At 63.2% G+C, this 57671-nt stretch carries 46 protein-coding genes, 1 tRNA gene and 1 other RNA gene (1 of these 48 running past the window's edge); 37 read left to right on the forward strand and 11 right to left on the reverse strand.

The features are described from left to right. The first annotated feature begins 410 nt into the window (after window positions 1-410). Window positions 411-776 (forward strand): DUF4870 family protein, encoded by a 366-nt coding sequence (locus C7440_RS11175; protein WP_017524762.1) that lies wholly within the window; start codon window positions 411-413, stop codon window positions 774-776. A 66-nt stretch (window positions 777-842) separates the two neighbouring features. Here the strand turns inward: C7440_RS11175 and C7440_RS11180 are convergent, their stop codons facing one another. Beyond that, window positions 843-1115 (reverse strand): SWIB/MDM2 domain-containing protein, encoded by a 273-nt coding sequence (locus C7440_RS11180; protein WP_017524761.1) that lies wholly within the window; start codon window positions 1113-1115, stop codon window positions 843-845. 153 nt (window positions 1116-1268) lie between these two features. Here C7440_RS11180 and pyrC point away from each other — a divergent pair, with 153 nt between their 5' ends. Further along, window positions 1269-2339, forward strand: a complete 1071-nt coding sequence (pyrC, locus tag C7440_RS11185) for a dihydroorotase (RefSeq protein WP_017524760.1) — start codon at window positions 1269-1271, stop codon at window positions 2337-2339. Window positions 2340-2350: 11 nt separating this feature from the next. On the opposite strand, the gene C7440_RS11190 is transcribed toward pyrC, so the two are convergent. Further along, a complete protein-coding gene (locus C7440_RS11190; RefSeq protein ID WP_017524759.1) occupies window positions 2351-4222 on the reverse strand; it encodes an ATP-binding cassette domain-containing protein in 1872 nt (623 codons plus the stop codon). Between the two features lie 162 nt (window positions 4223-4384). Between C7440_RS11190 and rnpB the strand changes: the two genes are divergently transcribed. The 16 genes from rnpB to lpxC all read left to right on the forward strand — a co-directional run bounded on the left by rnpB (window position 4385) and on the right by lpxC (window position 23319). Next, an RNA gene (rnpB, locus tag C7440_RS11195) (RNase P RNA component class A) lies at window positions 4385-4795 on the forward strand. 261 nt (window positions 4796-5056) lie between these two features. After that, window positions 5057-5485, forward strand: a complete 429-nt coding sequence (mraZ, locus tag C7440_RS11200; protein WP_026067993.1) for a division/cell wall cluster transcriptional repressor MraZ — start codon at window positions 5057-5059, stop codon at window positions 5483-5485. 7 nt (window positions 5486-5492) lie between these two features. Then, window positions 5493-6560, forward strand: coding sequence for a 16S rRNA (cytosine(1402)-N(4))-methyltransferase RsmH (gene rsmH / locus C7440_RS11205; protein ID WP_116518598.1), 1068 nt, complete (start codon window positions 5493-5495; stop codon window positions 6558-6560). Then, entirely contained in the window at window positions 6560-6868 is a 309-nt protein-coding gene (gene ftsL, locus C7440_RS11210) for a cell division protein FtsL (protein WP_017524755.1), read from the forward strand. Before rsmH ends, ftsL begins: the two co-directional genes overlap by 1 nt. Beyond that, window positions 6865-8598: a peptidoglycan D,D-transpeptidase FtsI family protein gene (locus tag C7440_RS11215; protein WP_116518599.1), complete on the forward strand. Its 1734-nt coding sequence runs from the start codon at window positions 6865-6867 to the stop codon at window positions 8596-8598. The genes ftsL and C7440_RS11215 overlap by 4 nt, the downstream gene beginning before the upstream one ends. Then, window positions 8595-11393: a bifunctional UDP-N-acetylmuramoyl-L-alanyl-D-glutamate--2,6-diaminopimelate ligase MurE/UDP-N-acetylmuramoyl-tripeptide--D-alanyl-D-alanine ligase MurF gene (gene murF / locus C7440_RS11220; protein WP_040549124.1), complete on the forward strand. Its 2799-nt coding sequence runs from the start codon at window positions 8595-8597 to the stop codon at window positions 11391-11393. Before C7440_RS11215 ends, murF begins: the two co-directional genes overlap by 4 nt. Beyond that, on the forward strand, window positions 11383-12555 hold the full coding sequence (mraY, locus tag C7440_RS11225; RefSeq protein ID WP_017524752.1) for a phospho-N-acetylmuramoyl-pentapeptide-transferase: 1173 nt from the start codon (window positions 11383-11385) through the stop codon (window positions 12553-12555). The genes murF and mraY overlap by 11 nt, the downstream gene beginning before the upstream one ends. Continuing rightward, window positions 12552-14078, forward strand: coding sequence for a UDP-N-acetylmuramoyl-L-alanine--D-glutamate ligase (gene murD / locus C7440_RS11230; protein ID WP_116518600.1), 1527 nt, complete (start codon window positions 12552-12554; stop codon window positions 14076-14078). The genes mraY and murD overlap by 4 nt, the downstream gene beginning before the upstream one ends. Beyond that, window positions 14075-15268 (forward strand): putative lipid II flippase FtsW, encoded by a 1194-nt coding sequence (ftsW, locus tag C7440_RS11235; protein ID WP_017524750.1) that lies wholly within the window; start codon window positions 14075-14077, stop codon window positions 15266-15268. The genes murD and ftsW overlap by 4 nt, the downstream gene beginning before the upstream one ends. Continuing rightward, window positions 15265-16338 carry an undecaprenyldiphospho-muramoylpentapeptide beta-N-acetylglucosaminyltransferase gene (murG, locus tag C7440_RS11240; RefSeq protein ID WP_116518601.1) on the forward strand — a complete coding sequence of 358 codons (1074 nt, stop codon included), beginning with the start codon at window positions 15265-15267 and terminating at the stop codon, window positions 16336-16338. Before ftsW ends, murG begins: the two co-directional genes overlap by 4 nt. Continuing rightward, window positions 16335-17741, forward strand: coding sequence for a UDP-N-acetylmuramate--L-alanine ligase (murC, locus tag C7440_RS11245; protein ID WP_116518602.1), 1407 nt, complete (start codon window positions 16335-16337; stop codon window positions 17739-17741). Before murG ends, murC begins: the two co-directional genes overlap by 4 nt. Beyond that, window positions 17738-18709: a D-alanine--D-alanine ligase gene (locus tag C7440_RS11250; RefSeq protein ID WP_116518603.1), complete on the forward strand. Its 972-nt coding sequence runs from the start codon at window positions 17738-17740 to the stop codon at window positions 18707-18709. Before murC ends, C7440_RS11250 begins: the two co-directional genes overlap by 4 nt. After that, window positions 18706-19497 (forward strand): cell division protein FtsQ/DivIB, encoded by a 792-nt coding sequence (locus C7440_RS11255; RefSeq protein WP_017524746.1) that lies wholly within the window; start codon window positions 18706-18708, stop codon window positions 19495-19497. The genes C7440_RS11250 and C7440_RS11255 overlap by 4 nt, the downstream gene beginning before the upstream one ends. 7 nt (window positions 19498-19504) lie before the next feature. Further along, a complete protein-coding gene (gene ftsA / locus C7440_RS11260; RefSeq protein WP_017524745.1) occupies window positions 19505-20731 on the forward strand; it encodes a cell division protein FtsA in 1227 nt (408 codons plus the stop codon). A gap of 166 nt (window positions 20732-20897) precedes the next feature. Continuing rightward, complete coding sequence (ftsZ, locus tag C7440_RS11265; protein WP_116518604.1) at window positions 20898-22070, forward strand: cell division protein FtsZ; 1173 nt, start codon at window positions 20898-20900, stop codon at window positions 22068-22070. 325 nt (window positions 22071-22395) lie between these two features. After that, window positions 22396-23319, forward strand: a complete 924-nt coding sequence (gene lpxC, locus C7440_RS11270) for a UDP-3-O-acyl-N-acetylglucosamine deacetylase (RefSeq protein ID WP_026067991.1) — start codon at window positions 22396-22398, stop codon at window positions 23317-23319. A gap of 127 nt (window positions 23320-23446) precedes the next feature. Here the strand turns inward: lpxC and C7440_RS11275 are convergent, their stop codons facing one another. Beyond that, window positions 23447-23929, reverse strand: coding sequence for a DciA family protein (locus C7440_RS11275; protein ID WP_116518605.1), 483 nt, complete (start codon window positions 23927-23929; stop codon window positions 23447-23449). Between the two features lie 21 nt (window positions 23930-23950). Here C7440_RS11275 and C7440_RS11280 point away from each other — a divergent pair, with 21 nt between their 5' ends. Next, complete coding sequence (locus C7440_RS11280) at window positions 23951-24949, forward strand: M23 family metallopeptidase (protein WP_480383345.1); 999 nt, start codon at window positions 23951-23953, stop codon at window positions 24947-24949. Window positions 24950-25066: 117 nt separating this feature from the next. Then, entirely contained in the window at window positions 25067-27814 is a 2748-nt protein-coding gene (gene secA / locus C7440_RS11285) for a preprotein translocase subunit SecA (protein ID WP_116518879.1), read from the forward strand. A 77-nt stretch (window positions 27815-27891) separates the two neighbouring features. On the opposite strand, the gene C7440_RS11290 is transcribed toward secA, so the two are convergent. Beyond that, window positions 27892-28626, reverse strand: coding sequence for a GntR family transcriptional regulator (locus tag C7440_RS11290; RefSeq protein WP_116518606.1), 735 nt, complete (start codon window positions 28624-28626; stop codon window positions 27892-27894). Between the two features lie 349 nt (window positions 28627-28975). Between C7440_RS11290 and C7440_RS11295 the strand changes: the two genes are divergently transcribed. The 7 genes from C7440_RS11295 (at window position 28976) to C7440_RS11325 (ending at window position 36146) form a co-directional block, all read left to right on the forward strand. Next, window positions 28976-30016, forward strand: coding sequence for an amidohydrolase family protein (locus C7440_RS11295; protein ID WP_116518607.1), 1041 nt, complete (start codon window positions 28976-28978; stop codon window positions 30014-30016). 21 nt (window positions 30017-30037) lie between these two features. Further along, on the forward strand, window positions 30038-31234 hold the full coding sequence (locus C7440_RS11300; protein WP_116518608.1) for a serine hydrolase domain-containing protein: 1197 nt from the start codon (window positions 30038-30040) through the stop codon (window positions 31232-31234). Between the two features lie 61 nt (window positions 31235-31295). Beyond that, the gene (locus C7440_RS11305) at window positions 31296-32189 is read left to right on the forward strand and encodes a polysaccharide deacetylase family protein (RefSeq protein ID WP_116518609.1); all 894 of its coding nucleotides are present in this window, start codon (window positions 31296-31298) and stop codon (window positions 32187-32189) included. A gap of 37 nt (window positions 32190-32226) precedes the next feature. Next, window positions 32227-33261 (forward strand): TRAP transporter substrate-binding protein, encoded by a 1035-nt coding sequence (locus C7440_RS11310; RefSeq protein WP_116518610.1) that lies wholly within the window; start codon window positions 32227-32229, stop codon window positions 33259-33261. A 3-nt stretch (window positions 33262-33264) separates the two neighbouring features. Further along, a complete protein-coding gene (locus C7440_RS11315; protein WP_116518611.1) occupies window positions 33265-33828 on the forward strand; it encodes a TRAP transporter small permease in 564 nt (187 codons plus the stop codon). Further along, window positions 33828-35105 carry a TRAP transporter large permease gene (locus tag C7440_RS11320; protein ID WP_116518612.1) on the forward strand — a complete coding sequence of 426 codons (1278 nt, stop codon included), beginning with the start codon at window positions 33828-33830 and terminating at the stop codon, window positions 35103-35105. Before C7440_RS11315 ends, C7440_RS11320 begins: the two co-directional genes overlap by 1 nt. A gap of 39 nt (window positions 35106-35144) precedes the next feature. Continuing rightward, window positions 35145-36146: an asparaginase gene (locus tag C7440_RS11325; RefSeq protein WP_116518613.1), complete on the forward strand. Its 1002-nt coding sequence runs from the start codon at window positions 35145-35147 to the stop codon at window positions 36144-36146. 30 nt (window positions 36147-36176) lie between these two features. On the opposite strand, the gene mgtE is transcribed toward C7440_RS11325, so the two are convergent. Continuing rightward, complete coding sequence (gene mgtE, locus C7440_RS11330) at window positions 36177-37655, reverse strand: magnesium transporter (protein ID WP_017524739.1); 1479 nt, start codon at window positions 37653-37655, stop codon at window positions 36177-36179. Between the two features lie 145 nt (window positions 37656-37800). Beyond that, window positions 37801-39009 (reverse strand): M20 aminoacylase family protein, encoded by a 1209-nt coding sequence (locus C7440_RS11335; protein ID WP_116518614.1) that lies wholly within the window; start codon window positions 39007-39009, stop codon window positions 37801-37803. 113 nt (window positions 39010-39122) lie between these two features. Here C7440_RS11335 and C7440_RS11340 point away from each other — a divergent pair, with 113 nt between their 5' ends. Beyond that, window positions 39123-40808, forward strand: coding sequence for an AMP-binding protein (locus C7440_RS11340; protein ID WP_116518615.1), 1686 nt, complete (start codon window positions 39123-39125; stop codon window positions 40806-40808). Between the two features lie 96 nt (window positions 40809-40904). On the opposite strand, the gene C7440_RS11345 is transcribed toward C7440_RS11340, so the two are convergent. Then, a complete protein-coding gene (locus C7440_RS11345; protein WP_165832586.1) occupies window positions 40905-41753 on the reverse strand; it encodes an inositol monophosphatase family protein in 849 nt (282 codons plus the stop codon). Between the two features lie 134 nt (window positions 41754-41887). Here C7440_RS11345 and mnmC point away from each other — a divergent pair, with 134 nt between their 5' ends. The 3 genes from mnmC to C7440_RS11360 all read left to right on the forward strand — a co-directional run bounded on the left by mnmC (window position 41888) and on the right by C7440_RS11360 (window position 46282). Then, window positions 41888-43747: a bifunctional tRNA (5-methylaminomethyl-2-thiouridine)(34)-methyltransferase MnmC2/FAD-dependent 5-carboxymethylaminomethyl-2-thiouridine(34) oxidoreductase MnmC1 gene (mnmC, locus tag C7440_RS11350; protein WP_116518617.1), complete on the forward strand. Its 1860-nt coding sequence runs from the start codon at window positions 41888-41890 to the stop codon at window positions 43745-43747. A 118-nt stretch (window positions 43748-43865) separates the two neighbouring features. Continuing rightward, window positions 43866-46073, forward strand: coding sequence for a glycoside hydrolase family 31 protein (locus C7440_RS11355; RefSeq protein ID WP_116518618.1), 2208 nt, complete (start codon window positions 43866-43868; stop codon window positions 46071-46073). Between the two features lie 133 nt (window positions 46074-46206). Continuing rightward, window positions 46207-46282 (forward strand) — tRNA-Lys (locus tag C7440_RS11360). A 416-nt stretch (window positions 46283-46698) separates the two neighbouring features. On the opposite strand, the gene C7440_RS11365 is transcribed toward C7440_RS11360, so the two are convergent. Next, window positions 46699-47178, reverse strand: coding sequence for a hemerythrin domain-containing protein (locus C7440_RS11365; RefSeq protein ID WP_026067986.1), 480 nt, complete (start codon window positions 47176-47178; stop codon window positions 46699-46701). Between the two features lie 163 nt (window positions 47179-47341). Between C7440_RS11365 and C7440_RS11370 the strand changes: the two genes are divergently transcribed. From C7440_RS11370 to C7440_RS11380, 3 genes are all read left to right on the forward strand, one after another. Then, a complete protein-coding gene (locus C7440_RS11370) occupies window positions 47342-47590 on the forward strand; it encodes a hypothetical protein (RefSeq protein WP_017524732.1) in 249 nt (82 codons plus the stop codon). A gap of 106 nt (window positions 47591-47696) precedes the next feature. Beyond that, on the forward strand, window positions 47697-49667 hold the full coding sequence (locus C7440_RS11375; protein ID WP_017524731.1) for a PhoX family protein: 1971 nt from the start codon (window positions 47697-47699) through the stop codon (window positions 49665-49667). Window positions 49668-49868: 201 nt separating this feature from the next. Further along, window positions 49869-50396, forward strand: a complete 528-nt coding sequence (locus C7440_RS11380) for a DUF421 domain-containing protein (protein ID WP_040549121.1) — start codon at window positions 49869-49871, stop codon at window positions 50394-50396. Between the two features lie 56 nt (window positions 50397-50452). Here C7440_RS11380 and C7440_RS11385 read toward each other — a convergent pair whose 3' ends face one another. From C7440_RS11385 to C7440_RS11395, 3 genes are all read right to left on the reverse strand, one after another. Further along, entirely contained in the window at window positions 50453-51157 is a 705-nt protein-coding gene (locus C7440_RS11385) for a DUF6776 family protein (protein WP_017524729.1), read from the reverse strand. A 159-nt stretch (window positions 51158-51316) separates the two neighbouring features. Continuing rightward, on the reverse strand, window positions 51317-52000 hold the full coding sequence (gene murU / locus C7440_RS11390; protein ID WP_017524728.1) for an N-acetylmuramate alpha-1-phosphate uridylyltransferase MurU: 684 nt from the start codon (window positions 51998-52000) through the stop codon (window positions 51317-51319). Continuing rightward, window positions 52000-53034, reverse strand: coding sequence for an aminoglycoside phosphotransferase family protein (locus tag C7440_RS11395; protein WP_017524727.1), 1035 nt, complete (start codon window positions 53032-53034; stop codon window positions 52000-52002). The genes murU and C7440_RS11395 overlap by 1 nt, the downstream gene beginning before the upstream one ends. 153 nt (window positions 53035-53187) lie before the next feature. On the opposite strand from C7440_RS11395, the gene C7440_RS11400 reads away from it, so the two are divergent. The 3 genes in view from C7440_RS11400 to rsmA are tightly spaced (at most 7 nt apart) and all read left to right on the forward strand, a layout consistent with a single transcriptional unit that may run on beyond the window. Next, a complete protein-coding gene (locus C7440_RS11400) occupies window positions 53188-55599 on the forward strand; it encodes an LPS-assembly protein LptD (RefSeq protein ID WP_371743486.1) in 2412 nt (803 codons plus the stop codon). Continuing rightward, window positions 55596-57089, forward strand: a complete 1494-nt coding sequence (locus tag C7440_RS11405) for a peptidylprolyl isomerase (protein ID WP_026067984.1) — start codon at window positions 55596-55598, stop codon at window positions 57087-57089. The genes C7440_RS11400 and C7440_RS11405 overlap by 4 nt, the downstream gene beginning before the upstream one ends. 7 nt (window positions 57090-57096) lie before the next feature. After that, window positions 57097-57671: the 5' portion of a 16S rRNA (adenine(1518)-N(6)/adenine(1519)-N(6))-dimethyltransferase RsmA gene (gene rsmA / locus C7440_RS11410; protein WP_116518620.1), read on the forward strand. It continues 205 nt past the right edge of the window; the window shows 575 of its 780 coding nt (coding positions 1-575); the start codon lies at window positions 57097-57099; its stop codon lies beyond the right edge, outside the window.

The raw sequence follows: 57671 nt of genomic DNA on the forward strand, positions 1-57671 counted from the left end.
CGAACAGGACCGTGAAACGCCTTTGCGCCGATGATAGTTGGCATTCGCCTGTGAAAGTAGGTCATCGTCAGGCTCTTACACCCCAAAGCCCCCGCTTCAATATGATGCGGGGGCTTTGCTCTTTGTGAACAGCCACAAGCGTCTGTCACAAGCCCCCAACGGCTGCAATCCCTCTTCGCGCCTCCCACCACCCCGACTCTCGGCGGCCGCTTCTCGGCGCGCACGACTGCGGACATGACTCTTCCCCAGGGAGTATTCGGCGAAGACGTCCTGATCAAGTTAACGCCGAGCATTATTTGCATTGCCCCCATTGTGTCCGATCTGCTAGAACACGCGGGCTTGTCGGGTCGTTGCCATAAACGGGTAAAATAGGCCGATCAAAATATTCGTCTTATTGTTTCGGAGGGTCTATGACCGAAGTCTTGCAGCCAGAGAATCCCAATGGGCTGTCCATGCGCACCCTTACGCACATCGTCTACGGCCTGTTTGCCCTGGGCCTCATCAGCGCCGGCTTCCTGGGGCTTGCCACCATAGCGGCCGTGGTCGTGGCCTATCTCAAGCGCAGCGACGCCGCAGGCACTTTATATGCCGGCCATTTCGACTGGATCATCAAGACTTTCTGGTGGGGCTTGCTGTGGTGCGTGCTTAGCGCCCTGGCCACCTTCATCTTCATTGGCTGGATCACCGGCATGATAGCCCTGATCTGGATCATCTACCGCATTGCTCGGGGGTGGCTGGCCCTGTTCTCGGGCAATTCGCCCCAGGCGATAGACTAAACAAAAAACGCTGCCCCGGGCAGCGTTTTTTTATGCCTGCGGCGGTTTTGTGCCGCCAGGCCGACATTATTTGAGGTGTCCGCTGACAAGCTTGGTAAGCTCGAACATGGAGACCTGGTCTTTTCCGAAGAGCGGACGCAGCTTGTCGTCGGCGTTGATGTTGCGCCGGTTGGCAGGATCTTGCAAATCATGCTTTTTGATGTAGTCCCAGATTTTTTTGGTGACTTCGGTGCGGGGGAGCGGTTCGGCACCGATGATGGCTGCGAGGGTGGGGCTGGGAGTCAGTGGCTTCATGAAGGCCGCATTGGGCTTGCGTGCGGATTTTGCAGATGTTGCCATAAGGTCGTGCTCCAATAGGGGTGAGTGAGTCATTTTCATGCAGCATAACGTGAGTTGCGGCCAAAGACAAAGTAATTTGTGCCCGAATCCGGTAAAACCCGCCCTGCAAGAAGGTAATATGGTGATTTCGACCCCTCTTTATGTTTCATTTTCATGCAGATCACCGATAACTCCCTGACCCTTATTCGACCCGACGACTGGCATCTGCACCTGCGCGACGGGGCGGTACTGGAATCGGTCGTGGCCGATTCGGCGCGCCAGTTCGGCCGCGCCATCATCATGCCCAACCTGAAGCCGCCGGTTACCACCACGGCGCTGGCCCTGGCATACCGGCAGCGCATCGAGGCGGCGCTGGACAAGGCGGGGGTGGAAAAGGGCTCGTTCACACCGCTGATGACGCTATATCTTACCGACAACACCACGGCCGAAGAGATCGCCGTGGCGGCCCGGTCGGGCGCAGTGCAGGCGGTCAAGCTGTATCCGGCGGGCGCCACCACTAACTCCGACGCCGGGGTTACCGACCTGCTGGGCAAGTGCGGGCCGGCGCTTGAAGCCATGCAAAAGCACGGCATGCTCTTGCTGGTGCACGGCGAAGTCACCGACCCGCAGGTCGACCTGTTCGACCGCGAGGCCGTCTTCATTGAACGGGTGATGATTCCCCTGCGCAAGCGTTACCCTGAGTTGAAGGTGGTGTTCGAACACCTGACGACACGCGATGGCGTCGATTACGTGAAGCAGGCCGACGGCCCCGTGGCCGCCACCATTACCGCCCATCATTTGCTGTATAACCGCAACGCCATCTTCCTGGGCGGCATACGTCCGCACTGGTATTGCCTGCCGGTGCTCAAGCGTGAAACCCACCGCCAGGCGCTGGTCGAGGCCGCCACCAGCGGCGACCGGCGGTTTTTCCTGGGCACCGACAGCGCGCCGCACCCCCGTGGCCTTAAAGAGCACGCCTGCGGCTGTGCGGGGTGCTATACGGCCTTTCATGCCATGGAGCTCTACGCGACCGCGTTCCAGGCGGCGGGCCGGCTAGAAGCGCTCGAGGCCTTTGCCAGCCTGAACGGCCCTGCCTTTTATGGCTTGCCCGTCAACAAAGGCACCCTTACGTTGCGCAAGCGTGCCAACACGATCCCCGACGAGCTTCCCATGGGCGATACCACCGTCGTGCCGCTGGCCGCGGGCGAAGAGCTGGGGTGGCAGGTCGACGTGCAGGCCCCGTAGCGGGCCGGCGCTCAGCCCGCCTGCTTTGATTCCAGCGTCTCCCAGCGCTCGAACAGGGTCGCCAGTTTGTCTTCGAGCTCTTGCAATTGCCTGTTGATGTCCTCCACCTGGTCGGGGGCATCGCGGTAAAGGCTGCCATCGGCCAGGCGGGCGGCCAGTTCGGCCTGTTGACCTTCGATGGCCGCAATGGCATCGGGCATTTCTTCGAGTTCCTTCTGTTCCCACGAGGCCAGCCGGCCGGGCCGTGCGGGCTTCTTCTTTGCCTCTCGGACGGAGGCCTGGCTGGTGGCGGGGTCCTTTGAACGACCGTCGGCAGCGGCGGCATCGTCGGCGCTCGCCTGGCCCTCGGCGGACGGCCCTTGCTTGCGAGGGGGCAGGGAGGCCACGGGCTCGGGCCGTTGCGCAAGCCACTCGTCGTAACCGCCCACGTATTCACCCCAGTGCCCGTCGCCCTCGAAGGCGAGGGTCTGTGTGACGACGTTGTTCAGGAACTCGCGATCGTGGCTGACCAGCAGCACGGTGCCCTGATAATCTTGCAGCAATGTTTCGAGCAGTTCCAGTGTTTCGATGTCGAGGTCGTTGGTGGGTTCGTCCATGACCAGCACATTGGTGGGACGGGCAAAAAGCCGTGCCAGCACCAGCCTGGCGCGCTCGCCCCCCGACAAGCTGCTGACGGGCGAGTGCGCCCGGGCCGGTGAAAACAGGAAGTCTTCGAGATAGCTCATGATGTGCTTTCTTTGCTCGCCGATCTCGACCCATTCGCTGCCGGGGCTGATCGTGTCGGCGACCGTCACGTGCTCTTCGAGCTTCGAGCGCATCTGGTCGAAGTAGCCCACCGTAAGGTTGACGCCCAGCCGCACCTGCCCCTGGTCGGGCGCGAGCTCGCCCAGGATGATCTTGAGCAGCGTCGTCTTGCCCACGCCGTTGGGGCCGATGAGGCCGATGCGATCCTGGCGCAGGATGGTGGTGGACAAGTCGCGGACGATGATTCGTTCGCCGAAGGCATGGCTGACCCCGGTAAGTTCGGCCACCAGCTTGCCCGAGCGCTTGCCTTCGGCAATGGCCAGGCTGACATTGCCCACCCGTTCGCGCCGCGCAGCCCTTTCGCGGCGCAGTGCCTCGAGGCGCCGCACCCGCCCTTCGTTGCGTGTGCGGCGCGCCTCGACGCCCTTGCGTATCCAGGCCTCTTCCTGGGCGAGCACTTTGTCGAACTTGGCGTTCTGCTGCTGTTCCGCCTGCAGCCACTCTGCCTTGCGGCGCTGCCAGTCGCTGAAGTTGCCCGGAAAGCTGAACAGGCGGCCCCGGTCAAGTTCGATGATGCGGGTGGTTACCACGTCGAGGAAGCGGCGGTCGTGGGTAATAAGTATGACGGCGCATTGCGCCGCCAGCAGGCGTTTTTCAAGCCAGGCTATGCCTATGAAATCAAGGTGGTTGGTGGGCTCGTCGAGCAGCAGCAGGTCGGGCTCGTCGGCCAGGGCGCGCGCGAGGGCGACGCGCTTGCGGGTGCCTCCGGACAAGCCTGCGATGGATGCGTCGCCGTCCAGCCCCAGCTCGTCGATAAGCGCCTGCACGCGGGCGGGGCGAGCCCAGTCTTCGCTTTCATTGACGTCGCCGCACAGGGTTTCGAAGACGGTGGCTGTTTCGTCCAGCATAGGCTCTTGTTCGACGGTGGCGACGCGCAGGCCTCCGAGCCGTTTGATGTCGCCATCGTCGGGAGCGGTGCGCTCGTCCAGCACCTTGAGCAGCGAGGACTTGCCGGCGCCGTTGCGGCCGATCAGCCCGATGCGCTCGTCGGACTGAACAGTGAGATCGGCATGATCAAGCAGGGGGTGGTGCCCGTAAGCCAGTTGAACGTCGGTGAGGGTAATGAGGTTGACAGCCATATATATAGAGTAGTGCGCGAGGGTGCGAACCGGAAGCTGGGCCTCGCGTGCAACGGATGGGTGAAATGCCTGTGGCGGTGCGCCGCAACCGCTATTGTCGCAGGTTGCCGGCGCGATGGGGCCCAAAGCGCGGGAATGCCGCGCCGGCTACAATGGCGGGGCAAGGCAGACTGGGCAATCGCGGTATTTCGGTATCGAGGAAGGTCCGGACTCCACAGGGCGGGATAGCGGCTAACGGCCGCCCGTTCGGGCTCGCGGCTTCGGCCGCGTGCCCGGGCGAGGAACAGGGCCACAGAGACGAGTCTGCCGCGAGGGCGCGTGCGCACCCGTACGGCCATCTCCGTACGGCGCGTCTTGGCAACAAGGCGCGGCGCGGCAGGGTGAAACGCGGCAACCTCTATCCGGAGCAACATCAAATAGGCATGCGCCGGCCCCTCGGGGCTGAAAGGGCGGCTCGTCCGAGCATGCGGGTAGATGGCTAGAGTGCGCCAGCAATGTCGCACCCAGAGGAATGATTGCCCGCCGAACCTCGCGTGCGGCGTACAGAATCCGGCCTATAGGTCTGTCTTGCCTCCCCTTCCTGCTTCATCAGAGGGTTTGTAAACAAAAGCAAACCTCATAGAGCGGCTTCGCCGCGTCTAATCGCACAAAGCACTTTTAGATCATTCTGCAATCCATTGATTTCTTTGCTTTTTTCTTGGGCGAACTTATGTGGTAACGCCTGTAAGTGCTTGTTGTCATTGAAAAAACCGCGATTTAGCGCTTGACCGCCGGCAAGCCTTACCGTAGAGTGGGGCAAAGTAGGATTTTGTGCAAAAAAGTGGGGATAAACAGGTGTTCCAGGGAAGCAGCGCACTCACATTGGATGCCAAGGGGCGGATCTCGATTCCGACCCGGCATCGTGACGCGCTTCGTTCGCAGGTCGAGGGTCGCCTGACCCTCACGCGACACCCCGATGGATGCCTCCTGGTCTATCCCCGCAACGTCTGGGAACAGAAGCGCGAGCAGATCGCCGCTTTCCCGGCTTCCGCCAGACCCTTGCAGCGCCTGTTGCTGGGCAATGCCCAGGACGTCGATATGGACGGTTCGGGCCGCATCCTGGTCGCACCAGAGTTGCGCCAGGCGGCCGGCCTTACGCGCGAAGTCATGCTTTTGGGAATGGGAGGGCACTTCGAATTATGGGACGCGGCCGAATGGGCGCGTTCCGAAGCCGAAGCGCTGGCACAGGGCATGACCGACGCCCTCGACAATTTTTCGTTCTGAAGCATCTATGGAGTTCACACACCGGCCCGTGCTGCTAGAGCCCACGGTCAACGCCCTCGTTGATCCCGGCTTCGACGCCAAGTCGCGTGTGTTTCCGCAGGATGGCGCCGTCCAGCGCCCCGATGGGGTGTATGTGGATGGAACCTTCGGTCGAGGGGGGCATAGCCGATTGCTGCTGTCGCGGCTGGGGCCGGGCGCCAGGCTGGTGGTTTTCGACAAGGACCCGGTTGCGATCCAGGCGGCATCGCAGCTTCAGGCGCAGGACGCCCGGGTAAGCGTGGTGCATGGCGGTTTTGCCTCCATGCGCGAAGAGTTGGAGGCGTTGGGCCTGACGCAGGTAGATGGCGTCATGCTCGATCTGGGAATGTCGTCGCCCCAGATCGATGATGCCGAAAGAGGTTTTTCGTTCATGCGCGAAGGCCCCCTGGACATGCGCATGGATACGAGTCGCGGAATGACCGCGGCTCAATGGCTGGCAGAGGCCAGTGTAGAAGAGATCAAGGAGGTCATAGCGAAATATGGCGAAGAACGGTTTGCTTTCCAGATTGCAAAGGCGATTGCTGCTCGCCGCGAATCCCGGCCGCTGCGCACAACGCTCGACCTCGCCGAGCTCGTCGCCAGTGTCGTCCGCACGCGCGAAAAGGGTCAACATCCGGCCACTCGCACCTTTCAGGCTTTACGGATTCACATCAATCAAGAGCTCGAAGAACTCGCGCGCGCCCTCGCGGCAGCTCTGAGGCTCCTGGCTCCGGGAGGGCGCTTGGCGGTGATCAGCTTCCATTCTCTCGAAGACCGCATGGTCAAGCAGTGCATCGCAGCGGCGCGTCGCCGCAGCGAGGCGCAGGCCCGCCTGCCCATTCCCGAGAAGGATATGCCGCAGCCCATTCTCATGCCGCTCGGCAAGGTTTTGCCCACGGCTGAAGAGGCCGCGGCCAACCCGCGAGCGCGCTCCGCCGTGCTGCGCGTGGCCAGCCGCAGCGATGCGCCGCTGCCCGCCGACGCGGGGGCTTCGTTCGTGAACGAGATCCGCCTGGTGCCCCAGCCGGCATCCCGCGCTGCCCGGAGGAAAAACTGATGGGCCGGCTCAGCATCGTCTTTGCCATTCTGCTGATGCTCTCGGCCATCTCGCTGGTGACGGCGCGGTATCAGTCGCGCCAGTTGTTTGTGGCTTCAGAGCGCCAAGGCGCGCAGGCCCGCGAACTGGACACCGACTGGCGCCGCCTGCAGCTCGAGCGTGCCGAACTCGTGCGCAATGCGCGAATCGATGAAATCGCCCGCCACGACCTTGGCATGCTGCCGGCCTCGCCCGACCGCACCCTGTACCTGAAGGGCGATTTCGCTCCCGTCCCGGCGCCGCGCGCCTCGAACGGAGGGCAGCCATGAAGCGCGTGCGTTTCTATGACAGCCCTGTGCTGAACATCCCGATGCCCATGTGGCGGGCCCGGCTGGTTCTCATACTGCTGATGCTCGGCTTGGGGGCCGTGGTGGTCAAGGCACTGTACCTGCAGGGCATGTCCAAGGATTTCCTGCAGCAACAGGGCGAGCGGCGCTACGAGCGCACGCTCGTGCTGCCTGCCACGCGCGGCAAGATATTCGATCGCACCGGCGAGGTCGTGCTGGCGTCGACCATACCTGTGCGCGCCATCTGGGCCATTCCCGAAGACGCCAAAGAAGCCAGCGGCGAGCAACTGGCCCAACTGGGCAAGCTGCTCGAAATGCCCGTGCGCGACATTCAGGGCAGGCTGGCCAACGAAGACAAGAACTTCGTCTACATCAAGCGGCAGGTGTCCGTCGAGCTGGCCGATCGCATCAAGGCGCTGAAGATTCCCGGCATCCATCAGCAGGCGGAAGTGCGCCGCTTCTATCCGGAAGGCGGAATGACCGCCCATGTCCTGGGCTTTACCAATATCGAAGACAAGGGCATCGAGGGGGTCGAGCTTACCTTCAACGAAGAGCTGTCGGGCACGCCGGGCAGCCGGCGCGTGATTCGCGACCGGCTTGGCCGGGTCGTCGAGGACGTGCAGGCGGTGGTGCCGCCGGTCGACGGCCAGGATCTTCGCCTGTCCATCGACGCCGGCTTGCAGTTCGACGCCTATTCGGCCCTTAAAAAGGGCATGGAAGAACACAATGCCAAGGCCGCTGCCGCCATCGTGCTCGATGTCAAGACCGGAGAGGTGCTGGCGCTGGTCAACCTTCCCACCTATGACCCCAACCACCGAGACGATCGCAAGGGCGCCGCGCTGCGCAACCGCGCCATTACCGACACCTTCGAGCCGGGCTCCATCATGAAGCCGTTCACGGTGGCGCTGGCCCTTGATCTGGGCAAGGTCACCACCAGCACCAAGTTCGACACCGGCAACGGCCGTTACCGCTACCAGGGCTCGGTCATTTCCGACGTGAGCCGCAACGGGGTGCTCGACATCGCCGGCATCCTGCGCCGCTCGAGCAATATCGGCATGACCATGATCTCCGAGCGGCTGACTTCGCAGGAAATGTGGACCAAATTCACCGAGCTGGGCTTTGGCAGGGCGCCGCATACGAACTTTCCCGGGGTGGCTTCGGGCAAGCTGCGGCCCTGGGAGCGCTGGCGGCCCATCGAGCGGGCCACCATGGCCTACGGCTACGGCTTGTCCGCCTCGCTTCTGCAGGTGGCGCACGCCTATACTGTTTTTGCCCGCAATGGCGACATGGTCTCGCTGACTCTGCTCAAGCGCCAGGGCAAGCCCACCTCGGTGCAGGTGTACAAGCCTGAAGATGCCGCTTTGATACGCTCGATGCTCGAGGCGGCGGCCGGGCCCGACGGCGCCAAGCTGGCGCAGGTGCAGGGCTATCGCGTCGCCGGCAAAAGCGGTACGGCGCGCAAGATCGTCGACGGGCGCTACAGCACCTCCAAGTATCGCAGCTCTTTCGTCGGGTTCGCCCCGGTATCCGACCCGCGCATTGTCGTCGCCGTAACCCTGGACGAACCGCAGGGCGGCGCATACTACGGCGGCCGGGTGGCGGCGCCGGTCTTTTCCAATATCGTGGCAAGCAGCTTGCGGCGCATGGGCGTGCAGCCCGACGCCCCGTTCGAGTCTCTGGTCGCAGTGGGTTCCGCCGGGGAGCAAGAATGAATACGCCGCAATTGATCGCCTGGATTGAAGGCCACGCGCCGCGCGGCGCCCATCTGTGCCTGGATTCGCGCAGCATACGGCGGGGCGATGTGTTCTTTGCCTGCCCGGGCCTGAAAAGCGACGGGCGGGACTATGTCGAGCAGGCGATTGCAAACGGGGCCGCGGCCGTGCTCGTGCAGGCCGGCGGAGCCACGGCACGCATCGCCGAAGGCGCGCCTGTCATTGAAGTCGAGGGGCTGGCCGGCAAGCTGGGCGAACTTGCGCACGAATGGTATGGGCGTCCTTCCGAGGCGTTGTCGGTGGTGGCGATTACGGGCACCAATGGCAAGACCTCGTCGGTGCAGTGGATGGCGGCGGCGCTGAATGCCGAGGGAGTGCCCTGCGGTACGATAGGCACCCTGGGCGTTACACTACCCGACGGCACGAATCTGGGCGGCGCGCTGACGACGCCCGATGTGCTGACCATGCATCGCAGCCTGGCCGCCATTCGCGATGCGGGCGCCACGGTGGCCGCGATCGAAGCTTCGTCCATCGGGCTTGACCAGGGCCGGCTCGACGCCGTCCATATCCGCATCGCGGGATTCACCAACCTTACTCACGACCATCTCGACTATCACCACACCATAGAACGCTACAAGGCCGCCAAGTTCGCCCTGTTCCACAGGCCGGGCCTGGGCGGCGCCGTGGTCAATATCGACGACCCCGTCGGACGAGAGCTGGCTCTGCAGGTCGAAGGCATGAGCCTAGACACCTATTCCCTGGGCCAGGACACATCCGCCTCGATCCAGGCCGGCGACGTGCATACCGGCACCTATGGCCTGGTGTTCAATCTTTCCATCGCCCAGCGAACCGCCCAGATCGTCACGCGGCTGGTCGGCTTGCACAATGTCTCCAATCTGCTGCTGATCGCCGGAGTGCTCGGACAACTGGGCTGGTCGGTGTCACGCATTGCCCGCGCGCTGTCCGCCTTGCGTTCGGTGGGCGGGCGGCTGCAGCTTGTCGAAGCCCTGGATTGCCCGGCGGCAGAGTCGGGCGCAAGCGAACCCATGGTGGTGGTCGACTACGCCCACACGCCCGATGCCCTGCACCGGGCGCTGGAGGCTTTGCGTGAAACGGCCGGTTCCCGGGGCGGGCGGCTGATCTGCGTCTTCGGCTGCGGCGGTGACCGCGACAAATCCAAGCGTCCCGTGATGGGGCGCTTGGCCGATCAGCTTGCCGACATGGTCATTCTTACCAACGACAACCCGCGTTCAGAAGACCCGAAGGCCATTCTGGACGATATCCTGCGCGGCATGCCGGGCCGGCCCCTGGTGGAGCCCGATCGCGCCGCGGCTATACTGCAGGCCGTTTGGCGCGCTGAGCCGGCCGATGTCGTGCTGCTGGCGGGCAAGGGCCACGAAACCTACCAGGAAATCGCCGGACAGCGCAGCGCCTTCGACGACAGGGAATGGTCGAGGCTGGCCCTGACCTGGCGCCGTGGCGCCTCGCTCAGTTCGGATTCGCGCCGGATCGCGCAAGGCCAGATCTTCCTGGCGCTGGCGGGCGAGCGCTTCGACGGCCACGCGTATCTCGAGCAGGTGCGCGAGGCGGGCGCCTGCGCCGCGATCGTGGCCCGGCGCAACCCCGACGTCGACCTGTCCCAGTTCGAAGTGGGCGATACCGCACACGCCCTCAGGCTGCTCGGCTCGCAATGGCGGCGCTGCTTTGACATTCCGGCCATCGCCGTTACGGGCAGCAACGGCAAGACGACTACCAAGGAGATGGTCGCATCCATCCTGCGTGCCTGGGTGGGTCCGGAAAACGCACTATGGACGCGGGGCAACCTGAACAACGAGCTGGGCGTGCCCCTTACCCTTCTCGAGCTCAAGCCCGCCCATCAGGCCGCGGTCTTCGAGCTGGGCATGAACCATCCCGGCGAAATCGCTCTGCTGGCCGACATGGCGCGGCCCACTGTCGCACTGGTCAACAACGCTCAGCGCGAGCACCAGGAGTTCATGCACACGGTCGAGGCGGTGGCGCGTGAAAACGGCAGCGTGTTCGGCGCCTTGCCCGAAGACGGCGTCGCAGTCTTCCCGGGCGACGACCTGTATACCGGCTTGTGGCGCGAACTCTCGGCCGGGCGGCGCACGCTGGTGTTCGGCCTGGAGGCGTCGTTCGATGTCTACGCGGACGAAATCCGCGCCGAGCCGGCCCGCACGGGCTTCCGGCTGAATACCCCCGGCGGTGCGGCCTTCGTGCAGCTTGGGGCGCCGGGAGTGCACAATCTTCGCAATGCGCTGGCCGCGGCGGCCTGCGCACTCGCCGCCGGCGCGCCCCTGGCGGCAATCGTCAACGGGCTGCAAGGCTTCGACCCGGTGGCGGGCCGCATGCAGCCGCGTGCGCTGCCCGGCGGGCTCCAGCTGATCGACGATACGTATAATGCCAACCCTGATTCGGTCAGGGCCGCCATCGACGTGCTGGCCCAGTTGCAGGGACGCAAGGTGCTGGTCCTGGGCGACATGGCCGAAGTCGGATCGGACGGCCCGGCCATGCACGCGGAGGTCGGCGCCTACGCCAAAGAGCAGGGCATCGACGCCTTGCTCACCTTTGGTCCGGCCGCCCGCCAGTGCGCGCAGGCATTCGGGGCCAACGCTCATTCTTTCGACGACATCGAGGCGCTGCTCGAGCGCCTCGCCGGATTGTCGCCGGCCAATATTCTAGTAAAAGGCTCTCGCAGTACACGTATGGAACGAGTGGTTCAGGGATTTACACAACGACTCCAGGCGCAGGCCGAAGGAGACCACAATGTTGCTTGAGCTGGCCCGCTGGCTGTCCGACTCCCACGTGCGCGCATTCGGTGTCTTCGAGTACATCACCTTCCGGGCGGTGCTGGCCTGCGGGACGGCCTTGTTCATCGGGCTGCTGGCGGGCCCCATGGTCATCCGCAAGCTGACCGAGCTCAAGATCGGACAGGCAGTGCGCGGCTACGGTCCCGAGTCCCACATACAGAAAAACGGCACGCCCACGATGGGCGGGGCGCTCATCCTCATCTCCGTGGCGGTCAGCACCTTGCTGTGGGCCGACTGGACCAACCGCTTCGTCTGGGTGGTGCTGCTTGTCACTTTCGGCTTCGGATGGATAGGCTGGGCGGACGACTACAAGAAGGTCGTCAACCGCGACCCCGAAGGCATGTCGGCGCGGCGCAAGTTCTTCTGGCAGGCGCTGATCGGCCTCGTGGCTGCCGTCTATCTCACCTTCGCGGTGTCCGCGCCCGCCAACGCCGAACTCTGGCCGCTGTTTCGCGACTGGGTGCTGAGCGGCTTCACCTTGCCCCTGCCCACCCGGGCCGACCTGATCGTGCCCTTTTTCAAGAGCGTCAGCTATCCCCTGGGCGTGTTCGGCTTTGCGGCCCTGACCTGGTTCGTCATCGTGGGCACCAGCAATGCGGTCAACCTCACCGACGGCCTTGACGGGCTGGCCATCATGCCAACCGTCATGATCGGCAGCGCCCTGGGCATCTTCGCCTACGTGGTCGGGCGGGTCGACTATTCGAAATACCTGCTGTTTCCGCACATTCCGGGCGCGTCCGAGGTCATGGTGCTGTGCGCCGCAATCGCCGGCGCCGGCCTGGCCTTCCTGTGGTTCAACGCTTATCCCGCGCAGGTCTTCATGGGCGACGTGGGCGCGCTGGCCCTGGGCGGTGCGCTGGGCGCCATTGCCGTCATCGTCCGCCAGGAAATCGTGCTGTTCATCATGGGCGGCGTCTTTGTCGTCGAAACCCTGTCCGTCATGGTGCAGGTGGCCTGGTTCAAATACACCAAAAGGCGATACGGCGAAGGCCGGCGGATATTGCGCATGGCGCCGCTGCACCATCACTTCGAGGTGGGCGGCTGGAAAGAAACACAGGTGGTGGTCCGTTTCTGGATCATCACCATGATCCTGGTACTGGTAGGCTTGGCCACACTGAAGCTGCGATGAGCGATTTTTCCATTTCCTCGATCCGGAGCGACGCACCGACCCTTATCCTGGGGCTGGGCTTGACGGGCGTGGCCGCGGCACGGTGGTGCGCGCGGCACGGCGCGCCGCTGCGCGTCCTGGATACGCGCGAAGCGCCGGCGGGGCTGGACGCGCTGCGCGAGGACCTGGCCGCGGCCAACGTGGATTACCGGCTGGGCGCCCGGCATTTCATCGCAGAAGCGCTGCAGGGTGTCTGCAGCATCGTGATCAGCCCCGGCCTGTCGCCGCGCGAAGAGCCGGTCGCCGGGCTGCTTGCCCAGGCGCGCGAGCGCGGCATCGAGATCATCGGCGAGATCGAGCTTTTTGCCCGGGCGCTGCGCGACATGGCCGAGCAGGCATATACGCCCAAAGTGCTGGCCGTCACCGGCACCAACGGCAAGACCACGGTCACCGCCATGACGCGCGAGTTCGTGGCCGCCAGCGGCTTGAGCGCGCGCGCCGCGGGCAATATCGGGCCCGCCGCCCTTGCCGCCTTGCTGGATGCGTGCGACCAGGGGCAACTGCCCGACGTCTGGGTGCTCGAGCTGTCGAGCTTCCAGCTCGAGTCGACCTACAGCCTGGCGCCGGACGCCGCCGTGGTGCTCAACGTAACGCAGGACCATCTTGACTGGCATGGTTCCATGCAGGCATATGCCGCAGCCAAGGCCCGCGTGCTGCAAGCGGCGCGCATCGCGGTCGTCAATCGCGACGATGCGCTTGTCGCCGCCATGGTGGACAACCTGCGGTCGGTCGGCGTGCGCAGTTTCGGCCGCGGCGCACCGCAATGGGAAGGCGATTTCGGCCTGGATGGCGGTTCGGGCCTGAGCTGGCTGGCTTATGGCGAGCCGAGCGACTACGACCCTCCTTCGACCGGCCGGCGCAAGAAATCCGACGCCGCGCCGCAAAGGCCCGAGGCGCGTCCTTCCCATCTGATGCCGGTTGACGCCATGCGGGTGCGCGGCGTGCACAATGCTTTGAATGCGATGGCGGCGCTATGCCTTGCGCGCAGCCTTGGCCTGGGCTGGGCCGGCATGCTGCACGCCTTGCGCGACTATGCCGGCGAGCCCAATCGCACCGAGTTCGTGCGCAGCGTGGGCGGCGTCGACTTCATCAACGACAGCAAGGGTACCAACGTGGGCGCCACCTTGGCGGCGCTCCAGGGGCTGGGCCAGCCGGCGGTCCTGATCGCGGGCGGCCTGGGCAAAGGGCAGGACTTTTCCCAGCTTGCGCCCGTAGCGCGCGAGCATGCCCGTGCGGTCGTGCTCATCGGCCAGGATGCGGAAGTCATTGCACAGGCCCTGGGCGACGATGCGCCGGTGATCGAAAGGGCAGAGTCCATGCAACAGGCGGTCGAGCGCGGTTTCGCGCTGGCCCAGCCGGGCGATGCGGTACTGCTTTCACCCGCCTGCGCCAGCATGGACATGTTCCGCAACTACAGCCATCGCGGCCAGGCTTTCGTCGATGCCGTCGAGGCGCTGGCGCTCGACAAAGGAGAGGTCGCATGAGCCTGTTCGCCGACCTGACATCCAGCGTCAATGCCGTGCGGCCCGGCCGCACCACCATGCCCAGCTTCGACTACTCCATCGTCATCGCCACGACCGGCCTGGTGCTGTTCGGGCTGCTGATGGTGTATTCGGCCTCGATCGCGTTGGCCGACGGGCCACGCTACGAAAGCTATGGGCGCTATTACTTCGTCATACGCCACGGGGCGTTCGTGGCCCTGGGCCTGCTGGCCCTGGGCGTTGCCCTGAGCATACCGATGCGCGTCTGGCAGAAGGCGGCCCTGCCGCTGTTCCTGCTGTGCATGCTGCTGCTTGTCGTTGTGCTGGTGCCGGGCATCGGCCGCGAGGTCAACGGCGCGCGTCGCTGGCTGCCCCTCGGCGTGCTGAATTTCCAGCCCTCCGAACTGATGAAGGTGGCCATGTTGCTGTTCGCGGCCGAATATACGGTGCGCAAGCAGGAGCACATGCAGAACTTCGTGCGCGGCTTCATGCCGATGGCCTGCGCGCTGGCGGCCGTGGGCATCGTGGTGCTGGCCGAGCCGGACCTTGGCGCCTTCATGGTCATTGTTGCCATCGCCGTGGGAATACTCTTCATCGGCGGCATCAACGGCAAGCTGTTCTCCAGCCTGCTGGCGGTGTTGATAGGCAGTTTCCTCCTGCTGATCTGGCTTTCTCCATGGCGGCGCGAGCGGCTGTTCGCCTACCTCGACCCCTGGAACCCGGACAATGCCTATGGCAGCGCCTACCAGCTGTCGCATTCGCTGATCGCGCTGGGCCGGGGCGAGTGGTTCGGCGTCGGCCTGGGCGCCAGCGTCGAGAAGCTTCATTATTTGCCCGAGGCGCACACTGACTTCATTGTCGCGGTCATTGGCGAAGAACTCGGCTTCGTGGGCGTGACGGCGCTGGTGCTTGCCTTCGCCTTCCTGGTCTGGCGCGCCTTCGACATCGGCCGGCAGGCGGTGGCGATGGAGCGCATCTTCAACGGCCTGGTGGCGCAGGGCGTGGCCCTGTGGTTCGGCGTCCAGGCCTTCATCAACATCGGCGTCTGCGTGGGCTTGCTGCCCACCAAAGGCCTGACCCTGCCGCTGGTCAGCTACGGGGGGTCGAGCATTGTCATGAACCTGGTCGCGGTCGGCCTGCTGCTGCGGGTCGATTTCGAGAACCGCAACATGATGCGAGGCAAACGGACATGAGCGCGCGCACCGTACTCATCATGGCGGGCGGCACCGGCGGGCATATCATGCCAGGCCTGGCCGTGGCCCATGAACTGCGGCAGCGGGGCTGGCAGGTGGTGTGGCTGGGGCATCCCGAGCGCATGGAGGGCCGTCTTGTCCCGCAGCACGACATCCCCTTGCAAGCGCTGCGGTTTTCGGGCGTGCGGGGCAAGGGCGCCATGGCGCTGCTCAAGCTGCCTTTCGCCCTGGCGGGCGCCTGCCGCCAGGCCTTGCGGACCCTGGACGCCACCAGGCCCGACGTCGTTCTGGGTATGGGGGGCTACGTTGCCTTCCCCGGCGGCTTGATGGCCCGCCTGCGGCGCATCCCGATCGTCGTGCACGAACAGAATGCCGTAGCAGGCACGGCCAACCGCTTGCTGGCCCGCATGGCGCGCAAGGTTCTTGCCGGATTTCCCGGCGCGTTGCCCGGCGCCCTGATGGTGGGCAACCCGGTGCGGGAAGAGGTCCTGCGCCTGCCCGCTTCCGGCGAACGCTACGGCAAGAGGCAGGGGCCGTTGCGCCTGCTCGTGGTGGGCGGCAGCCTGGGCGCCCAGGTGCTGAACGAGGTGGTGCCCCAGGCCCTGGCCTTGCTGCCGGAGCACGACCGTCCCGCCGTGGTGCACCAGGCGGGCGCACAGCATATCGAAAGCCTGTGCCAGCGCTATGCGCAGGCAGGCGTGCAGGCCGAGTGCCATGCCTTCATCGACGACATGGCGGCGCGGCTGGGCGAGGCCGACCTGCTTATCTGCCGCGCCGGCGCCATGACGGTGGCCGAAGTGGCGGCGGCCGGCGTGGCTGCCCTGTTCGTTCCGCTGCCGCACGCCATCGACGATCACCAGACCGCCAACGCCCGCTACCTCAGCGATTGCAATGGCGCATGGCTGCAGAAGCAGGCCGGGTTCACGCCCGACTGGCTGGCCGGCTGGCTGAAGGCGCGCAGCCGCGAAGAACTGGCCCGCTACGGCGGCCATGCACATGAACACGCCAGCCTGAATGCCGCGCAGCAGATTGCGGACGCATGCGAACACGTGGCCGGGAGAGCCGCATGAAACACAGAATACAAAGCATCCATTTCGTCGGCATAGGCGGTTCGGGCATGAGCGGCATCGCCGAGGTGCTGTTGAACCTTGGATACGCCATCAGCGGTTCCGACGTCCAGGAGTCCAGCGTCACGAAGCGCCTGGCCGAGCTGGGCGCCCGAGTCAGCATCGGACATGACGCGGCCCATATCGAAGGGGTGGGTGCCATTGTCACTTCCACCGCGGTATCGGCCGACAATCCGGAAGTGCTGGCTGCGCGCGCCGCGCGCATACCGGTCGTGCCCCGCGCCCTCATGCTGGCCGAGCTGATGCGCCTGAAGCGCGGCATTGCCGTGGCGGGCACCCACGGCAAGACCACCACCACCAGCCTGGTGGCCAGCGTGCTGGCCGCGGGCGACCTGGATCCCACTTTCGTCATCGGCGGAAAGCTGACCTCGGCCGGCGCCAATGCGCGCCTGGGACAGGGCGAGTTCATCGTGGTCGAGGCCGACGAGTCTGACGCCTCTTTCCTGAATCTGTTGCCGGTGATGGCCATCATCACCAATATCGATGTAGACCATATGGACACGTATGGCCATGACGTGGCGCGCCTCAAGAGCGCCTTCATCGAGTTCACCCACCGCCTGCCTTTCTACGGCAGCGCCGTGGTCTGCAGCGACGACGCCAACGTGCGCGAGGTCATTCCCCTGATTTCACGGCCGGTCACCACCTACGGCCTCAATCCCGATGCGCTGGTGCGGGCCGTGAATGTGCGGCCCGAAGGCACCAGCATGGTGTTCGATGTCGAGCGCCGTAGCGTGGCGGGGCCGCTGCCCGTCTTTTCCGTGCGGCTGAACCTGCCGGGCCGGCACAACGTTCTCAATGCCCTGGCGGCCATCGCGGTGGCGACCGAGCTGGGGGTGAGCGACGCCGCCATCGCCGAGGCGCTCGAGGCTTTCAATGGCGTGGGCCGGCGCTTCACGCAGGTGGGAGACTTCCCTGTGTCCGCCACCCGCGGGGGCGGAAGCTTCACGCTGGTGGACGACTACGGCCACCACCCCGTCGAGATGGAGGCCACGCTCGAGGCGGCGCGCGGCGCATGGCCGGGCCGGCGCATCGTCCTGGCCTTCCAGCCGCATCGCTATACCCGCACACGCGACTGCTTCGAGGATTTCGTGCGCGTGCTGAGCCAGGCCGACGCCGTGCTGCTTACCGAGGTATACGCTGCCGGCGAAGCGCCGCTGGTGGCTGCCGATGGCAGGGCGCTTGCCCGCGCCATTCGCGTCGCGGGCAAGGTCGAGCCGGTGTTCATCGAAGACGTGGCCGGCCTGCCGGAGGCGATTCTTGATTTTGTCGAGGACGGCGACGTGGTCGTCGTCATGGGTGCGGGCACGATCAGCCGGGTTCCCGCACGTATCGGAGAGCTGGCATGAGCAACAGGTTTGGCCACGTCGGTGTGCTGTATGGCGGACAGTCCGCCGAGCGCGAGGTCTCGTTGATGTCGGGGCGCGGCGTGCACGAAGCCCTGCGTCGCGCGGGCGTCGATGCTCACCTGTTCGACACCGGCACCCGCACGCTGACCGACCTGGTCAATGCGGGCTTCGACCGCGTGTTCATTGCCCTGCACGGACGCTATGGCGAGGACGGTACGCTGCAGGGCATGCTCGAACTGATGAAGCTGCCGTATACGGGCAGCGGGCCGCTGGCCTCCAGCCTGTCGATGGACAAGGTCATGACCAAGAAGGTGTGGCTCCATGAAGGCCTGCCGACGCCCGACTACGTCGTGCTGACCGACGAGAACGGCCTGGACGAGGCGGTGGACCGCCTGGGGCTGCCCCTGATCATGAAGCCTCCGCACGAAGGCTCGACCATGGGCGTTACGAAAGTGACCGAACGTGCGCAAATGAAGCAGGCCTACCGCCTCGCCGCCCGCTTTGACGCAGCCGTGCTGGCCGAGCAGTTCATCGAGGGGCGCGAACTGACCGTACCCTTGCTGGGCGGGCCCAGCGGCGCCCGCGGGCTGCCCATTGTCGAGATCGTCGCGCCCGGCGGCAACTACGACTACGAGCACAAATATCTTTCCGACGAGACGCAATACATCTGCCCGGCACAGCTGGATGCGGGTCTTGCCGATCGCATCCGACAACTGGCCGAGCGCTCGTACGAGGTGCTGGGTTGCGAGGGCTGGGGCAGGGCGGACTTCATGCTTGACGCCCGGGGCCGGCCCTGGCTGCTCGAAATGAACACCTCGCCGGGCATGACCAGCCATTCGCTGGTGCCAATGGGAGCAAAAGCAGCCGGGATGAGTTACGAAGACCTGTGCCTGGCCATACTCGAAACCGCTTCATGCAAGGTGGCGGCGCCCGGTGTGGAATCAATGCAGGGAGGCGCGCAATCGTGATCAACGACGCCCGCATCATCAACTTCGTCGCCAATTCGCTGGCCTTGCTGGCGGTGTTGGCGATGCTTGTTGGCGTCGTTGTCTGGGTGATCCAGCGTCCCTACTTCGCGATCGAGCGGATACAGATCGAACCGATGCAAGCCGACACATTGAATTACGTCTCTACTGCGAGTGTACGGGCGACAATTGCGGGTCGGGTGGCCGGCAATTTCTTCACCATCGATCTCGACGAGACGCGCAATCTGCTCGAGACGGTTCCATGGGTGCGCCATGCGCGCATCCGCCGGGTGTGGCCGGACACGCTGAGCGTGCAGCTTGAAGAACAGCAGCCCCTGGCATTATGGAACGAGGATCAGATGATCAATACCTGGGGTGAAGCGTTCAGGGCCAACCAGGGCGAACTGCCCGACGACGCCCGCTTGCCGCAGTTCAATGGCCCGGACAACTCCGAGCGTCTGGTGGTGCAGCGCTACGCCGAGCTTGCGCGCTGGTTCGCGCCGCTCAATGTCAGCGTCAGCGAAATCACCCTCAGCCCCCGCTATGCCTGGTCGGTTGGATTGTCCGACGGGGTAAGCCTGAGCCTGGGCCGCGACCCGGCGGCCGATGTCGCCGATCCGCATGGCCGTTCAGGCGCCCTGTCGTTCGCGGCGCGCATACAGCGCTTCGTGCAGGCCTGGCCCGTCCTGGCGCAGCGGCTGGAAGGCCGCGCCATTGAAAGTGCCGATTTACGTTATGCCAACGGTTTTGCCATTACCCTGGCGCCCGTTCCCTCTTCTTCTACCAAATAGAAAAGCTATGACTCGTGACATCAAGGACCTGATCGTTGCACTCGACATCGGCACCAGCAAGGTGGTTGCCGTGGTGGCGGAGATTCTGCCCGAGGGACGCTTCGAAGTGATCGGCCTGGGGCAGCATGAGTCCCAGGGCATGCGCAAGGGCGTGGTCGTCAACATCGAGGCGACGGTCAACTCGATCCAGCGCGCTCTCGAAGAGGCCGAGCTGATGGCCGACTGCAAGATACGCGAGGTCTACACGGGCATCGCGGGCAGCCACATCACCAGCTTCAACTCCAGCGGCATGGTGGCCGTCAAGGACAAGGAAGTGACGCCCACCGACGTGGCGCGGGTGATCGAGACGGCCAAGGCGGTGAACATTCCCACCGACCAGCAGGTGCTGCACGTGCTCACCCAGGAGTTCATCGTCGACTCGCAGGAGGACATCCGCGAGCCCATCGGCATGAGCGGCCTGCGCCTGGAGGTCAGGGTGCACATCGTGACGGGCGCGGTCAGTGCGGCGCAGAACATCGTCAAATGCGTGCGCCGCTGCGGCCTTGAGGTGCAGGACCTGATTCTTCAACCCCTGGCGTCCAGCATGGCCTGCCTGACCTCGGACGAAAAAGAACTGGGCGTGGTCCTGGTCGACATCGGCGGCGGCACGACCGACATCGCGATCTACACCGGCGGCGCGATTCGGCATACCGCTGTCGTGCCGATCGCCGGCGACCAGGTTACCAGCGACATTGCGGCCATGCTGCGCACGCCCACGCCCGATGCCGAAGAGATCAAGCTGCGCTACGGCATCGCCAAGCAGGTGCTTGCCACTGCCGAAGAGTATATCGAGGTGCCGGGACTGGGCGACCGGCCCAACCGTCAGGTCAAGCGCCAGGCGCTGGGTGCGGTCATCGAGCCGCGCATCGAAGAGCTTTTTACCTTCGTGCAACAGATCGTGCGCGAATCGGGCTACGAAGACCTGCTTTCTTCGGGCGTGGTGCTGACCGGCGGAACGTCCCTGATGCCCGGCATCGTCGAACTGGCCGAGGACGTATTCCTGAAGCCGGTGCGGGTTGCGGTGCCCAGCTATGAGGGCAGCCTTGCCGACGTCATGCGCAATCCGCGGTTTTCCACCGTGATGGGCCTGCTGTCCGAGGCCCGCCTGCAACGCGCGCGCGGCCGCAAGGTGGCGCAGCAGACCGGCAGCGTCAAGACGCTGCTGGCCCGCATGAAGGAGTGGTTCATGAATTAAGGGCGGGACAAGCCCTTGAGGGGCGGGCGCGAAGCGGCCTGTCCTCGGGAGACGTTTCACACTTGATGCGAGTCGCCGGCTGGCATTCTGTTTGAGACGATTCCGGAAAAAGTGGTACGGGGAGTTTTTTAATTTTGCTTTTTTTGGAAATGTGAGGGAGTCAATCATGATGAATTTCGAAATGCTCGACAACAATGCCAGCGGCACCGTCATCAAGGTGGTCGGCGTGGGCGGCGCAGGCGGTAACGCCGTGGCGCACATGATCCGTTCCGGCATCAACGGTGTGGATTTCATTTGCGCCAATACCGATGCCCAGGCGCTGGCGGCCAGCGAGGCGCCGATACAGATCCGCCTGGGCCGCACCGGCCTGGGAGCGGGCGCCAAGCCCGAACAGGGCCGTGCCGCGGCCGAGACGGCGCGCGAAGAGATTCGCGCGGCGCTCAATGGGGCGAACATGGTGTTCATTACCGCCGGCATGGGCGGCGGCACCGGCACGGGCGCGGGCCCCGTCGTGGCCGAAGTGGCGAAGGAGCTTGGCATTCTGACGGTCGGCGTCGTGACCAAGCCTTTCATGTTCGAAGGTTCCAAGCGCCTGAAGATGGCCGAGGACGGCATCTCCGAGCTGTCCAAGCACGTGCATTCGCTGATCGTGGTGCTGAACGAGAACCTGTACGATCTGATGGACGACGACGCTACCCAGGAAGACTGCTTCAAGGCCGCCGACGACGTGCTTCACAACGCATGCGCCGGCATTGCCGAGATCATCAACGTGGAAGGCAATGTCAACGTCGACTTCGAGGACGTCAAGACGATCATGGGCGAGCAGGGCCAGGCCATGATGGGAACCTCGATCGCATCGGGCTCGGATCGCGCCCGGGTGGCCGCCGAGCAAGCGATTGCTTGCCCGCTGCTGGAAGGCGTCGACCTGCACGGCGCGCGCGGCATGCTGGTGAACATCACCGCCAGCCGCACGCTGAAAATGCGCGAGACCCGCGAGATCATGGACACCATCCGCAGCTATGCGGCAGAAGACGCAACCGTCATCTACGGCACGGCCTACGATGAGTCCATGGGCGAGAACCTGCGCGTTACCGTCGTGGCGACCGGCCTGGGCGGCGCGGCGGCCTCGCGTCCGCAACTGGTGTCCAACCGGGCCGAAGCGTTGCGCACCGGCACCGACGACCTGCCCATGGCGCATGGCCACGACTTTGCCAACGCCGATGTGCCGGCCGTGATCCGCAACCCGCGCGGCCAGGCGTCGGCCCAGGTGCGTGCACTGGAAACCGCGGGAATGGACCACTTCGACATTCCCGCGTTCTTGCGCAAACAGGCTGACTGAGGGACTTGGGGCCCGTCATCGCCGTCGGGCCCCGGGGAACAAATAAAGCAAAAACGACTCTCACATATGGTGTAGGAGCGTCTTTGGACGCTCGCGGGCGGGCGTCGCCGGTGCATTCTTCCTCCTCCCCGGCAGAGTGCACGGGTGCGCCCGCGCTTTATTGGCTTGAAAACCGTGTCGATAGCTGGCGGCGCGATAGCCCGGGGCTATTGTTGCGATGCAAAAAATTTGGGGATAACCCCAGTAAACCGGTTACAATGTAGTCCTTACATATTGCAGCGCCCGAGCTGCAATATTTCATCAGTTTGGCTAAATTTTTATATTTATGTTACGTCAGCGCACGATACAACAAGCAATCAGCACCAAGGGTGTGGGCCTGCACTCCGGCCGCCGCGTCGAGATCACGCTGCGTCCGGCCGAGCCCAACACCGGTATCGTGTTCCATCGCGTCGACCTTCCCGAAATCGTCGACCTGCCCGCGCGCGCCATCGGCGTGGGCGACACCCGCATGGCATCGGTCCTGCAAAAGGGCAATGTACGGGTTTCAACGGTCGAGCACCTGATGTCGGCGCTGGCCGGCCTGGGCATCGACAACCTGCACGTTGATTTAACGGCCGAAGAAGTGCCCATCATGGACGGCAGCGCAGGCACTTTCGTCTATCTGCTGCGCTCGGCGGGCCTGCAAGAACAATCTGCGCCCAAGCAGTTTCTCAAGGTGCTCAAAACGGTCGAGGTGCGCGAAGGCGAGGGCGACAACCTCAAGTGGGCGCGGCTCGAACCCTACGACGGCTTTGCTTTGTCGTTCGCCATCGATTTCCATCACCCGGCCATCGATTCAACGGCCAATTTCGCCGAAGTCGATTTCGCCAAAGATTCCTATATCAAGACCGTGGCGCGGGCGCGTACCTTCGGCTTTGTCAGCGAAGTCGAGGCTTTGCGCGCCGCGGGCCTGGCCCGCGGAGGCAGTCTTGACAACGCCATCGTCATGGACGAATACCGTGTCTTGAACTCCGACGGCCTTCGCTACGAAGACGAATTCGTCAAGCACAAGATACTTGACGCCATCGGCGACTTGTACCTTATCGGCAAGCCCCTGGTGGCCCGCTACGTGGCCTGCAAGTCGGGCCATGGGCTGAACAACCAGCTTGCTCGCGCCCTGCTGGCCCAGGAAGACGCCTGGGAGCTGGTCACTTACGACTCTACGGCGACGCCGGCAAAAGCCTACGTCAACGAGTGGAAGTTCGCTTAGGGCCAGTGCAACTGCAACTGCCCTTTTAGGGCCAACAGGCCCCAGGCTGCCGGCTTCGGCGCCAAGGCTGTTAAAATCATCCTACCGGTCAAGTTTGTCGCAGCGAAGCCTGCCCTGCGGGTCGGCTTCAGGCGCGTCCATGGCGTGCGACCAGTCTTGCGACTGCATCGGCCAGCGGGCCCGGCCGCAGATTTTCATGCAGCCCGCGGAACGCATCCAGCGCCTGGCTGTCCAAAGGAATGCTCTGTTTAGGCCGAGACGTATTCATCCGGCTTTGCAATAGGCCCGCTTGTACCTTTACCTGGATTTCGGTAAGGTTCCATCCGCTGTTTGCCAATTGGGCCACGGTGCGTGGCGCAAGCTGGCGCAGCCGCGCCGCATAAGCGGCGCTGGGCACGGCGAGCGTCACCTGGCGATTCTCCATGCGTGCAACCCGGCAGGCTTGTCCAAGGCCGGGCGGCAACACTTTTTGCAAGGCGCCTTCAAGGGCCAGCAAAGTGCGTGCCGCGGTCAGCACGTTGGCGCCATGGCGATCGCTTCCCAGCCAGTCGATGGCGGTATCCGGAAGGCTGCGCGATGCATGGCGGGTGGGCCCAGAAGCTCGGGACATATATTTGTAGAGGATTTACCAGTGAGAGTAGTACTGACGAAAGGGCGTCCGACTGATTCTAACGCCAAAGGTCTCAGGGCGCCCATAGCCGCATTGCTGGCGGTGTTGACGCTGGGCATGTCGGCGGGGGCAGGGGCCTGGGTATATTCGCGCTATGCCCAGGACCACATCACAGTTTCGTCGTCGCTCGATCTTTACAGCGCAAACCTGGCCCGCGAAAGCGAGTACAGCCGCGGGCAGGTCGAGGTATTGGCCGCCAAGCTCGGCGACCTGCAGGCCAAGATCATCGAAATGGACGGATTGAGCCGGCGCGTGGCCGAGAACGCCGGCATACCCTATACCGACCCCGAGATCCAGGCCGGGCTCGACCAGGCGGCGCCACCCGTCATGGACTACATCGGCGATGCCGAACAGGCGCCGCGCAAACACAAGATGTCGCTCGAACCGGGCTCCAGCCTGGATGTGCGGCTTGATTCCCTGCAGCAAGAGGTCAACCGGCAGCGGGAATGGTTCAGGATGATGGACCTGGCCCTTACGCGGCGGGCCGGCGTCGAGGCCAGCCTGCCTTCGCTGATGCCCGTCAACTATCCTTATCTCAGCTCTTCTTTCGGCTGGCGGCGCCATCCTATTTCGGGCCGCCATGTCATGCACGAGGGGCTTGATTTCGCCGCTCCCAAAGGCTCGCCGATATTTGCCGCCTCGGGCGGGGTGGTCACGGCCGCGGGGTACAGGTCGGGCTACGGAAACATGGTCGAGATCTATCATGGCAACGACCTCGTTACCCGTTATGCCCATGCATCCAAGATCAAGGTCAAGGCCGGCGACATCGTCGAGCGGGGCCAGGAAATCGCAAAGGTCGGTTCCACCGGCCATTCCACTGGCCCCCATTTGCATTTCGAGGTTCGCATGGCGGGGCATCCTCTCGACCCCGTTCTCTTCCTCGAGAAGCAGAAAGCCGACCCCACCCTGCTCACCGATGCCAGCGGCCATCTGGCCGCCGAGGCCTCAAAGGTGCGTTAAACTGTTTCGTTTTCCGCGGGCCCTCCCGCCAACCCATAGAGGCATGCGCCCGTCAGCGGCATGTATCCGGCCCATGCCCGGCCGGTACTCCGTCTGGCTCGCATCAACGACACAATAATGGTTTCTTTGCTCAAAAAGCTCATCGGCAGCCGTAACGACCGGATACTCAAGCAGTACCGCAGGCTGGTGGTCCGGATCAACGCTCAGGAACCCGCGCTTGCCGCGCTTTCCGACGACGAGCTCAAGGCCAAGACAGACGAATTCCGCCAGCGCTACCAGGCGGGCGCTTCGCTGGACGATTTGCTGGTCGAGGCGTTTGCCGTAGTGCGCGAGGCCAGCAAGCGCGTGTTCGGGATGCGCCACTTCGATGTGCAGATGCTGGGCGCCATCGCCCTGCACAACGGCAAGATCGCCGAAATGCGCACGGGCGAGGGCAAGACGCTGATGGCTACCCTCAGTGTCTATCTCAATGCCTTGTCGGGCAAGGGTGTGCACGTTGTCACAGTCAACGACTACCTGGCCCGCCGCGACGCCGAGTGGATGGGGCGCCTGTACAATTTTCTGAACCTGACGGTGGGCGTGGTCGTTCCCCAGCAGCCGAACGAAGAAAAAGTGGCCGCCTATGCAGCCGACATTACCTACGGCACCAATAACGAATACGGCTTCGACTATCTGCGCGACAACATGGAGTATCGCGCCGAAGACCGCCGCCAGCGCCCGCTTTCCTATGCCATCGTCGACGAGGTGGACTCCATCCTGATCGACGAGGCGCGCACCCCCTTGATCATCTCCGGCCAGGCCGAGGACAACACCGAGCTGTACGTGCGCATGAACGCGGTGCCTCCGCTGATGGCGCGCATGGCTTCCGAGCCCAAGCCGCACGAACCCGAACCCGAGGGCGATTTCTGGGTCGACGAAAAAGCCCAGCAGGTGCACCTTTCTGAGGCAGGCATGGTCAAGGCCGAGCAGATCCTTGCCCGGCTGGGCCTGTTGCCCGAGGGCGAGTCGCTGTACGATCCGCGCCATATTTCACTGATCCATCATCTGATGGTTGCGCTGCGCGCCCATAATCTTTTCTTCCGCGACCAGCAGTACGTTGTCCAGAACGACGAAGTCGTCATCGTCGACGAGTTCACCGGGCGCCTGATGGCGGGCCGGCGCTGGTCCGACGGCCTGCACCAGGCCGTCGAGGCCAAGGAAGGTGTGCGCATCCAGAACGAGAACCAGACGCTCGCCTCCATCACGTTCCAGAACTACTTTCGCATGTACGACAAGCTGGCCGGCATGACCGGCACGGCCGACACTGAAGCGTACGAGTTCCAGGAGATCTACGGCCTCGAGACCGTCATCATCCCCACCAATCGCCCGATGCAGCGCGAAGACCAGAACGACCAGGTCTTCAAGACGGATGATGAAAAATACAATGCCATCCTGGCCGACATCAAGGATTGCCATGAGCGGGGCCAGCCCGTGCTGGTGGGCACCACCAGCATCGAGAACTCCGAACGCCTGTCGGTGCAGCTGCAGAAGGCCGGCCTGCCGCACGAAGTGCTCAATGCCAAGCAGCACGCACGCGAGGCCGAGATCGTCGCCGAGGCGGGCAAGCCGGGCCATATCACCATCGCCACCAATATGGCGGGCCGCGGCACCGACATTGTGCTGGGCGGCAGCGTCGAGAAGCAGATCGACCTGATCCGCGCCGATGAATCGCTGTCCGACGACGAAAGATCCGGTGCCATCGAGCGGGTCCGGGCCGAATGGGCTCCGGCCAACGCCGCGGTCAAGGCGGCGGGCGGGCTTCGCATCATCGGCACCGAACGGCATGAATCGCGCCGCATCGACAACCAGCTGCGGGGCCGTGCGGGCCGTCAGGGCGACCCCGGCTCCTCGCGTTTCTACCTCTCTCTTGAAGACTCGCTGATGCGCATCTTCGCGGGCGACCGCGTGCGCGCCATCATGGAACGCCTGCGCCTGCCCGAAGGCGAGCCCATCGAGGCGCGCATGGTGTCCCGCTCCATCGAATCCGCCCAGCGCAAGGTCGAGGCCCGCAACTTCGACATCCGCAAGCAGCTGCTCGAGTACGACGACGTGGCCAACGACCAGCGCAAGGTGCTGTACGCCCAGCGCAACGATGTCCTCGAGTCGACGGATGTGTCCGATTCCATCCAGAACCTGACCGCCGCGGCGGTAACCGAGCTTTTCCGTGCCCACATTCCCGAAGGCAGCATGGAAGAGCAGTGGGACGTGGCCACGCTTGAGGCCACCTTGGATTCCGACTGGCACATCCAGGTGCCCCTGGCCCAACAGATCGAGCAAGAGCCCAATATCACCGACGACCAGCTGCTTGAGCGCGTATTGGCAGAGGCGGGCCGCATCTACGGCGAGAAGGTCGAGCTGGTGGGCCGCGACAACTGGGCGCCCTTCGAGCGCTCGGTATTGCTGCAGGCCATCGATACGAACTGGCGCTCGCACCTGTCGGCGCTCGATCATTTGCGCCAAGGCATCCATCTGCGCGGCTATGCGCAGAAAGATCCCAAGCAGGAATACAAGCGCGAGGCGTTCCAGCTGTTCTCGGACATGCTCGACCGGGTGCGCGACGAGGTGGTCAAGGTGCTGCTGACCGTGCGCATCCAGTCGGCCGAGCAGGTCGAGGTGACCGAACCCGAGACCTCGCAGCTCGAGAACGTGAAGTACCACCACTCTGACTACGACGCGGCGCTAAGCGGCGAAGACCCCGGCATCGCCGAGGCGGCCACAGGACGGCACGCGGTGCCCGATGGGGCGGTTCCCAAGGTGGGGCGCAACGATCCCTGCCCTTGCGGAAGCGGCAAGAAATACAAGCACTGCCATGGCAGGCTGAATTAACCGCTTCACCCGACACTGCTCCAATGCGAAGAGCCGGCCATTTTGGCCGGCTTTTTCATGGGGTGCTGGGCTTGCGGCTAGCGGTGGGGCGAGGCTTCTCTCCGGTTCGACGAGCGCGCATAGGCAGCCGGCTCAAAGAGTTCTGCGGGGGAAGTCGCTAAGAACTCGGCAAAATCACGTCCTCCCCCTCCGATATGGTTGAGCATTTCGCGTGTGGCTGCGGCGGCGTCTCCCGCTTCGATGGCCTCTACGACGCGCCCGTGATCACGGTGCGATGTTGCTATGCGGGTTGTATTTTCAAATACGTTCTGCCGATAAACGTGAGTACGCTTTCGAATCAGCTCGACCTGCGACTTCAAGAAGGGGTTGTGGCAGCCCTCGTAGATGATTTGGTGGAAGCGGGTATTAGCGATCGCATAGCACTCCGGATCTTTCTGGTCCCGACAGAGCGCGGCTTCTTCATGTACTGCACGTAGCTGCGCCACTTCCGAGCGGGTCATTCGAAGCGCCGCGAACTTAGCACATACTCCTTCTAATTCGGCCAGCAATTCATACATAGCAAAGAGTTCCGGCAAAGAAAGGCGGGCAACGTAGATGCCCGAGCGAGGCACTATTCTTACTAGGCCCTGGGCCTGGAGTTGCAGGAGCGCTTCGCGTACCGGGGTTCGCGAGACGTTGAAACGTTCGCAAAGGTGGAGCTCATCGAGCGCGTCTCCGGGTAGGAGTCGGCCATTGTGCATGTCTGATTCGATTGCCTCGCGGACATAGCCGGCCATACTGGCTGGTCTAACGGACTTCGTTGAGGAACTCATCGCATCTCCTTGCAAGCTTCAACCCAATGATTTCATAAATGAAATCTGGAAATTCGGATTCGCATCGTTCAGGCCGTTTCGTGGGCCTCGACCAAAAATGGGCGAAATATGGGGTTAACCCTCTATCAATTCGGTCTGTAAACACTTATTATGCTCGTGATTCAGATATATCAGATTTCATTTTAAATATATCTAAATGGCCTTCTGTTGTGCAATATTAATGGATTTTAGCTTGTGGCGCATTGTCATTAGGGCGGTGAACGAGTAGCGAGTGGTTCCGACCGTTCCAAGGCAGCCGCTGCAAGCGCGGCGGAAGACGGACAAGCAAGTTTATTATTCAAGGCTTCAAATGAGTGATTCATCCAATAAGGCCGCCGGCTGCGGCTGCGCATCATGCACTGCTTTTCGCGCCGTCGACATCCATGCCCATTTCTATCCTCAGGCGTACATCGATTTGGTCAAAAGCGAGGGCGGAGCGGCCGGCGCGGAGTTCCTGGATCTGGGAGGTTTTCCCGCCCTGAAGGCGGGGCCGCTTTTCACTGGCCCGATCAATGAAAAATTCGTCAACTTGGACCTGCGGATCGCCGATATGGACGCCACTGGCGTTACGCAGCAGATGCTGTCTCTTACGCAGCCGATGGTGTATTGGGCAGATGCCCCCTTGGCGGATCGTTTGAGCAATGTCTTCAACGATGCGCTGGCGCAGGCACACGAGAAGGCGCCGACCAGGCTATTCGGATTTGCCACTTTGCCTATGCAGTTTCCCGATCTCGCCATAGCTGAAGCTCGCCGGGTATCGAAGATCTCGGGAATCAAAGGCGTCTACCTGGGCACTGCGGTGAACGACACCAACCTCTCGGACTCATCCTTCTGGCCGGTTTACGAGGTTCTGGAAGAGCTTGGACTTCCCATTTTCCTTCATCCACTGAAGGTGATCGGGATGCAGGACAGGTTGAGCCAATATTTCCTGGCAAATTTATTGGGAAATCCGTTCGATACGGCCATTGCGGCGGCGCACCTCGTTTTCTCGGGAGTCATGGACCGGTTTCCCAAGCTAGAGGTCGTGTTGCCTCATGGAGGAGGCGCTTTGCCGTTCCTGTTGGGCCGTATTGCGCACGGCTGGTCGGTACGGCCGGAATGCGCTCATCTGGAGAGAAGCCCGCGCGAGTATGCCGCCCGTTTCTACTATGACACCGTCACGCACGATCCCGAAGCCTTGGCTTTCCTGATCGAACAAGTGGGCGCAAGCCGCGTGATGCTGGGCAGCGACTACTGTTTCGACATGGGCGTGGCGGCTCCAGTGGCGCCCGTGGAATCACTGGCGTCGCTCAGCGGAAGCCAGAAAGACCAGATACTTAGCGGCAACGCGAAGCGGCTTTTGCGACTCTGAAAGACCTGAAGGGGATAATCGATGATCAATGAAAACATTCTTGCACGCGGAAAGCCCGCAAAAATGGAGGGTTTCTGCAGCTCTGAATTCAGCCCGGTTCTGGATGCTTTCCGGAAGAACTTCGAAGAGCGCCGCGAGATCGGCGCCGCAGTGACTGTTTTCCACCAAGGTGTCAAGGTCGTGGACCTGTGGGGCGGCTTCCGCGACCTGGAGCGCGAGACCGCATGGCAGGAGGACAGCATATCCATCCTCTTCTCCGTGTCCAAGGCAATGAGCGCCTTGTGCATTCACATGCTGGCGGACAGAGGTCTGCTAGACCTCGACGCACCGGTGGAAGCATACTGGCCGGGTTTTTCCGACAGCGATTCTCGCAAGAAAACGGTGCTGGTCAGGCACATTCTTTCGCATAACTGCGGTATGTGCTTCAACGACAGCGCCAAGACCGACGACGTATTCGACTTCGAGGCCATGCGCAAGGCACTGACTGAGCAGATGCTGCCGTGGCTGCCGGGCGAGCAGCCGGCCTACAACACCACCAACATCGGCTACTTGATGGGAACAATCATCTTGAACGTGACCGGTAAGTCGGTGGTCGAGTTCCTCAAGAGCGAAGTGTGTGGTCCCCTGGGCGTGGAGTTCTACCTGGGGCTGTCGCAGCAGCAATTGGACAAAGTGGCTACGCTCTATCCCGCCGAGACAGCCAACGAGCAGTACGAACGCGGGCAGACTCCCGGATCGAACATCTACCGGGCCTGGAATGCCATGCCTAAGCCTTGGAACGTCGACGTCATCAACTCGGAGAGGGTCCGCACCGCGTTCCTGCCTTCTTTCGGTGGGCACGGCACCGCGCGGGGGCAGGCCACCGTCTATGCCTTGCTTGCCAACGAGGGTGTCCTGGGCGGAGTCCGACTGCTGTCCGGCGCTGCCGTTGAGCGCGCGCAGACACTGCAATGGGACACGGAGGACGCGATTCTGAATCGTCCCCTACGCATGGCGCTGGGCTTCTTCAAGAACAAGCCTGGCTGGGTGCCGATGGGCCCCAATCCCGAAGCCTTCGGACACTTCGGCTCCGGTGGCACGCTGGCATTTGCCGATCGCGATGCGAATCTCTCTTTTGCCTGTCAGTCCAACTTCCAGTGTGGCGGCCAGAGCGTGGGCGATCGTACAGAAGCGTTGGTGGAGGCCACTTACCAGTGCGGCGCATCGGGCGTCCGCTGAAACTCAAGTCGGACAAGAAGCGGGGGATTTCCAAGAAAACCCCACTCGGAGGAAGAAAATCATGGCCGTAGCCCCACATACCCCACCGGAGCGCGCGCCTTACAGCGCAATCGTCGACCGGCCCCCCCTTCGGCTGCCCGAAGGCAAGCGTATCGCTGTATGGACCATCGTCAACGTAGAGCATTGGCATCACTCGCGGGCGATGCCCCGCACGGTCCTGCCGCCCCCCATGCATCAGCCGTTTTTGCCGGATATACCCAATTGGGCCTGGCATGAGTACGGCATGAGGGTGGGCTTCTGGCGCTTCGTCGATGTGCTGGAGCGCCACGGCGTCACTCCTACGCTGGCGATTAACGGCTCGGTGTGCCGCCAGTATCCTCGCATTGCGCAGGAAGCATTCAAGCGCAATTGGGAGTTCATGGGCCACGGCTACGAGCAGGGGCCCATGCACAAAGTGGAAGATCAACGCGCCGCCATCCGCGAGACGATCGACTCGATCCGTGAAGTGACGGGCCGGGCGCCACGCGGCTGGGAAGGCCCAGGCCTGACGGAGTCGGATTCGACGCTGGACTGGCTGGCCGAGGCTGGCATCGAGTACGTGGCCGACTGGGTCTTGGACGACCAGCCCGTCTATCTTAATTCCCGCCATGGCCCCATCGTGTCCGTACCGTACACCGTGGAAATCAACGATGTCGTGATCAGCGCCATCCAGCAGCACGGTTCAGACGAAATCTATCGACGGGGCGTGGCCCAGTTCGACCAGTTGTACGAAGAAAGCGGCGATTCGGCGCGTGTCATGGCGATCAGCGTGCATCCCTATCTTACCGGCGTGCCTCATCGCATCAATGCCCTGCACCGCCTATACGAGCATATACGCCAGCGCAGCGACGTGGCCTTCATGACAGGCGAACAGATCCATGACTGGTATCGCGGACAGCGGTGCCCCGAGCTTTGACTCGGCCGGGCAACTCATCACCCAAGGAGAATAGCGAATGAAAACTTCTCATCGCATCAAGCAGACACTGTATATCGCCGGCCTGACGGTCGCCGCACTGGGCATGGCCGCAGGACCGCTGATCACCCAGGCTCGGAGTCTGACCATGAAGATCGCCCACGTGGCGCCGCAGGGCGATCCACGCGATACCGCGGCGCGCCACGTGGCCGACACGATGAACAACTCAGCCACCTGCAAGGTGGAAGCCAAGGTGTATCCGGCGGGACAGCTTGGCTCCACCACGGACCTAGTCGAAGGCATGCAACTGGGTTCGCTCGAAGCGGTGATCATTCCCGGTTCGTATCTGGTGGGCTTCGAGCCCATCATGGGGTTGATGGATTTCCCGTACTTCTGGCCCAACGATCTGAACAAGATGCTCTCCCTGCATCAAAGCGATGCTGTCCGCAAGATGTTGGACACGACGGACAGTCAGGGCGTCTATTCCATGGCCATCTGGCACACTGGGTACAAGCAGTGGACCGCGAACGGTCCGCTAGTCCAGCCCTCGGACTACAAGGGCAAGAAAGCTCGTGTCATGCCTTCACCGATCTTGGTGGAGCAGCAGAAGGCGCTGGGGCTGACGCCGGTATTCACGCCGTTCGGCGAAACTTACAACGCTTTGCAGTCCGGCGCCATCGGCGCCCAGGAGAACCCCATCTCGACGAGCTATGTTATGCACTTCTACGAAGTGCAGAACCACCTCACTCTCACGAGCCACGGTACTCTGGATCAGGTTTTCATGGTTTCCAAGGCATGGTTCGACGGCTTGCCCGAAGCCTGCCAGGCGGAGCTCGAGGCGGCCGTCGAGGGTGGCCGCAAGGTAGTCGTCGACGAAACCCTGAAACTGGACGAGAAAGGCCTGGAAGCCATGAAGAAGGCGGGTGTGACCGTTGTCGAAATTACCGACGAGCAGCGAAGCGCATTGCGTGAAGCCACGCTGCCAGTGGTACGTGAGCACTTCAAGGCGCTGACGGGGGCCAAGGGCGACGAGATCATGAAAGCAATCGAAGCCGAAATTGATAAGCTGGGGTGAGTCATGCGCATCTTGGGCCAAGTCTTTGTTGCGATTGATATATTGATCAGTTGGCTGGCCGGTATAGCGTTATGGGGTATGACGCTGGTGCTGTTTGTCAATAGTTTGGCGCGTTACTTCGCCGGCTTCTCGTTCGTGGGCGGCGGGGAGCTGGCGCAATACCTGATGGTATGGCTGGCCTTCCTGGGCAGCTACCTGCTCGTGCGGGTGCAGCGGCACATCACCGTGGATTTATTCGCGGTGGCCTTGCCTCTTCGTGCACGCAAGCTGCTCGACCTCATCGTTGGCATCGTCGGGGCCGTTCTACTGGGCTACATCGCTTGGCTGGGTGCGCAACTCACTCTCCGGATTTTCAACACCGGGCAGGTGATGAGCAGCCTTCCCATCCTGCGCGGCTATCTTTACCTAGCCGTGCCGGTGGGTTGTGGACTGATGTCGTTGGCCTACATATTCCAGGTATTCGTCCTACTGCTAGGCGGCCAATTGCCACGGCAAGAGGACTATGGGCTCACGTCCGAGATACCGGATGTTGAGCTTGAAAATGCGCATGACAGGAGTGGAGCATAATGCCGGCAACCCTATTGATCGTCACGTTACTGGCGTTACTTATATTCTCTTTTCCTATTTTTATCGCCATACTCGCCGGCACCGTTCTGTCCTTCGAAACGATGGGCGCTGCCATCCCTGGATTGGTGTTGCCCCAAAGGATGGCAGAGGGATTAAACGTATTCGCCCTCTTGGCCGTTCCGCTATTTATATTTGCAGCGGATATCATCGGTAGGGGCTTGATCGGAAAGAGATTAGTAGAGCTCATGGAAAGCATGGTCGGTCACCTGCGCGGAGGCGTGGCCATCGCGACGGTTCTGTCGTGCGCGTTCTTTGGTGCCATCTCCGGCATAGGGGCGGCCGCGATAGTCAGTATTGGACCTATTGTTTATCCTGCCATGCGTCGCCTGGGTTACTCGCAGAGCTTCAGTGTCGGCTTAATCCTGTCTGCAGCCACACTATCGATGCTCATTCCGCCGGGTGTGGCGATGATTCTTTATTCTGTGCAGACGTCTAATTCCGTGGCACAGGTATTTTTGGCCGGGCTATCGAGCGGTGTAATTTACGTTGTTTTCCTCTCGGCATGGGCATATTTGTATGCGAGGCGGAATAACATCGCCACGCAAAACGCGGCGACCGTGGCAGAGCGATTCTTGCGATTGCGGCGCGCTGGCTGGGCGCTCGGGCTGCCTGCGGTCATCTTTGGCGGAATCTACGGAGGCGTTTTTACCCCGACCGAGGCTGCCGCTGTGGCGTGTGTCTATGCCGCCTTGGTAGAGACGTTGGTATATCGACAGGTGACGTTGCAGGATTTATTCAAAATTACACGACCGTCGGCCATCATGATTGCCGCACTGCTGATTCTTATTTCGGTTGGCAGCTTGATGACGTGGTATCTCACTGTCGAGAATATACCTGATCAGATTGCCGCCTTACTTGGTGGTGTATCCGAGGGCGCTGTACTGGCAATGATTAACGTGTTGTTTCTGCTCGTGGGCATGTTTGTCGACCCCAATTCCGCAGTGATCATATTGGCGCCACTGATTCATCCTACGATACTCGCATTGGGTCTGGACGGCATTCACCTGGGCGCGGTCGTCGTCTTCAACCTTGCAGTTGGCATGGTTACTCCCCCCTTTGGGCTCAATATCTTTATTGCCATGCCGACATTCCGCATTTCTTATTTGGAGATCCTCAAAGGTGTATGGCCGTTCATTATTTTGAGTCTCGTGGTTCTGCTCATCATTACATACATTCCTGTTTTGACGACATGGCTGCCCCATCTATTACATAGTTGAGGGCTGTTGGAAGCATAAAAGGGCTTAGCGGAGTAGATAATGGTTCTTCCTAGAATCAAGGTGCTTGCTCTCGGTGGCACCATTGCAATGACCGAAAGCGCGGAGGGTGGAGTAGTCCCCACTCTTAATGGCGACATGCTTGTCAAGGCTGTGCCTTTGCTCGGCAGTTTGGCCGATATTGAGGCAGTCTCATTTCGCCAGCTACCCGGAGCGCATCTGAGCTACGACGATCTGAGCGCCCTGGCCGCCGCGATCGAAGCTGCTGTGGCGGCCGGGGCGCGCGGTATTGTGGTCACCCAAGGCACGGATACGATTGAAGAAACCGTATTCGCGCTTGATCGCTTGCTGGACGTTGATGCGCCCGTCATCGTCACGGGGGCCATGCGCAATCCGACGCTGCCTGGGGCGGACGGGCCGGCCAATCTGCTCGCCTCTGTGCAGGTCGCCTGCAGCGACGAGGCGAGGGGGATGGGCGGTCTGGTTGTATTCAGCGACGAGATCCACGCGGCTAGGTTTGTACGCAAGACGCATACCAGCAGCACGGGCGCCTTCTCGTCTCCCCTGGCGGGACCGATAGGCTGGGTGTGTGAAGGCCGCGTGCGAGTCGTCAACAGAATCCAAAAGGTGGCGGCGGTGGGCCGCGGCGCCGACCTGGTCGATGTCGCGGTAGGACTTCTGCCGATTTCCCTGGGCGACGATGCGCGGATGGTCGAGGCGGCGTGCGCTGCACGTTTAGCGGGATTGGTGGTGGATGCCCTGGGAGGAGGTCACGTGCCCGCGGCCGTGTCCAATGCGCTCCAGGCCGCGGCTTCCCATATGCCGATCGTTCTGGCATCGCGTACGGGTGATGGCGAAGTCCTTCGCGGCACCTACGGGTTCAAAGGAAGCGAAATGGATCTGTTGCAAGGCGGGCTGGTGCGGGCTGGCTGGCTGGACGGTAGAAAGGCCAAGGTCTTGCTGACGCTTTTGCTGCGTGCCGGAAAGCCCGGGCGCGAGGCGGTAGACGCGGCTTTCCGCCCATGGGGTGGCGGGAGCGCCTGACGACAGGAGCGACCGCTGGGGCCTGGGCGGCTACAGCAAGAACACCGTCGCCAGGCCTAAGAAGATGAAGAAGCCCAGCGAATCCGTAAAGAAGGTGAGCAGCACCGACGAGCCCATGGCCGGGTCCTTGCCCACGCGGTCGCGGATAAGGGGGATGAGCACCCCCACCGCGGCTCCGATCAGCATATTGCCTATCATCGCCGCCATCATCACCACGGCAATCGACCATGAGTCCGAAATGTACCAGGCGAACACCGCCGCCACGATGCTGCCACAGACCCCCACCAGCAGCGTGATCATCAGCTCGCGCTTGACCAGTTGCCAGATGTTCGAGCTGTTTACCCGGCCCACCGCCAGCGCGCGGATGACGAGCGTCATGGTCTGGTTGCCCGAGTTGCCCCCTATGCCCGCCACGATGGACATCAGGAAGGCCAGCACTACGATATGGCTGACCGTGCCCTCGAAGCGCGAGGCGACGAAGGCCGCGGTAGAGGCGGTGAAAAGATTGACGAGCAGCCAGGGCGCCCGGTTGCGAAGGGCATTGAGGGTGGGGGCGAAGATGTCTTCTTCCTGCAGGCCCGCGCGCGACAGCGCCTGTTCCTGCGAGTCTTCTTGTATGACGTCGACCACCTCGGCGATGGTGACACGGCCGATGAGCCGCCCCTGGTCGTCGATGACCGGGGCCGAGACGAGGTCGTAGCGCTCGAAGGCCCCGGCTGCGTCGGCGTCGGAATCGAGCGGGTTCAGGGTGAGATAGTCGGTGTCCATTACCTGCGAGACTTCCATCTCGGGCTCGCTGACCAGCAGCCTGGACAGTGCCAGCGTGCCGCGCAGGCGGTCCTGGCGGTCGACGACGAAGATCTGGTCGGTGTGGTCGGGCAGCTCTTGCAGGCGGCGCAGATAACGCAGCACCACCTCGAGCGACACGTCCTCGCGCACGCGCACCATTTCGAAATCCATGATGGCGCCCACGGTGTCCTCGGGGTAGCCCATGGCTTCGATCAGCTGCGCGCGCTCTTCGTCTGTAAGGCCTTTTTGCACCTCGGCCACCACGTCGGGCGGCAGGTCGGGCACCAGGTCGGCCAGCTCGTCCGTATCCATGGTGCCGGTGGCGGCCACCAGGTCCTGCAGGTCCATCGACTTGATGAGCGACTCGCGCGCCCAGTCATCCACTTCGAGCAGCACGTCGGCGTCATGCTCGGAGTCGACCAGCTGCCAGACCGCCTGGCGTTCATGTTCGGGCAGCGACTCGAGGATGAAGGCGATGTCCGACGGGTGCAGGTCGTTGACGATGTCCCGTATCTCGCTTTCGTGCTGGCGGTGCAGCATGCCTTCCAGCAGATTGGATCGTTCGTCGGCCTCGTACTGGCGGCGCGCCAGCGCCTCGACCACCTCTTGTCGTTTAAGAATGGCCTGCAGGCGTTGCAGGGCAAGCTGGGCGTCCTCGGGGTCGAGCCGTCGCGGGATGGTGATGGGACCGTCTTGGGGCCTGACTTGCGTATCCGACATAGGCAACCTTGTTGATGAATCTGGGTCGGGATGGCGTAGCTCGCCGGGGGCGGCGCCCCGGACGGGGCGGCGGGCCTGCGGCGCCGAGGTGGCCCGCTATTGTAGCGGAAGCACGCCGGCCAGCGAGGGGCGTGAAAGGAAGGGGTCAGTCGCCTTCGGAGGGCTGGGCCAGGCGGCGGCGAGCGAGTTCGACCCAGTAGCTTGCGCCCAGGGGAAGCACTTCGTCGTTGAAATCGTAGCTGCTGTTGTGCAGCATGCAGGGGCCCAACCCATGCCCGCTGCCGCGGTGGTCGCCATGGCCGTTGCCTATCCAGACATAGCAGCCGGGTTTTTCTTTGAGCATGAAGGCGAAGTCTTCGGCTCCCATGGAGGGCGCGCGGGCCAGTTCGACCTTGTCGGCGCCCACGATGTCTTGCAGCACCTGGGCGCAGAAGGCCGCCTCGCCCGCATTGTTGATGGTGGGCGGGTAGCGGCGGTGGAAGTCGAACTGGACCGAACAGTTCAGGGCCTGGCAGGTGAGCGTGGCGATTTCGCGCGTGCGCCGCTCGATGAGGTCGATGGCGCCGTCGCTGAAGGTGCGGACCGTGCCGCGCATGACGGCCTCGTCGGGGATAACGTTGTCGGCCGAGCCGCTGTGGATCTGGGTAATGCTGAGCACAGCGGGATCAAGCGGATCGACTTCGCGGGTGATGATGGTCTGGAACGCCTGGGCCAGCTGCACGGCGGCCATGACCGGGTCGTGGCCCAGGTTGGGCATGGCCGCATGCGCACCCTTGCCGCGGATGGTGATTTCGAAGGTGTTGCTGGACGCCATGACCGGCCCGTCGTGCACCGCGAAGGCCCCGGCGTCGATGCCGGGCCAGTTGTGCATGCCGAAGACTGCTTCCATGGGAAACTGCCGGAACACGCCGTCGTCGATCATTTTTTTTGCGCCGCTGAAGCCTTCTTCGGCGGGCTGGAAAATGACATACACCGTGCCGGGGAAATCGCGATGCTGGGCCAGGTAGCGGGCGGCGGCAAGCAGCATGGCCGTATGGCCGTCGTGACCGCAGGCGTGCATGACGCCGGCGTGCTTGCTGGCGTGGGAAAAAGTATTGGCCTCTTGCATGGGCAGGGCGTCCATGTCGGCGCGCAGGCCGATGGCGCGCCCCGTTTGGGTAGCCCCCTGGATGACGCCGACCACTCCGGTGATTCCGAGCCCCTTGTGCGTGGGGATGCCCCACGACTCGAGCAGGCGCGCCACCAGGTCGGCCGTGCGGACCTCTTCGTAGGCGAGCTCGGGGTGGGCATGGATGTCGCGACGGATGTCGGCCATTTCGGCTTGCCAACCGACGATGGGTTCGACTAATTTCATGAAACCGGATCCTGAAGTGCTTGACGATAAACTGTACCTTGATCACAGCGTATCATCAACGCCGATTCAACAAGACAACCATCCCGCCGCCAAATGGGGGAAAGCGAGGAGCAATGCAGCAACCCTGGATCGCGCATTATCCCGAGGGCGTGCCGGCCCGCATCAGCACCGAGGGCTATCAGTCGCTGCCCGACCTGATCGGGCAGGCTTGCAAGAAGCATGGCCAGCGTCGCGCCGCGGTATTCATGGGCAGCGACCTCAGCTACGACCAGCTCGACCGCCATGCCGACGCGGTCGCCGCCTGGGTGCAGGCCCAGGGCTTGCCCGCGGGCAGCCACGTGGCGCTGATGATGCCCAATGTGATGGCCTACCTGCCCATAATGGTGGGGGTGCTGCGCGCCGGCATGGTGCTGGTCAACATCAATCCCATGTATACCGCGTCCGAGTTGCGCCATCAGCTCGAAGACGCCCGCGTCGACATGATTTTCATCTTCGAAAGCTTCGCCGCCACGCTCGGCAAGGTCGACCAGGCGCTGCGGCCCGGCAAGGTGGTGCTGGTGTCGGTCGGCGACCTGCTGGGCCTGAAGGGCATGGTGCTGAACTTTGCCGCGCGCCATATAAAACGCATGGTGCCCGCGCACCCCCTGCAGGGCGCGATCTCGTTCGGCCAGGTTCTGCGGCAGGGCGCAGGGGCCCCGTTTTCCGCCCCCGAGCAGAGTCTGGACGACGTCGCCGTGCTGCAGTACACCGGCGGCACCACGGGCAGACCCAAGGGGGCCATGCTGACGCACGGCAACCTGGTGGCCAACGTGCTGCAGATGCAGGCGGTGGCCCGCCCGGTGCTGGGGCCCGAATGCGGGGCCGGCATGGTGATGCTTACCGCCCTGCCGCTGTATCACATTTTTGCCTTCACGGTCTGCGGCCTGTTCGCCATGCACGCCGGCATGTGCAGCGTGCTTATTGCCGACCCCCGCAAGCTGGATACCATTCTCGCGGCCTGGCGGCGCGACCCGGTATCGATATTTCCCGCCGTGAACACGCTGTTCAACGGCCTGCTGAACAAGCCCGAGTTTGCGCAGTTGGACTTTTCGGCGCTGCGCCTGTGCTTTGGCGGTGGGGCGGCGGTGCAGAAGGCGGTGGCCGAACGCTGGCACAAAGTAACCGGCCTGCCGCTGATCGAGGGCTATGGGCTTTCAGAGACCTCGCCGGTGGCCATCGTGAACCCCACCAATGCCACCGAATATTCAGGCGACATCGGGCTGCCGCTGCCCTCCACCGACGTGGTCATGCTTGACGGCAACGAGCGCGAAATGCCGCTTGGCGAGGCCGGCGAGGTGTCGATCCGCGGGCCGCAGGTCATGAAGGGCTACTGGAACATGCCCGAGGAAACGCGGGCCTCGTTTTCGGCCGAGGGCTATTTCAAGACCGGCGACATCGGCATCATGAGCCCTGAAGGCCGGGTGCGCATCATCGACCGCAAAAAAGACATGATCCTGGTGTCGGGCTTCAATGTCTATCCCAACGAGGTTGAGCAGGTGATCATGCAGCACCCCGGGGTGCTCGAATGCGTGGTGGTCGGCGTGCCCAGCGCTGAAAGCGGCGAGATGGTCAAGCTGTTCGTGGTCAAGAAGGACCCCGCCCTGACCGAGGCCGAACTGCGCGAATGGTGCGCGCGCCACCTTACCGGCTACAAGCGGCCGCATGAAATCGAGTTTCGCAAGGAACTGCCCAAGAGCAATACGGGCAAGCTGCTGCGGCGCGTATTGCGCGACGAGGCCGAGAAAGGGGCGGGCGCCTGACGGGGCGCTTGGCCTCTTTGAGTTCTTTGACTGGGCGATGGGCGCGCTGCGCAGCGCGCCCATCGCCCTGAGAAGGGCCGGGTTCCTGCCGGAAATTCAACGGGCTTTCAGATGCGGCCCGATCATGGCGTCGAGGGCGCCGGCAATATGCGTATTGCCGGCGTACACATAGCCGCCTCGCGGCCAGGGTTCGGCATGCCGCATGTCTTGCGCAATGCCGCCAGCTTCGCGCACGATCAGGGTGCCGGCGGCCACGTCCCAGGGCGCCAGCCCCATTTCCCAGTAGCCGTCGTAGCGCCCGCAGGCGACCCAGGCCAGATCGAGGGCGGCCGAGCCCATGCGGCGCACGCCCCGCGAGGCGGGCAGGGCTGCGTGCAGGGTGGGCATGTATTCTTCGGCGAACGAAAAATCCCGGAAGGGAAAGCCCGTGGCCAGGACGGCTTCGGAGAGGCTCTCGGCTTGCGAGCATGAAAGGCGGTGTTCGTTCAGCCATGCGCCCACGCCGTGCATGGCGGTGAAGAGTTCTTCGCGGTTGGGATCGTAGACGACGCCGATCACCGGAGTGTCGGCCTCGAGCGGCCGGTCGCCGTCGACGATGGCGCCGGCATGGGCGACAAGCCCGATCGACACCGCGTAGTGGGGAATGCCGTGCAGGAAGTTGGTGGTGCCGTCGAGCGGGTCGATATACCACGTGGCAGCGCCGCCGGATTGCCCGCCTGATTCTTCGGCTACGATGCTGAATTCGGGCGTGCTTTCTTGCAATTGCTCGATGATGGCCGCCTCGGCATCGCGGTCGGCCTGAGAGACCAGGTCGTTGCGGGCCTTTTTATCGATGACAAGGTCTGAACGGCGCAATGAGTGCGCCTGAAGTATGGCGGCACCGGTACGCGCGGCCGAAATGGCGGCATTGAGATATTCGCTGAGATGAAACTGAGACGAAGGCATACGCAGGCAGGCAAGCAGGCAGTGAAAGACATTAGTGTACGCAACATTGCCGGCATCGTCGCGCCGCGCGCGCAATGCGGTCTTGCCAAGCATGGCGGCGGGGCACGGGTCCCGGTCATGGTCCGAGTGCCCGCATGAGCGGCCGTTTCAGCCCCCTGGCGCCCGCCAGCCTGTTCCTGGACGCTACGGGAACCCCGTTCAGCGAGCGCTACCAGGACGTCTACCATGCGCGCAACGGGGCATTGGAGCAGGCGCGCCAGGTGTTCCTGCGAGGCAATGGGCTGCCGGAGCGATGGCATGGCCGTGCTTCGTTCACGGTTTGCGAAACCGGCTTCGGGCTGGGCAGGAACTTCCTGGCGCTGTGGCAGGCCTGGCGGGACGATCCGCAGCGTTGCGGCCGCCTGCATGTATTGTCGTTCGAGGCCCATCCCTTTTCGGCCGCCGACCTGGCTGTGGCATCACGCGAACTGCCCGCTGACCTGCGCGATGCGGCCGGCCAGCTCGTGCGGGCCTGGCCTGTGTTGCTGCCCGGCGTGCACCGTCTTGAGTTCGAAGGGGGGCGGCTGACGCTGACGCTGATCTTCGGCCGTATAGAACAGACCGCGCGCGAGGCGCAGGCGGGCGTCGACGCGTTCTTCCTGGACGGTTTCGCCGCGGCCAGAAACCCTGAAATGTGGTCGCCGGCCTTGTTCGGCCAATTGGTGCGGCTGGCGCGCCCCGAGGCGACGGCCGCAACCTGGTGCGCCAGCGGCGATGTGCGCAGGGCGTTGCGGGACGCGGGTTTCCTGGTCAGCAGGGCGCCGGGCTTGGGCGGCAAATGGCAAACGACCCGGGCCGTGCTGCGGCCCGGGCTGGGCCGGGGCCTGGAGGCGGCGGAGCCGGGGCCCGTGCTGGTAGTGGGGGCGGGTCCGGCCGGCGCGGGCATGGCCCGGGCGCTGGCCATGCGGGGCCGCCAGGTGGTGGTGGCCGATCCCCAGCTGGCTGGGGGAAGAGGCGCCAGCCATCGCGGGCACCTGGCGGCCGCCCTGACGCCGCTCGTTTCACGCGACGACGACCTGAGGGCCCGCCTCAGCCGGGCCGGCGTGCTGCGCGCGCTGCATCGCTGGCAGTCACTGCCCGGCTCCGCCCGGCCGCAGCGCGTGGGCACTGTCGAGCTGCTTCGGGACGCCTCGCAGGACGAGCAGCGCCGCCTCACGCTTCAGACCATGGGCTTTCCCGAGGAATGGGTGCGGTGGATGGATGCGGGCGAAGTGTCGCGGCGGGTGGGCCTGCCTATCAACCGGCCGGGGATATTCTTCGCTGACGGACAGCTCGTCCGTCCCGAGCCATTGCTCGACGCCTTGCTGGATCATGCCCGCATCGATTGCCGGGCGACGCGCATCCTGCGCCTTCAGCGGGAAGGCGCGGGCTGGCTGGCGCAGGGCGACGACGGGCAAGTCTTTTCCATGGCGACCGTAGTCCTGGCCAACGCCTCCGAGGCGGCCGCCTTGCTGTCGACGTGCCCGGACGTGGTGGAACTGCCCAAATTGCGCGCCGGCTGGCGTCTTGCGGGCCAGGTCAGCTATTTTCGGCCGGACGCCGCGGCGCATGACCCCGCCACGGTGCTGAGCGCAGAGGGGTATTGGCTGCCGCAAGTGGATGGCGTGAATGTGGGCGGCAGCACCTATCTGCCCAATGCGGCCGCCAGCGAAGTAACGGATTCGGGCCACCGCTTCATTTCGGAACAGGTGGCCGACATGCTGGGGGTGGATGCCGGCCGGGTCGGGGAATGGCTGGCCGAGGGGGCGGGGTGGGCAGGCTGGCGGGCGGTGGTGGCCGGGCGTCTGCCGGTGTTTGGGCCGGTGCCGAAAGCGCCGGGCCTGTGGCTTGCTTGCGCCTATGGCTCGCGCGGGTTGACGTGGGCCGCGCTGGCCGGAGACCTGCTCGCCGCGAGCCTGGAGGGCGAACCTCTGCCCCTGGAGCGTACACTGCAAAACGCCGTGGCGCCTCGCTGAACAGGCCCTGCGGAAGCCCGAATGGAGCCCGCTGAGCGAAGTCATTTTATTTTATAGCGTAAATCCGTCAAAATAATGTCTTTTGAATGCTTTACAGGCTATTGCCGAGGATTGCGCTGTGCCGCCCAAGTCTGAACTTGCCCACGTGACGCAACTTGACTCCCTGCAGTTCTTGACGGCGAAGTCCACCCACGCGGTGTTCGCCTTCGAGGATTCCGAGTTGCAGCTCGAAATAGAAGCGACCGCGCCCGGCGTATACCGGCTGCGATGCGCGCCCGCCTCCGTCCTTAACAACGACAAGCCCAGCGCAAGGGCCCGCGCGCATGCCGAAATGCTGCTCGCGCGCCAGGAGCCTGTAAGCGAACTGGCCGTTTCGTCCATACCCGGCAAGCAGGGGTGGCGTCTCGAACAGGGCGACATTGCGCTCGAAATCGCCGTTGCGCCCTTACAGATCGGCCTGTATCGCGGCCAGGAATGCCTTGCGCGCACGGGCGAGCCCGCGCTGCAGCACGGCGACGTCCAGGCCGACCCGGCCTGGCGGCTTTGTTTCGAGCTTGACGCCGACGATTCCATATACGGCCTGGGTGAAACCGCCGGCGACCTCGATCGTCGCGGCCAGAGCCTGGCGTCCGACTCCCCGCAGGCGCGTGCCTTGCCTTTGGCCTGGAGCCCGCGTGGCTGGGGCCTGTATGTGAACAGCCTGGGGCGGGTTGAGCACGATGTGGCGGCTCATGACCCCGACCTCTACGAGCTTACCTCGCATGCGGCGGTGCTCGACGTCTTCCTGTTCGCGGGCGAGCCCGGCGAAATCGTCAACCAGTACACTGCCCTTACAGGCAGGGCCGGCCAGCCCTGCCTATGGCCCATGGGGGTCTGGCTGGATCAGGCTCCGGGGCAGTCCATCGACGAACTGCACGCCGCGGCGCAGCGCATGCGCGCCGATGAATTCGCCTTCGACGCGGTCAGGCTGGGGCCGCCCGCCGCCTATGGCTTCCAGGCCGACAAGCCCGTGTTCGAGTGGAACGAGGGCCGGGTGCCCGATCCGCGTGCCCTGCTGACCCGCTTCCAGGACATCCACCTGCAAGTGGCGGCGCCGTCCTTTCCCGGTGTATTGGCCGGCACGCCGTTGTTCGACGAATGGGAAGACCGCGGCTGGCTGCTTGCCGACGATTCCGGCGGGGCATATGTCTTTGCCGGCTCCGAGGCCAGCGGGGGCAAGCCCTTCGGGCTGCTCGACCTTACCTACAAAGATGTCTACAAGCTGTGGGCAGAACGGCAGCGCCAGGTCTTTGACGAGGGCCTGGGGGCTCCCGACTGCGATGCCCAGTTCGACATTCCCGACGGCGTGTCCGCCCGGGGCGGAGAAACCGGCGCGCAGCTTCGCACCATTTATCCGCTTCTGGCGCGCCAGGCCTTGTTCGATGCCGTGGCGGGCCATAAGACACCGCAAGAAGGCGTCATCTTCAGTACCGACCTCTTCCCCGGCGTACAGCGTTATGCCTGGCAGGCGGCGCCTCGCGTCGACAACAGCTGGCAGGGCCTGGCCCACACACTCCGTACGGCGCTTGCCGTGGGCAATAGCGGTGTCACCGCGCAACTGCATGGCGTGGGCTGCGCCCACGCATCCACCGCCGACATGACCCCCGAGCTGTATGCCCGCTGGCTTGCCGCAGCCGTGTTCTCGGCGAATTTCAGCTTCCAGGGCCTGCCGCAACTGCTGCCGCAAGGCTTTGACGAGGCAACCCGCGCTCTGGTGCGGCACTGGCTGCAGTGGCGCTACCGCCTTATCCCCTACGTGCTAGGCATTATCGAAGACGCCGTGCGCACGGGCCTGCCGGTGCAACGCTCCATGCCGCTGGCTTTCCCCGCCGACGTCATGGCCCATGTGTGGGACACGCAATACCTGCTTGGGCCGGCCCTGCTGGTCGCGCCGGTATTGCAGCCCGGCACCCAGCATAAGGTCTACCTGCCCGCCGGCGATGCCTGGTGGGATCTGAGCACGGGCCAGCGCTACGAAGGCGGCAGCGTGCTTTCCGTCGAGGTCGAACTCGACAGCCTGCCGGTGTTCGGCCGCGAGGGCCACATGCTGTGCCTGGGGCCCGCCGCCCAGCATACGGGCGAGTTCAACTCGGCCCGCATCCTCGATGAAGTCTGGATGTTCGGCATGCCCGAGCACAGCCCGGTCGTCATGCGCAACAAGATCCGCGTAATGCAGATGCAGGGCTCCAGCTATATCAAGGGACTCGAGGGGCTCAAGATACTTCCTTCCGAAGGGCTCGAGGTCAAGCGCCGCGGTGCCGAGGTGCGCATCTCGCGTGTTCGCTGAAGTGGCGGGGTCCCTGGCTCTACTCCGTGAGCGGGTAGAGCCAGTCTGGCAAGGTAGGGTAGAACTTTCTGCACCAACACTTTCTTGACAGCGCCTTAAAAACCACCCATAATTATGGTCTTTGGTTTTTAGCGGGTTGGTAGCTCAGTTGGTAGAGCACCGGACTTTTAATCCGTTGGTCCCGGGTTCGAGCCCCGGCCAACCCACCATTAAACCTAAAGGAAACAAAGCCGCAGACAATGCGGTTTTTTTCTTGGGCAGGGGGCGCGTTGCGTGCCCAATCTTATCCAGCCGATTTAAATGCTTTTGCCAGCCCCTGGAGGCTGGCATTTTGTTTTTTGTAAGATTACACTTAACAAAGGTAACCAAACATTAGCTTGATGTGATTCCAGGAGATCGCTATGAGTGCCATCCCAACTATATCCATCAAGCTTTATCTCTTTGGCGTAAGCTGCCTGGGGTTGCTGGCTTGGCTTATCTGGCGTGACGGCAAAAGATAAGCTGCAGCGCCGTTTCCGCGGGCGCCGCTGACGCAGGCCCGCAAGCTGCTTTACGGACGCTACCGCGTCTGGCGGTTGCGCCATTCCAAGGCCAGGAAACACGCCAGCTTGCCGCGGGGGCGGCGTTACGCTGCTACGACAGCGTGCAGCAGTTCATTCTTGCGCTCGGTCATTTGTGCGAGTATTTCCCGCAGCTCGATTTTCTTCGAAATGACCTTAGGAAAAAGCTCCTCTTCTTCCTCCTTGACGTGGTGCGCCACGTATTCGCCCAGCACCTTCACTTTTGCCTCATAGAGCTCGTCCTTCATGCTCATTTTCTGGATTTGAGAGATGAGCGCCTTTGCGCTTGCGTGCTCGACCAGTGCTTCGTCTAACAGGTCTGCGAAAGCGTCCGGGCTTTGCTTGCGCAAAAACGGATAGAAAATTTCTTCTTCGATCGTCGTATGGGCCGTCAATTCCATACAGACCTCTGATGCAATTTCCTCTTTCGCCGCGTCGCTTTTCTCGGACTCGAAGTCCTTGAACAGTTTTTTGGCTTTCTTGTGGTCGTCCAGCAAAAGACTGAGCACGTCCTTCTGCGCGACGGGTATCTGTGATTTATTCATGCCTATCTCCCTTGACAGGTGGTTGAAACGCCGGATGGCAGGCAAGGGATACAGCAAACATCATGCCCCGGCGCCTGCCTTCTTATTCTTATATAGGTCCGATCTGGCCGCTCGCGCCTTCTCTCCTATAAAATGGCCACAGCATCTTCTGTTGGGTAGGAAAATGGCCATTCAAACCTTGAGCCGATATGGCTTTGCCTTGTTTCTCGTCGCTCTTGTGTCGGGCTGCTCGTTGTGGGGCGGCGGCGATGCATCTTCTGAAACGTCGTATGCCGAACGCCCCAGCGAGTGCCGGTGGAGCCGCAGCAGCTGCATGTACAACGGAAAATACGAGTCCGGCGAAAGGGATTACGCCGAAGAAGAGGCGGCGCGCCTGAACAAGGCGTCTTTGGCAAGGCTGCGCGGCCGATAGGCGCGCTGGGTCCATACCGCGGGGCCGGAACTCGGCTGGCTTAATAAGACTGCAACAAGCACGTTGGATACTGCGTGCTCCTTGTTGCCATTCTATTGAGCCCCACATGAAAAACATTCGTGTCCTTGATTCCGAAGACCTGCCCACCAACACTTCGTCCAACGAGCATTTTCAGGCGGTCGTCGAGCGTGCGCGCAGTCGCCGCGGTTTTCTGAAGTCCGGCCTTGGCTTGTCGGCCGCCGTGTTCCTGGCCGGCCCGCTGGCGGCCTGTGGCGGAAGCAGCGGCGGCAGCGGCGAAGGCGAAACGGAAACGCCTCCGGAAAGCTCGCTGCTCGGCTTCAAGGCGATTCCGATTTCCACCGAAGACACGATCATGGTTGCCGAAGGCTACACGGCCGAGCATTTCGTTCCCTGGGGCACGCCCTTGTTTGCCGGCGATCCCGACTGGAAGAGCGACGGCAGCGACGATTCGGCGGCCCAGGCGCGCCAGGTCGGCGACAACCACGACGGCATCCATTTCTTTCCCATCAACGGCAGCAGCGACGAAGGCCTGCTGGTGATGAATCACGAATACACGACCACCAGCGGCGGAGAATACCCCTGGCTGTTCGGTGTGGGCGGCACCGAGCCCTGGACGGCCGACAAGGCCCAGAAGGCCATCAACGCCCATGGGGTGTCGGTGATCCACATCGTTCGCAATGCCGAAGGCAAGTGGGAGATCAAGCTCGACTCGCAATACAACCGCCGCATCACCGCCGCGACTGAAATGCAGCTGACCGGCCCGGCCGCCGGCCACGACCTGCTGAAGACTTCGGAGGACGCCACCGGAACCAAGGTGCTGGGCACGTTCAACAATTGCGGCAATGGCTGGACTCCCTGGAACACCTACCTGGCCTGTGAAGAGAACTTCAACAACTACTTCGGCACGACGTCGGGCAATGACCAGCGCGACGAAGCGCAAAAGCGCTATGGCCTTTCGGCCCAGGAGACGGGCTATCGATGGGAGGAGCATTTCGACCGCTTCGACTATGTGAAGGAGCCCAATGAATCCAACCGCTTTGGCTGGATCGTGGAGATCGACCCCTTCGACCCCAATTCCGTGCCCAGGAAGCGGACGGCCCTGGGCCGCATCAAGCACGAGAACGCGGCCTATCGCCTGGCCGCCGACCAGCGCATTGTCGTCTACATGGGCGACGACCAGGCCGGCGACTACATCTATAAGTTCGTTTCGGACGGCACCTTCAAGGAAGGCGGCGACAACTCGGCCCTGCTGGATTCCGGCAAGCTGTATGTCGCACAGTTCGAGGACGGCGAGGCCAGCGGCGATTTCATGGGCACGGGCAAGTGGATATTGCTGGACAAGAATGACAATGCCGCACTGCTGGCCGACAACACCAACTTCCCCACCCAGGCCGATATTCTGATCAAGACGCGCATGGCGGCGGATCTGGTGGGCGCCACCAAGATGGACCGCCCGGAATGGGTCAGCGTTCATCCGACCAGCGGCGAGGTCTATGTGACCCTTACCAACAACAGCGGCCGGGCCGAGGATGAAACCGACGACGCCAACCCGCGCGCAGCCAACCGCTATGGCCAGATCATCCGCTGGCGCGAGGCCGGCGAGGACGCAACGGCCACGACCTTCGAGTGGGATCTCTTTGTGCTGGCGGGCAACCCTGTCAAGTACACCGATCGTGCAGACCTGAAGTCGGGTTCAGAGAACATCACCGCCGACAATACCTTCAACAGTCCCGACGGCCTGGCTTTCGACCAGGAGGGCCGCCTGTGGATCCAGACTGACGGCAACTACAGCAACGCGGGCGAGTACGAAGGCCAGGGCAATAATCAGATGCTGTGTGCCGATCCGGCCAGCAAGGAGATCCGCCGCTTTTTCGTCGGACCGAAGGAGTGCGAAGTGACGGGCATTGCCTTCACCCCCGACAGCAAGACCCTGTTCATCAACATCCAGCATCCGGGCGAAGACGGCGACAGCCACTGGCCGGACGGCGGCACCTCGCTGCCGCGCTCGTCCACCGTCATCATCACCAAGAACGACGGAGGGGTGATCGGAAGCTGAACCCTGGGCTCCGAAAGGGGGGCGGTCTATACCGTCCACCCACCCGGCGAAGCCGAGAATGTGGACTCTGCTCTGCCCGGGCCGGATCGCAAGATCCGGCCCTTTGCTTTCGGCGCCGCGGGCCTTCGGCCTGCGCGCCGGCCATGGGCGGGTACGCTGCTTGCCTCTCGCAGGCAGTCGTGTCATGGCGGGAGGTCAATTGTGCCGGATCTGGGTGAAATCTTCGCCTTGCAGGAAGGAATGCTGGCGATGGTGGTACGGGGTACTGCCGTCTACTGGGTGGTTCTGATCCTTTTGCGGCTGGCGGGGCGGCGGGAAATCGGCTCGCTGGGCACGGCCGACCTGCTGGTATTGGTGCTGGTGGCCGATGCTGTAGGAAACGCTCTTTCCGGCGGCTCGCCTTCGCTCACCGATGGGCTGACCGTGGTGGCGACCATCGTCGCCTGGAGCGTGGTGCTGGATCGCGCCGCCTACTATTCGCCTTTTGTCCACAGATTGCTGGAACCCGCGCGCGTCTGCCTGATACGGGATGGTCGGATCATCCGGGCGGGCTTGCGCCACGAGCATGTCGGCCGTAGTGAACTGATGGAGCAGCTCAGGCTCAAGGGCATCGAATCGATCACGGAAGTCAAGCGCGCCTATCTGGAGTCTAACGGCCAGTTCAGCGTCATCAAGGTGGGCCCCGATGCGCCCGAGGCATCGTCGACGCTGGCCGAATCCGACCACTAGGCCCTGGACGGGAAGCCGGCCGGCAGGCGGCGGCTGCCGGCCCGGCTTTTGCGGACTTAACGCACCCGGATGGTGCGCGTGGCGCTGAGCCGCGTGCTTTCGCCTTGCGTGATGCGTATGGTGACCAGGCGGGCGGTCATGCCGTCGGGCAAAGGCACGCTGCCCTTGACGTATTGATAATGATCGACATTGAATTCGATCGGATCGAGGGTGATGGTATTGCTTCGGCCGTTGGGATAGCGGCCCTCGACGACGAAAGTCATGCGGCCTTCGAAGGTGGCCGCCGACGGGTCGTCCTGCATGACCAGGACCTGATAATTGAGCGTGCCCGCCTGGCTGGTGAGTTCGGCCGCGCGTATGCCCGGCGAGGTGCCGCGGGGATCGGGGGGAATGTCCTTGACCAGCATCTGGATGTCTTCCTGCAGCGACGATACACGGCCCTGCAGCTGCGCCAGGCGGTCGTCATGGCTGGACAGGGCGCTGCGTGTTTCTTCGAGATCGCGGGTTTGCTGGGCCAGTTGGGACTGCAGCCGCTGCTTGTCTATATTGGCGCTGTTCAGGTCCTGGTGCAGGCGTTCGGACTCTTCGGCGGTCAGGCGCGGAGGGCCATAGCTTTTTTGAAGGAACAGCAGGCCGCCGGCGCCCAGCACGATGCCGGTCAGGATCAGCACCAGCCAGCGCGGCACGCGCCGCCGCCGCCGTGTGCTGCCGTATGCCGTGGGTTGGAAGACGACGCGCTTGTTCGAAGAGAATAGGGCCATATTGAAGAGTCCGTGATGCAGGCCGTGGAAACCGCAGCAAGTGAATGATTCGAAAAACTATAAAGCATAACTTGGCGAGGCTGCACTGCCGCTGTTTCGCAGGGACTGGTTGCGCTTTGGTATAAGTTGTAACGTTCGGGCGCCTCTAGAGCAATGGCGTTACGCCAAAGAGGCATCCAGTTCGGCGAGCCTTTGGGGGGTGCCCACGTCGGTCCAATGGCCATTGTAATGTTGGCCCATGACCCGGCCTTGCTGTATGGCCTGGTAAAGCAGCGGGGCCAGGCGCGCCGGCTGGTGGGCGTCCACCTCACGGAACAGCTTGGGGTGGTATACGCCTATGCCTGTGAATGTGAGTGTATCGCCGGCACGGGGCTCGGCCAGCAGGCCGTCTGCGCCAAGCGAGAAGTCGCCGTCGGGATGATGGGAAGGGTTGTCGGCCAGAAGCAGCCAGGCAAGCATATCGCGGGATTGCAGCGCGGCGGCCAAGGGAGCGGCGGACGCGGGATTCCAGTCGCACCAGACATCGCCGTTCATGACGAGGAAAGGCTCGGGCCCGAGCAGCGGCAGGGCCCGGGCGATGCCGCCGGCGGTTTCGAGCGCCGTGTCTTCGGGCGAGTACGAAATGTGCACGCCGTAGCGCCGGCCGTCGCCAAGCGCATCTTCGATCTGCCGGCCAAGCCAGGCATGGTTGATGACCAGCTGGTCGATGCCCGCCTGGGCCAGGCGCTGTATATGCCATTCAATCAGCGACCTGCCGCCGGCCTTGAGCAGGGGCTTGGGCAGGGTGTCGGTAAGCGGCCGCATGCGTTCCCCGCGGCCCGCCGCAAGTATCATGGCGCGCATCAGAATGTGTATCCGTAGGAGACGGGGCGGTTTTCGAGGCGATCGAGCAGCCGCAGCAAGGGGGCGAAGACGCCATAGCGCCCGGCAACCTGCCTGACGTAGCCCTGGACCCGTGGGATATGCTCAAGATAATGGTTCTTGCCGTCGCGGTGGGACAGGCGTGCGAATACGCCCAGTATGCGCAGGTTGCGCTGCAGGCTCATCCATTCGTACGAGCGGTGGAAATCGGCGAAGTCGGCGGGCACGGGAAGGCCGGCGGCGCGGGCCGCCTGCCAGTAGCGGATGGCCCAGTCGAGTTGCTGTGCTTCTTCCCAGGTGGTTCGCGCGTCGGTTACCAGCGAGGCCAGGTCGTAGGTGATGGGCCCGATCAGGGCGTCTTGGTAGTCGATGACGCCGGGTTCGCCTTCGGGCTGCTCGGCCACCATGAGGTTGGGCGAATGGAAGTCGCGGTGCACCAGCACCACGGGCTGGGCGGCGGCGTCTTGGGCCAGTGCCGCGAACACCCGCTGCAGCATGGCATGCTCGGTGTCGCTGAGCTGGGCCTGGCAGTGCCTTTCGACATACCACTGGGGAAAGAGCTGGAGTTCGGCGAGCAGACGTGCTTCATCATAGGCGGGAAGCCCGGTCGCGTCGGCGTGTTGCAGGCGCACCAGAGTGGCGATGGCCTGGCGATAAAGCGTTTGCAGCGTAGCGTCGGGCAGCCCCTGAGTGATAGCCTGATAGTAGGTTTGCCGGCCCAGATCAGAGAGAAGCAGGAAGCCCTGCTCGATGTCGCGGGCGTATACCTGGGGTACGGTTACGCCCGCCTGCCGCAATTTTTCACCCACCAGCAGGAAGGGAAGACAATCTTCGTGCTGGGGCGGGGCGTCCATGGCGATGACGCTGCCTTTCCGGCCTTCGAGCCGGAAATAACGGCGAAAACTGGCGTCGCTGGAGGCCGGGCGCAGCGAATCGAGGTCGAGCCCGTGTTCGTCGGCCAGAGAGGCGAGCCAGTGTTTCAGTGCATCGAGGCGAGAGTCTTCGCTGGGGTTCAAAGCGGTATCCTGGGTTCGGCGTATGAATGAAAAAATAATTATGCCGCCAATTCCGGACGCGAGGAGTGCGGCTTCTCTATAATACTTGGCTGCCGGTTATTTCGACATCGGCTTTATGCCAAAATAAGGTCTGTTTTAAGGGGCAAAGTACTCGTGCGTGCGGTCTGGTGGGCAATCCTTCTCATGTTCGGCCTTGTGTCGACGGCTCAGGCCCAGCAGGCCTCCGCCGTTCCGTCCGAGGTGGGCGCGCTGATCGTCTCCCCCAAGCTCAGGCTGCATACCCAATTGGGCGAGGACGAAATGACGTCCTTCCTGATCGCCGACAAGATGGAAACCGACGAAGACGGCAAGGTCATCCTGACCGGCGACGCCGAGGTGCGGCGCATTGATTCCGTCGTCAAGGGCGACCATATCGACTATCAACGCGAAACAGGCCAGGTGAACGTGCGGGGCAACGGCCTGATCATGCGCGACGGCAACATCGTGCGCGGCCCCGAGCTCAGCTACAACGTCAATGCCGAAACCGGCGAGGTCAACGACCCCAATTTCTGGCTGGGCGCCGATGGCGGCTCGGGCACGGCTGAAAGGGCCGAGATCTTCAGCCGCAGCCAGATGCGGCTGAATTCGGCCCGCTATGCGGGCTGCCCCTGCGAAAACCCGCCCTGGTACATTACTTCGCCCAAGGTCGACTTTGATTTCGACGAGAACGAGGGCGTGGCGCGCAATGCCGTGCTGTTTTTCAAGGGCGTTCCCATCCTGGCCTCGCCCTATCTGTCGTTTCCATTGCGCAAAGAGCGCAAGTCGGGTTTCTTGCTGCCCACCTATGGCGGCTCCAGCAACAGCGGCCTCGAGTTCACGCTGCCGTACTACTTCAACCTGGCGCCCAATTACGACCTGACGGTAACGCCGCGCTACATGGCCAAGCGTGGCTTGCAGCTGGGGGCTGAATTCCGTTACCTGGGGCGCGGCTACAACGGCCAGTTGTCGGGCACCTACCTGAACCGCGACAAACTAACCGACGACAGGCGCTGGATGTATTGGTGGCAGCATCGCCATAGCCTCGGCGGCGGCTTCAGCGCTTATTTCGACGTGCGCCGTGTGTCGGACGACGATTACTTTCGTGATTTCACCACCTTCGGGCTGAACGAAGCCACGATCGATGCGCTTCCCAGCATCGCCCGGCTGAACTGGAGCGGCTCCCCGTATTGGCGGGCATATCTTCAGACGTATACCTACCAGACCCTGCAGGACCGCACGTCCACCTATCGCCGCCCGCAGTTCGACAAGGTTCCCGAATTCTATGTGCGCGGTGCGCGCTACAACTGGGGCGGCTTCGACGTGGCGACCGACAACTACGCAACCAAGTTCACGATGCCCAAGTTCAGGTCGCGCGTGGTGGACATGTTTCCCGCCCAGAATCTGGACAGCAGGCCCACCTTCCCGTATCAGGCATACGATGGCACGCGGCTTAGCTCGTATAACTCTATTTCGTACCCCATCGTGCGCCCTGGCTGGTATCTGACACCCAAGGCCGCGCTGCATCTGAGCCAGTACACCACCAGCTGGAACGGCTTCACCCTGGCCCGTGATCCCATCACCGGCATCGTCCCAAGCACCCCGCACACGCAATCGCGCGCCGTGCCCTTGTTCTCGCTTGATTCGGGCATGACCTTCGAGCGCGAAACCACGCTGTTCGGAAACAACTCCATCCAGACCCTCGAGCCTCGTATCTATTACCTGTACGTGCCCTATCGCGACCAGTCGGCGATACCCGTATTCGACACCAGCATCGCCACCTTCAATTTTTCACAGGCCTTCGACGAAAATCTGTTCAGCGGCGGCTGGGACCGCATTGCCAACGCCAACCAGGTCACCGTGGGCCTGACCACCCGCTGGCTCGACGAAGACACGGGCTTCGAGCGCCTGTCGCTGTCGGCGGCCCAGCGCATTTATTTCGAAGACCAGAAGGTGACATTGCCGGGCACCCGCCCGCGCACCAACACCAAGTCCGATTACCTGGTGGGCGCAACAGCCGCCCTTACCGATAAACTCGACGTGCGGTTCGACGCGCAGTTCAACCCCGAGAACCGCGATCGCAACCGCATGTCGGCCGGCTTCAGGTGGCGGCCTCAGCGGCTGGCCATGCTTGCCGCCTCGTACCGCTACGAGCGCGATCCAAGCCAGATCAGCAACCCCTCTGTCGTCAACGAGTCCTGGTATGTCGATCGCAGCCGGGAGCAGATCTCGGTGTACGGCCAGTGGCCGTTGCACAGCAAGTTGTATGCACTGGGCCGCGTCGATTATTCTTTGCAGGACAAGCGCTCCACACAGTCGGTGCTGGGCCTGGAATACCGTGGAGACTGCTGCTGGGCGGCGCGCGTCGTCTACCAGCGTTATGCGGTGTCCGAGCAGGACACCAACACGGCGGTGTTCTTTCAGCTTGAGCTAAGCGGCCTGGGCTCGCTAGGCACCGATCCAATGGGCATGTTGTCCCGCACCATCTATGGCTATCAAACGGTCACCCCTCCCATACCTGAAAAAACCACATTCGAGAGGTACGAATAATGCGTAGTCCGTACACGACGCGCCGGCTTGCGTCTTTGCTGCTTGTGCTGCTGGGTGTCTCGGCGTCCGCGGCCGCCCAGCAGACGGCCGCCGGACAACAGCCGTCCGCCGAGAACGCCGCCGAACACCAGGCCGTCGACGGCATCGCCGCGGTGGTCAACAAACAGGTCATCACGCTGCGCCAGGTAGACGCCCAGGTCCGGACGGCCGAAGCGCAGCTCAAGCAGCAGAACATCGCCGTTCCCGACCGGCAGATCTTGCGCCGCCAGGTTCTGCAGCGCATGATCAGCGACGAACTGCTGCGCCAGGAAGCCGAGCGCCTGAACATAGAAGTAACCGACGCCGGCGCCGAGCAGGCCGCCGCGGTCATTGCGCAGCGCAACCGCATGACGCCCGAGCAGTTGCGCGCCGAGATCGAGCGTTCGGGTGTGTCGTGGGCCGATTATCTCAAGGACCTGCGCCATGAAGTCATGGTCGACCAGCTGCGGCAGCGCACCGTCGACAGAAACATTCATATTTCCGACGCCGACGTCGACGCCTTCCTGAAATCCCAGCAGCGGCGGTCAGGCCTCGGCTCGCTGAACCAGCGCGGCCAGGCCCAGCAAGGCCAGCAGGCTCAACAGGCGCAGCCCAGCGTCCTGGGCCTGGCGCAGATCCTGGTCGCCGTTCCCGAAGGCGCCTCGGCCGCCGAGGTGCAGCGCCTGCGCAGCAAGGCCGAAGAACTGCTCTCCCGACTGCGGGCGGGGGCCGATTTTGCAAGCCTGGCGGCTTCTTCTTCGGATGCCCCCGAAGCGTTGCAGGGCGGCGACCTTGGCGTCAGGCCGCCCGAGGGCTGGCCCGACCTTTTCCTGCAAGCCACGCAAGGGGTGCAGGCCGGCGGCGTCAGCGACATTGTCCAAAGTGGCAATGGGTTCCACATCCTCAAGGTGGTAACGCGGGGCCAAGAGGCGCAGCAGCCGGCCCAGGCGCAGGCGCCGGCCGCCGCTGCCCCGTCGCAGCAGGCGCCCATGCCCGAAGGGCCCATGATGGTGACGCAGACGCATGCAAGCCACATTCTCATCAAGATTACGCCGGCCATGTCCGAGCAGCGCGCGCGCGAGCGCGCGCGCCAGCTGGAGCACCGCCTTTCCATGGGCGAGAACTTCGAGGAATTGGCCAGGCTGTATTCCGAAGACGCTTCGGCGCCCCAGGGCGGCGACCTGGGCTGGCTGAACCCGGGCGAAACCGTGCCGGCCTTCGAGCAGGCAATGAACGCCCTGCAGCCGGGCCAGATCAGCGCACCCGTCCTGTCGCAGTTCGGCTGGCACATCATTCGTGTTGATGACCGGCGCGAAAAAGACATGGAAGACGAGTACCGCCGCATGCAAGCGCGACAGATTCTCTTCCAGCGCCGGGTCGAGCCCGCATTCGAAGACTGGCTCAGCCAGCTGCGAGGGCAGGCCTACATCGACAACCGGCTCGATCCGCAATCCAGCCGGCGCCCGCGCTAGGCTTCGCATGGCGCAGCATCAGGCCCGCAAGCGCTTCGGCCAGCACTTCTTGGTCGACGAAGGCGTCATTGACGCCATCGTGCGGGCCATCGCGCCCCAGAAGTCCGACAAGCTGATCGAGATCGGGCCGGGCCTGTCGGCCCTGACCGGCCCGCTGCTGCAGGCGCTTGACCATCTCACAGTGGTCGAGATCGACCGCGACCTGGCGGCCCGCCTGCTGCGCCAGCACTCGCCCGAAAGGCTTTCGGTGGTGCAGGCCGATGCGCTGCAGGTCGATTTTTCCCAGCTGGGCACCGCGCTGCGCATCGTGGGCAATCTGCCCTACAACATTTCCAGCCCCTTGCTGTTTCATCTGATGGACAGCGCCGAGCAGGTGATCGACCAGCACTTCATGCTTCAGCGTGAAGTGATCGACCGCATGGTGGCCGAGCCCGCCACTTCCGACTATGGCCGGCTATCGGTCATGCTGCAGTCGCGCTACGACATGGTCAAGCTGTTCGATGTGCCTCCCGAGGCTTTCGATCCGCCACCGCGCGTCGTGTCGGCCGTGGTCAGGATGAAGCCGCTTGGGGCAGGGCGCCC

This window comes from Pusillimonas noertemannii (genome assembly GCF_003096595.1).
Classification (GTDB): Bacteria; Pseudomonadota; Gammaproteobacteria; order Burkholderiales; family Burkholderiaceae_B; genus Pusillimonas; species Pusillimonas noertemannii.

Coding starts and splice junctions, on each gene's coding strand:
- C7440_RS11370 (WP_017524732.1), top strand. CDS start 47,342: ATGGCCATTCAAACCTTGAGCCGATATGGCTTTGCCTTGTTTCTCGTC.
- C7440_RS11335 (WP_116518614.1), bottom strand. CDS start 39,009: ATGAAATTAGTCGAACCCATCGTCGGTTGGCAAGCCGAAATGGCCGAC.
- mraY (WP_017524752.1), top strand. CDS start 11,383: ATGTTGCTTGAGCTGGCCCGCTGGCTGTCCGACTCCCACGTGCGCGCA.
- ftsZ (WP_116518604.1), top strand. CDS start 20,898: ATGATGAATTTCGAAATGCTCGACAACAATGCCAGCGGCACCGTCATC.
- ftsW (WP_017524750.1), top strand. CDS start 14,075: ATGAGCCTGTTCGCCGACCTGACATCCAGCGTCAATGCCGTGCGGCCC.
- murU (WP_017524728.1), bottom strand. CDS start 52,000: ATGCGCGCCATGATACTTGCGGCGGGCCGCGGGGAACGCATGCGGCCG.
- C7440_RS11175 (WP_017524762.1), top strand. CDS start 411: ATGACCGAAGTCTTGCAGCCAGAGAATCCCAATGGGCTGTCCATGCGC.
- ftsA (WP_017524745.1), top strand. CDS start 19,505: ATGACTCGTGACATCAAGGACCTGATCGTTGCACTCGACATCGGCACC.
- C7440_RS11385 (WP_017524729.1), bottom strand. CDS start 51,157: ATGGCCCTATTCTCTTCGAACAAGCGCGTCGTCTTCCAACCCACGGCA.
- C7440_RS11315 (WP_116518611.1), top strand. CDS start 33,265: ATGCGCATCTTGGGCCAAGTCTTTGTTGCGATTGATATATTGATCAGT.
- C7440_RS11325 (WP_116518613.1), top strand. CDS start 35,145: ATGGTTCTTCCTAGAATCAAGGTGCTTGCTCTCGGTGGCACCATTGCA.
- ftsL (WP_017524755.1), top strand. CDS start 6,560: ATGGGCCGGCTCAGCATCGTCTTTGCCATTCTGCTGATGCTCTCGGCC.
- C7440_RS11310 (WP_116518610.1), top strand. CDS start 32,227: ATGAAAACTTCTCATCGCATCAAGCAGACACTGTATATCGCCGGCCTG.
- murC (WP_116518602.1), top strand. CDS start 16,335: ATGAAACACAGAATACAAAGCATCCATTTCGTCGGCATAGGCGGTTCG.
- pyrC (WP_017524760.1), top strand. CDS start 1,269: ATGCAGATCACCGATAACTCCCTGACCCTTATTCGACCCGACGACTGG.
- rsmH (WP_116518598.1), top strand. CDS start 5,493: ATGGAGTTCACACACCGGCCCGTGCTGCTAGAGCCCACGGTCAACGCC.
- C7440_RS11300 (WP_116518608.1), top strand. CDS start 30,038: ATGATCAATGAAAACATTCTTGCACGCGGAAAGCCCGCAAAAATGGAG.
- mgtE (WP_017524739.1), bottom strand. CDS start 37,655: ATGTCGGATACGCAAGTCAGGCCCCAAGACGGTCCCATCACCATCCCG.
- murF (WP_040549124.1), top strand. CDS start 8,595: ATGAATACGCCGCAATTGATCGCCTGGATTGAAGGCCACGCGCCGCGC.
- murG (WP_116518601.1), top strand. CDS start 15,265: ATGAGCGCGCGCACCGTACTCATCATGGCGGGCGGCACCGGCGGGCAT.
- C7440_RS11295 (WP_116518607.1), top strand. CDS start 28,976: ATGAGTGATTCATCCAATAAGGCCGCCGGCTGCGGCTGCGCATCATGC.
- C7440_RS11365 (WP_026067986.1), bottom strand. CDS start 47,178: ATGAATAAATCACAGATACCCGTCGCGCAGAAGGACGTGCTCAGTCTT.
- C7440_RS11340 (WP_116518615.1), top strand. CDS start 39,123: ATGCAGCAACCCTGGATCGCGCATTATCCCGAGGGCGTGCCGGCCCGC.
- C7440_RS11345 (WP_165832586.1), bottom strand. CDS start 41,753: ATGCCTTCGTCTCAGTTTCATCTCAGCGAATATCTCAATGCCGCCATT.
- C7440_RS11320 (WP_116518612.1), top strand. CDS start 33,828: ATGCCGGCAACCCTATTGATCGTCACGTTACTGGCGTTACTTATATTC.
- secA (WP_116518879.1), top strand. CDS start 25,067: ATGGTTTCTTTGCTCAAAAAGCTCATCGGCAGCCGTAACGACCGGATA.
- C7440_RS11180 (WP_017524761.1), bottom strand. CDS start 1,115: ATGGCAACATCTGCAAAATCCGCACGCAAGCCCAATGCGGCCTTCATG.
- C7440_RS11305 (WP_116518609.1), top strand. CDS start 31,296: ATGGCCGTAGCCCCACATACCCCACCGGAGCGCGCGCCTTACAGCGCA.
- C7440_RS11190 (WP_017524759.1), bottom strand. CDS start 4,222: ATGGCTGTCAACCTCATTACCCTCACCGACGTTCAACTGGCTTACGGG.
- murD (WP_116518600.1), top strand. CDS start 12,552: ATGAGCGATTTTTCCATTTCCTCGATCCGGAGCGACGCACCGACCCTT.
- lpxC (WP_026067991.1), top strand. CDS start 22,396: ATGTTACGTCAGCGCACGATACAACAAGCAATCAGCACCAAGGGTGTG.
- C7440_RS11290 (WP_116518606.1), bottom strand. CDS start 28,626: ATGAGTTCCTCAACGAAGTCCGTTAGACCAGCCAGTATGGCCGGCTAT.
- C7440_RS11275 (WP_116518605.1), bottom strand. CDS start 23,929: ATGTCCCGAGCTTCTGGGCCCACCCGCCATGCATCGCGCAGCCTTCCG.
- mnmC (WP_116518617.1), top strand. CDS start 41,888: ATGAGCGGCCGTTTCAGCCCCCTGGCGCCCGCCAGCCTGTTCCTGGAC.
- C7440_RS11250 (WP_116518603.1), top strand. CDS start 17,738: ATGAGCAACAGGTTTGGCCACGTCGGTGTGCTGTATGGCGGACAGTCC.
- C7440_RS11215 (WP_116518599.1), top strand. CDS start 6,865: ATGAAGCGCGTGCGTTTCTATGACAGCCCTGTGCTGAACATCCCGATG.
- C7440_RS11375 (WP_017524731.1), top strand. CDS start 47,697: ATGAAAAACATTCGTGTCCTTGATTCCGAAGACCTGCCCACCAACACT.